The 56165-nt window shown below is 68.3% G+C and carries 48 protein-coding genes, 1 tRNA gene and 14 pseudogenes (1 of these 63 only partly in view); 35 read left to right on the top strand and 28 right to left on the bottom strand.

Translation table 11 applies throughout. The features are described 5' to 3' along the window. The 3 genes in view from AB0I83_RS27180 to AB0I83_RS27170 are tightly spaced (at most 22 nt apart) and all read right to left on the bottom strand, a layout consistent with a single transcriptional unit that may run on beyond the window. Window positions 1-393: the 5' portion of a helix-turn-helix domain containing protein gene (locus AB0I83_RS27180; RefSeq protein WP_363306489.1), read on the bottom strand. It extends 321 nt beyond the left edge of the window; the window shows 393 of its 714 coding nt (coding positions 1-393); its start codon is at window positions 391-393; its stop codon lies off the left edge, out of view. Beyond that, on the bottom strand, window positions 393-2549 hold the full coding sequence (locus AB0I83_RS27175) for a hypothetical protein (protein ID WP_363306488.1): 2157 nt from the start codon (window positions 2547-2549) through the stop codon (window positions 393-395). The genes AB0I83_RS27180 and AB0I83_RS27175 overlap by 1 nt, the downstream gene beginning before the upstream one ends. Window positions 2550-2571: 22 nt before the next feature. Then, window positions 2572-3174: a helix-turn-helix domain-containing protein gene (locus AB0I83_RS27170; protein ID WP_124272233.1), complete on the bottom strand. Its 603-nt coding sequence runs from the start codon at window positions 3172-3174 to the stop codon at window positions 2572-2574. Between the two features lie 912 nt (window positions 3175-4086). Between AB0I83_RS27170 and AB0I83_RS27165 the strand changes: the two genes are divergently transcribed. Next, window positions 4087-5118 carry a hypothetical protein gene (locus AB0I83_RS27165; protein ID WP_363306487.1) on the top strand — a complete coding sequence of 344 codons (1032 nt, stop codon included), beginning with the start codon at window positions 4087-4089 and terminating at the stop codon, window positions 5116-5118. Window positions 5119-5305: 187 nt separating this feature from the next. Here the strand turns inward: AB0I83_RS27165 and AB0I83_RS27160 are convergent, their stop codons facing one another. Both AB0I83_RS27160 and AB0I83_RS27155 read right to left on the bottom strand, forming a co-directional pair. Continuing rightward, window positions 5306-5866 (bottom strand): hypothetical protein, encoded by a 561-nt coding sequence (locus AB0I83_RS27160; protein WP_363306486.1) that lies wholly within the window; start codon window positions 5864-5866, stop codon window positions 5306-5308. Window positions 5867-6142: 276 nt separating this feature from the next. After that, complete coding sequence (locus tag AB0I83_RS27155) at window positions 6143-8080, bottom strand: transcriptional regulator (protein ID WP_363306485.1); 1938 nt, start codon at window positions 8078-8080, stop codon at window positions 6143-6145. 700 nt (window positions 8081-8780) lie between these two features. Here AB0I83_RS27155 and AB0I83_RS27150 point away from each other — a divergent pair. Continuing rightward, window positions 8781-9065, top strand: a complete 285-nt coding sequence (locus AB0I83_RS27150; protein WP_363306483.1) for a hypothetical protein — start codon at window positions 8781-8783, stop codon at window positions 9063-9065. A 285-nt stretch (window positions 9066-9350) separates the two neighbouring features. Then, on the top strand, window positions 9351-11753 hold the full coding sequence (locus tag AB0I83_RS27145; protein WP_363306482.1) for a restriction endonuclease: 2403 nt from the start codon (window positions 9351-9353) through the stop codon (window positions 11751-11753). Window positions 11754-11989: 236 nt separating this feature from the next. Here AB0I83_RS27145 and AB0I83_RS27140 read toward each other — a convergent pair whose 3' ends face one another. Together AB0I83_RS27140 and AB0I83_RS27135 are read right to left on the bottom strand one after the other, a co-directional pair. After that, window positions 11990-13087 (bottom strand): hypothetical protein, encoded by a 1098-nt coding sequence (locus AB0I83_RS27140; protein ID WP_363306481.1) that lies wholly within the window; start codon window positions 13085-13087, stop codon window positions 11990-11992. 437 nt (window positions 13088-13524) lie between these two features. Beyond that, complete coding sequence (locus AB0I83_RS27135; RefSeq protein WP_363306480.1) at window positions 13525-15246, bottom strand: hypothetical protein; 1722 nt, start codon at window positions 15244-15246, stop codon at window positions 13525-13527. 268 nt (window positions 15247-15514) lie between these two features. Here AB0I83_RS27135 and AB0I83_RS27130 point away from each other — a divergent pair, with 268 nt between their 5' ends. Next, window positions 15515-15814, top strand: a complete 300-nt coding sequence (locus AB0I83_RS27130) for a DUF1778 domain-containing protein (protein ID WP_363306479.1) — start codon at window positions 15515-15517, stop codon at window positions 15812-15814. Window positions 15815-16781: 967 nt separating this feature from the next. Then, entirely contained in the window at window positions 16782-16994 is a 213-nt protein-coding gene (locus AB0I83_RS27125; RefSeq protein ID WP_363306478.1) for a hypothetical protein, read from the top strand. Here the strand turns inward: AB0I83_RS27125 and AB0I83_RS27120 are convergent. After that, window positions 16942-17841: an IS5 family transposase gene (locus tag AB0I83_RS27120; RefSeq protein ID WP_363306477.1), complete on the bottom strand. Its 900-nt coding sequence runs from the start codon at window positions 17839-17841 to the stop codon at window positions 16942-16944. The genes AB0I83_RS27125 and AB0I83_RS27120 overlap by 53 nt on opposite strands. Window positions 17842-18064: 223 nt before the next feature. Between AB0I83_RS27120 and AB0I83_RS27115 the strand changes: the two are divergent. From AB0I83_RS27115 to AB0I83_RS27100, 4 genes and pseudogenes are all read left to right on the top strand, one after another. Beyond that, window positions 18065-18357, top strand: a pseudogene (locus tag AB0I83_RS27115) (site-specific integrase); the annotation flags it as partial. Window positions 18358-18793: 436 nt separating this feature from the next. After that, window positions 18794-19921, top strand: a complete 1128-nt coding sequence (locus AB0I83_RS27110) for an ABC transporter permease (RefSeq protein WP_363306476.1) — start codon at window positions 18794-18796, stop codon at window positions 19919-19921. Then, complete coding sequence (locus AB0I83_RS27105; RefSeq protein WP_030584744.1) at window positions 19918-20634, top strand: ABC transporter ATP-binding protein; 717 nt, start codon at window positions 19918-19920, stop codon at window positions 20632-20634. The genes AB0I83_RS27110 and AB0I83_RS27105 overlap by 4 nt, the downstream gene beginning before the upstream one ends. Before the next feature lie 62 nt (window positions 20635-20696). Beyond that, window positions 20697-21278: a TetR/AcrR family transcriptional regulator gene (locus AB0I83_RS27100; RefSeq protein WP_030584741.1), complete on the top strand. Its 582-nt coding sequence runs from the start codon at window positions 20697-20699 to the stop codon at window positions 21276-21278. A 23-nt stretch (window positions 21279-21301) separates the two neighbouring features. On the opposite strand, the pseudogene AB0I83_RS27095 reads toward AB0I83_RS27100, so the two are convergent. The 4 genes and pseudogenes from AB0I83_RS27095 to AB0I83_RS27080 all read right to left on the bottom strand — a co-directional run bounded on the left by AB0I83_RS27095 (window position 21302) and on the right by AB0I83_RS27080 (window position 23770). Then, a pseudogene (locus tag AB0I83_RS27095) lies at window positions 21302-22308 on the bottom strand (IS5 family transposase). Window positions 22309-22367: 59 nt separating this feature from the next. Continuing rightward, window positions 22368-22796: a RacP protein gene (locus AB0I83_RS27090; protein WP_363306475.1), complete on the bottom strand. Its 429-nt coding sequence runs from the start codon at window positions 22794-22796 to the stop codon at window positions 22368-22370. A gap of 3 nt (window positions 22797-22799) precedes the next feature. Continuing rightward, the gene (locus AB0I83_RS27085) at window positions 22800-23393 is read right to left on the bottom strand and encodes a DUF6192 family protein (protein WP_363306474.1); all 594 of its coding nucleotides are present in this window, start codon (window positions 23391-23393) and stop codon (window positions 22800-22802) included. Beyond that, window positions 23324-23770: a DUF6192 family protein gene (locus AB0I83_RS27080; protein WP_363306494.1), complete on the bottom strand. Its 447-nt coding sequence runs from the start codon at window positions 23768-23770 to the stop codon at window positions 23324-23326. The genes AB0I83_RS27085 and AB0I83_RS27080 overlap by 70 nt, the downstream gene beginning before the upstream one ends. Before the next feature lie 99 nt (window positions 23771-23869). On the opposite strand from AB0I83_RS27080, the pseudogene AB0I83_RS27075 reads away from it, so the two are divergent. Then, window positions 23870-24640, top strand: a pseudogene (locus AB0I83_RS27075) (transposase); the annotation flags it as partial. Between the two features lie 23 nt (window positions 24641-24663). Continuing rightward, a pseudogene (locus tag AB0I83_RS27070) lies at window positions 24664-24918 on the top strand (transposase); the annotation flags it as partial. Window positions 24919-24932: 14 nt separating this feature from the next. Here the strand turns inward: AB0I83_RS27070 and AB0I83_RS27065 are convergent. The 3 genes from AB0I83_RS27065 to AB0I83_RS27055 all read right to left on the bottom strand — a co-directional run bounded on the left by AB0I83_RS27065 (window position 24933) and on the right by AB0I83_RS27055 (window position 26979). Continuing rightward, the gene (locus tag AB0I83_RS27065; protein ID WP_363306473.1) at window positions 24933-25256 is read right to left on the bottom strand and encodes a hypothetical protein; all 324 of its coding nucleotides are present in this window, start codon (window positions 25254-25256) and stop codon (window positions 24933-24935) included. Window positions 25257-25690: 434 nt separating this feature from the next. Next, window positions 25691-26311, bottom strand: a complete 621-nt coding sequence (locus tag AB0I83_RS27060; RefSeq protein WP_363306472.1) for a phosphatase PAP2 family protein — start codon at window positions 26309-26311, stop codon at window positions 25691-25693. Continuing rightward, window positions 26311-26979, bottom strand: a complete 669-nt coding sequence (locus tag AB0I83_RS27055) for a DedA family protein (RefSeq protein ID WP_363306471.1) — start codon at window positions 26977-26979, stop codon at window positions 26311-26313. The genes AB0I83_RS27060 and AB0I83_RS27055 overlap by 1 nt, the downstream gene beginning before the upstream one ends. Before the next feature lie 115 nt (window positions 26980-27094). On the opposite strand from AB0I83_RS27055, the gene AB0I83_RS27050 reads away from it, so the two are divergent. The 4 genes and pseudogenes from AB0I83_RS27050 to AB0I83_RS27035 all read left to right on the top strand — a co-directional run. Next, on the top strand, window positions 27095-27469 hold the full coding sequence (locus tag AB0I83_RS27050; protein ID WP_356537866.1) for a BlaI/MecI/CopY family transcriptional regulator: 375 nt from the start codon (window positions 27095-27097) through the stop codon (window positions 27467-27469). Beyond that, window positions 27466-28398, top strand: coding sequence for a M56 family metallopeptidase (locus tag AB0I83_RS27045; protein WP_356843154.1), 933 nt, complete (start codon window positions 27466-27468; stop codon window positions 28396-28398). The genes AB0I83_RS27050 and AB0I83_RS27045 overlap by 4 nt, the downstream gene beginning before the upstream one ends. Window positions 28399-29008: 610 nt before the next feature. Further along, window positions 29009-29080 (top strand) — tRNA-Gln (locus tag AB0I83_RS27040). A 3-nt stretch (window positions 29081-29083) separates the two neighbouring features. Beyond that, window positions 29084-29740, top strand: a pseudogene (locus AB0I83_RS27035) (hypothetical protein); the annotation flags it as partial. Between the two features lie 95 nt (window positions 29741-29835). Here the strand turns inward: AB0I83_RS27035 and AB0I83_RS27030 are convergent. Then, on the bottom strand, window positions 29836-30435 hold the full coding sequence (locus tag AB0I83_RS27030; protein ID WP_356843152.1) for an ALF repeat-containing protein: 600 nt from the start codon (window positions 30433-30435) through the stop codon (window positions 29836-29838). 581 nt (window positions 30436-31016) lie between these two features. Here AB0I83_RS27030 and AB0I83_RS27025 point away from each other — a divergent pair. Further along, on the top strand, window positions 31017-31205 hold the full coding sequence (locus AB0I83_RS27025; protein WP_363306469.1) for a hypothetical protein: 189 nt from the start codon (window positions 31017-31019) through the stop codon (window positions 31203-31205). A 543-nt stretch (window positions 31206-31748) separates the two neighbouring features. Here AB0I83_RS27025 and AB0I83_RS27020 read toward each other — a convergent pair. Further along, on the bottom strand, window positions 31749-32051 hold the full coding sequence (locus AB0I83_RS27020) for a hypothetical protein (RefSeq protein ID WP_363306468.1): 303 nt from the start codon (window positions 32049-32051) through the stop codon (window positions 31749-31751). A gap of 164 nt (window positions 32052-32215) precedes the next feature. Continuing rightward, window positions 32216-32755 carry an SMI1/KNR4 family protein gene (locus tag AB0I83_RS27015; RefSeq protein ID WP_363306466.1) on the bottom strand — a complete coding sequence of 180 codons (540 nt, stop codon included), beginning with the start codon at window positions 32753-32755 and terminating at the stop codon, window positions 32216-32218. A 309-nt stretch (window positions 32756-33064) separates the two neighbouring features. Here AB0I83_RS27015 and AB0I83_RS27010 point away from each other — a divergent pair. The 3 genes and pseudogenes from AB0I83_RS27010 to AB0I83_RS27000 all read left to right on the top strand — a co-directional run. Continuing rightward, window positions 33065-33220: pseudogene (locus AB0I83_RS27010) on the top strand (transposase); the annotation flags it as partial. 198 nt (window positions 33221-33418) lie between these two features. Further along, window positions 33419-33733: a hypothetical protein gene (locus AB0I83_RS27005; protein WP_363306465.1), complete on the top strand. Its 315-nt coding sequence runs from the start codon at window positions 33419-33421 to the stop codon at window positions 33731-33733. After that, complete coding sequence (locus AB0I83_RS27000; protein ID WP_363306464.1) at window positions 33699-34043, top strand: hypothetical protein; 345 nt, start codon at window positions 33699-33701, stop codon at window positions 34041-34043. The genes AB0I83_RS27005 and AB0I83_RS27000 overlap by 35 nt, the downstream gene beginning before the upstream one ends. 386 nt (window positions 34044-34429) lie before the next feature. On the opposite strand, the pseudogene AB0I83_RS26995 reads toward AB0I83_RS27000, so the two are convergent. The 4 genes and pseudogenes from AB0I83_RS26995 to AB0I83_RS26980 all read right to left on the bottom strand — a co-directional run. Continuing rightward, window positions 34430-34639: pseudogene (locus AB0I83_RS26995) on the bottom strand (hypothetical protein); the annotation flags it as partial. A 162-nt stretch (window positions 34640-34801) separates the two neighbouring features. Then, window positions 34802-35211 (bottom strand): annotated as a pseudogene (locus tag AB0I83_RS26990) (winged helix-turn-helix domain-containing protein); the annotation flags it as partial. 243 nt (window positions 35212-35454) lie between these two features. Next, window positions 35455-35664 carry a transposase family protein gene (locus AB0I83_RS26985; RefSeq protein ID WP_363306493.1) on the bottom strand — a complete coding sequence of 70 codons (210 nt, stop codon included), beginning with the start codon at window positions 35662-35664 and terminating at the stop codon, window positions 35455-35457. 230 nt (window positions 35665-35894) lie between these two features. Then, window positions 35895-36482, bottom strand: coding sequence for a TetR family transcriptional regulator (locus AB0I83_RS26980; protein ID WP_363306463.1), 588 nt, complete (start codon window positions 36480-36482; stop codon window positions 35895-35897). Between the two features lie 95 nt (window positions 36483-36577). Between AB0I83_RS26980 and AB0I83_RS26975 the strand changes: the two genes are divergently transcribed. The 3 genes and pseudogenes from AB0I83_RS26975 to AB0I83_RS26965 all read left to right on the top strand — a co-directional run. Beyond that, window positions 36578-37618, top strand: a complete 1041-nt coding sequence (locus AB0I83_RS26975) for an NAD(P)-dependent alcohol dehydrogenase (protein WP_363306462.1) — start codon at window positions 36578-36580, stop codon at window positions 37616-37618. 52 nt (window positions 37619-37670) lie between these two features. Next, window positions 37671-38018 (top strand): annotated as a pseudogene (locus tag AB0I83_RS26970) (transposase); the annotation flags it as partial. Window positions 38019-39160: 1142 nt separating this feature from the next. Continuing rightward, a pseudogene (locus tag AB0I83_RS26965) lies at window positions 39161-39304 on the top strand (ergot alkaloid biosynthesis protein); the annotation flags it as partial. 309 nt (window positions 39305-39613) lie between these two features. Here the strand turns inward: AB0I83_RS26965 and AB0I83_RS26960 are convergent. Together AB0I83_RS26960 and AB0I83_RS26955 are read right to left on the bottom strand one after the other, a co-directional pair. Further along, a complete protein-coding gene (locus AB0I83_RS26960; protein ID WP_363306492.1) occupies window positions 39614-40126 on the bottom strand; it encodes a hypothetical protein in 513 nt (170 codons plus the stop codon). A 179-nt stretch (window positions 40127-40305) separates the two neighbouring features. Beyond that, window positions 40306-40953: a TetR/AcrR family transcriptional regulator gene (locus AB0I83_RS26955; protein WP_356538007.1), complete on the bottom strand. Its 648-nt coding sequence runs from the start codon at window positions 40951-40953 to the stop codon at window positions 40306-40308. 51 nt (window positions 40954-41004) lie between these two features. On the opposite strand from AB0I83_RS26955, the gene AB0I83_RS26950 reads away from it, so the two are divergent. Further along, on the top strand, window positions 41005-41883 hold the full coding sequence (locus AB0I83_RS26950) for an SDR family NAD(P)-dependent oxidoreductase (protein ID WP_363306461.1): 879 nt from the start codon (window positions 41005-41007) through the stop codon (window positions 41881-41883). A 407-nt stretch (window positions 41884-42290) separates the two neighbouring features. Here the strand turns inward: AB0I83_RS26950 and AB0I83_RS26945 are convergent, their stop codons facing one another. Both AB0I83_RS26945 and AB0I83_RS26940 read right to left on the bottom strand, forming a co-directional pair. Continuing rightward, window positions 42291-42698: a (2Fe-2S) ferredoxin domain-containing protein gene (locus tag AB0I83_RS26945; RefSeq protein ID WP_363306460.1), complete on the bottom strand. Its 408-nt coding sequence runs from the start codon at window positions 42696-42698 to the stop codon at window positions 42291-42293. Then, complete coding sequence (locus AB0I83_RS26940) at window positions 42695-44686, bottom strand: heavy metal translocating P-type ATPase (RefSeq protein WP_363306459.1); 1992 nt, start codon at window positions 44684-44686, stop codon at window positions 42695-42697. The genes AB0I83_RS26945 and AB0I83_RS26940 overlap by 4 nt, the downstream gene beginning before the upstream one ends. Window positions 44687-44781: 95 nt before the next feature. Between AB0I83_RS26940 and AB0I83_RS26935 the strand changes: the two genes are divergently transcribed. The 6 genes and pseudogenes from AB0I83_RS26935 to AB0I83_RS26910 all read left to right on the top strand — a co-directional run bounded on the left by AB0I83_RS26935 (window position 44782) and on the right by AB0I83_RS26910 (window position 50250). Beyond that, the gene (locus tag AB0I83_RS26935; RefSeq protein ID WP_363306458.1) at window positions 44782-45165 is read left to right on the top strand and encodes a metalloregulator ArsR/SmtB family transcription factor; all 384 of its coding nucleotides are present in this window, start codon (window positions 44782-44784) and stop codon (window positions 45163-45165) included. Between the two features lie 266 nt (window positions 45166-45431). Further along, window positions 45432-46537 (top strand): annotated as a pseudogene (locus AB0I83_RS26930) (ABC transporter substrate-binding protein). A gap of 352 nt (window positions 46538-46889) precedes the next feature. Further along, a pseudogene (locus AB0I83_RS26925) lies at window positions 46890-47081 on the top strand (hypothetical protein); the annotation flags it as partial. A 346-nt stretch (window positions 47082-47427) separates the two neighbouring features. Beyond that, window positions 47428-48744: pseudogene (locus AB0I83_RS26920) on the top strand (APC family permease); the annotation flags it as partial. Window positions 48745-49036: 292 nt separating this feature from the next. After that, a complete protein-coding gene (locus tag AB0I83_RS26915) occupies window positions 49037-49552 on the top strand; it encodes a DUF2231 domain-containing protein (RefSeq protein ID WP_363306457.1) in 516 nt (171 codons plus the stop codon). A 158-nt stretch (window positions 49553-49710) separates the two neighbouring features. Then, window positions 49711-50250, top strand: a complete 540-nt coding sequence (locus tag AB0I83_RS26910) for a DUF5994 family protein (RefSeq protein WP_363306456.1) — start codon at window positions 49711-49713, stop codon at window positions 50248-50250. A 122-nt stretch (window positions 50251-50372) separates the two neighbouring features. Here the strand turns inward: AB0I83_RS26910 and AB0I83_RS26905 are convergent, their stop codons facing one another. Together AB0I83_RS26905 and AB0I83_RS26900 are read right to left on the bottom strand one after the other, a co-directional pair. Then, window positions 50373-50675: a hypothetical protein gene (locus AB0I83_RS26905; protein ID WP_363306455.1), complete on the bottom strand. Its 303-nt coding sequence runs from the start codon at window positions 50673-50675 to the stop codon at window positions 50373-50375. A gap of 6 nt (window positions 50676-50681) precedes the next feature. Next, a complete protein-coding gene (locus AB0I83_RS26900; RefSeq protein WP_356536435.1) occupies window positions 50682-51074 on the bottom strand; it encodes a DUF302 domain-containing protein in 393 nt (130 codons plus the stop codon). Between the two features lie 194 nt (window positions 51075-51268). Here AB0I83_RS26900 and AB0I83_RS26895 point away from each other — a divergent pair, with 194 nt between their 5' ends. The 6 genes and pseudogenes from AB0I83_RS26895 to AB0I83_RS26870 form a co-directional block, all read left to right on the top strand. Continuing rightward, on the top strand, window positions 51269-52642 hold the full coding sequence (locus AB0I83_RS26895; protein ID WP_363306454.1) for an MBL fold metallo-hydrolase: 1374 nt from the start codon (window positions 51269-51271) through the stop codon (window positions 52640-52642). A 43-nt stretch (window positions 52643-52685) separates the two neighbouring features. After that, window positions 52686-53045, top strand: coding sequence for a rhodanese-like domain-containing protein (locus AB0I83_RS26890; RefSeq protein ID WP_363306453.1), 360 nt, complete (start codon window positions 52686-52688; stop codon window positions 53043-53045). Next, window positions 53042-53788, top strand: a complete 747-nt coding sequence (locus AB0I83_RS26885) for a sulfite exporter TauE/SafE family protein (RefSeq protein ID WP_356536430.1) — start codon at window positions 53042-53044, stop codon at window positions 53786-53788. Before AB0I83_RS26890 ends, AB0I83_RS26885 begins: the two co-directional genes overlap by 4 nt. Window positions 53789-53907: 119 nt before the next feature. Next, window positions 53908-54480 (top strand): rhodanese-like domain-containing protein, encoded by a 573-nt coding sequence (locus tag AB0I83_RS26880; RefSeq protein ID WP_363306452.1) that lies wholly within the window; start codon window positions 53908-53910, stop codon window positions 54478-54480. Window positions 54481-54545: 65 nt separating this feature from the next. Next, window positions 54546-54812, top strand: coding sequence for a metal-sensitive transcriptional regulator (locus tag AB0I83_RS26875; RefSeq protein ID WP_363306451.1), 267 nt, complete (start codon window positions 54546-54548; stop codon window positions 54810-54812). A 675-nt stretch (window positions 54813-55487) separates the two neighbouring features. Continuing rightward, window positions 55488-55700, top strand: a pseudogene (locus tag AB0I83_RS26870) (transposase); the annotation flags it as partial. Window positions 55701-56165: the final 465 nt, after the last annotated feature.

Raw genomic sequence — 56165 nt, 5'->3', positions numbered from 1 at the left:
AAGGGGGCGTAGTCGGGCGGAGCCGGAGGCGATGGCTTGTGCTCCGGCGCGTCCGGTGCCGGTGCCGGTGGGAGTGATGAGGACGGCTTTGGTGCGGACGCGGGCTCGGGTGCCGCTGGCGGTGGTGCGGCGGGTGGTGTGGGGGGCGGCGATGGAGGCGAGTTCGGTGATGTCGCTGATGCCTGCGGTGTGGATGGCGGTGAGGACCTGGGTGAGGGCGGGGACGAAGGCTGCGCCCTTGTTCTTTGTGTAGAACTGGGAGACGAGGGAGGCGTCGCGGTTGATGATGCGGGCGATGTCGCGTTTGGTGTAGCCGGCTTGTTGGAGTTGGTCGGCGAGGCGGGCTGCCTCGTTGCGGTGCGGTGCCGGGCGGTTCCTGCGGCGCGGTGGCATCAGGCCCCCTCAGGGGTGGGGGCGGCGTGGTGGGCAGCGCGGCCCTTGTCGCGGAGGGTCAGGAGTTCGTCTTCGGTGGTGGGGGCGGTGAGGGGGCCGGGGAGGTGGCCTTTATTGAGGTAGTCGCCCGGCTGGCTGTGGTGGGGCCATGGTTGGGGCTGGGTGAGGTAGATGGCGTCAGTGCGGAAGGCGACGATTGTGCCGGGCGGGGCGTGGAGGGCTCCGGCGTAGGTGTTGTCGTCGCGGTGGCGCTGGGAGAGCAGGGCGGCGCGGGCGGAGGACCAGATGTGGGCGGCCCATTCGGGGTGGGCGTTGGGGTCGCGGGTGAAGCCGGTGGGGCGTTGCCAGGTGATGGTCTGGTCGTCGAAGCCGATGATTTCGGCGTCCGGGGGGACGTCGCGTTCCATGGTGCGGGGGGTGGTGCCGGTGACAGTGCGGGGGCGTTGGGCGAAGGCGCCGATGCCGTAGAGGAGGAGGGCGCGGACGGCGCGGGCGGCGAGGTGGGCTGCGGTGCGCTGGTCGGGGTCGCCGTTCAGGTCGGCCTGGGCGGTGAGGGAGGACCAGGCTTCCTTGAGTTTCTTGGACCAGTCGTCGAGTGGTTTGCCGTCGTCGAAGAGGATCCCGTCGAGGATCTCGATCTTCCACGGGGTGTGTGGGTTGGACAGGGCGGTGTGGATTTCGGGTCCGCCGGCCCAGGTGGTGAAGGTGGTGCCGGGGGTGGCGGGGTAGTGCCAGGCGCGGTCGCCGGGGGCGGGTGCGGGGAGGATCCCGATGTGGGTCCAGGTGTCGGGGACGGTGACGCGGACGTGCCAGTGGCCGCAGGCGAAGAGGGCTTTGGTCTGTTCCTTCTGGGACCAAGAGGCGAAGGTGGCCGCGGTGACGCGGCGGGGGGTGCCGACTCCGGATTTCCAGGTGTGTTTGGCGTAGGCGAAGGTGCGGTCGTACTCGACCAGGGCGGGGAGCTGTGCGGGAACGTGGGGCGGGGTGATGAGTTCGGTGCGGCCTTGCCCCGCGGTGGCGTGGAAGAGGCCGCGGAGCTCTTCGGACAGGACGGGGTAGCCGTCCGCGTACTGGCCCTTGGTCGGGATGGTGCGGGTCCACAGGTCACGGCCGGTCTGGGACGGTGAGCCCATCAGGACGGCGTCGGGCCAGTGGCGGCGCAGGGCCTTCCACAGCAGGACGAACGCGTCACGGATGACGGCGGGCTCGGTGCCTTCGGTGTCGAACCACTCCCCCGCCGACCGGATCTCGACGTGCTGCTCGCCATGTTCGCGCTGGTAGCGGCCGACAGGGTTGCGGGGGTGGACGAAGTGGCCGGCCATCCGGTCCTTGCCGCGGCCGGTGTCCGTGCGCCAGCCGGGTGTCGGGGCGTTCAGCCAGGCTCCGACGGTGTCCTTGAGGAAGGGGTGCTGGTCGGCCTGCCGGTGCCAGGGGGCTCCTGCGGTGATGTAGATCCGCTCGACGCCGCCGGGCAGGACGTGGAAGACGGTGTTCAGGATTTCCGCGGCACTGGCGGTCGGCAGGTCGATGCGGAAGGTCTGGTCACGGTGGACCAGCACACCGGTATGCGTGTCGAGGAAGACAGTGCTGCGGGCCTGCTGGGTGAAGTTCGGGTGGGTGGAGGCGAGGTTCGCGGTGTGTGCGAACCAACGGTCCCCATCAGGGCCTTCGGGGATGCCGGGCAGGGCGCGCTGTGCTCCCTGGGCCGCGAGAGGAGCGGCAGCGACCGGCGCTGGCACAGAGGCGGCTGCGGGCAGTTCGGGTTCCGCTACCGGTTCAGGGGCAGGGCGGGTCATGGCCGGGGCGACCGTGCCCGCCCGGGACGAGACCTGCTCCTGTGCAGGTTCGGGACCGCTGGGCGGTGCTGTCTCTCTGGCAGGCTCAGGGGGTGCGACGGCTGCGCCGGTCGGGGCTGCTGGTGCGGGGTTGGTGAGCTGGTCAGGGGCGAGGATGGGAGCGATCGCCACGATGTCGGCGAGGCTGAGTCCGGCTGCGGGCGCGATGCGCTCCGCCTTCGCCTTCTCGTATCCGGCCAGCGCGGTGATCTGCCGGGCGCGGTCAGTCTCGAGTTTGGCGAGGGTGACCTGGGTTTTCTTGATGTCGTCGCGCAGGGCCCGCAGCTCGGCCAGCTGCGCGTTGTAGGTCTTTGCGTCCATCACGATCCCTTGGGCCTGCAGGTCAGTTGGCGGTACTGCTACGGGTTGAGACGTACGCGATCGCGCCGCTCGACTGCGAGGGCAAGCGGGTTCCTAGGAGGAGATCCGCGACATCCCGGTCGGTCTGGCGCGGTGCGGTCAGATGTTTTATCGGGGTGGCCAGGTCGCTGACATATCCAGTGAGAACTGCATCGGGAAATGCGTGCCGCCCGCCTTCGCCTTTCTCCCACCTGTCCAGGCCGGTCAGAACCGCCACCACGTAGCCCGACACCGTCACCGGCAGTACTCCCCCGGCCGCCACGCTCGCGGCATCACAGCGCCACCAGCCTCTCAAGCCCTTGAGGAGGTCGTCGGGGCCAAGGTCTGGCGCGTAGCCTGCCCATTTCCGGTGGGTGTCATGGACTTGTTGTGCCGCGTCGACACGCAGGACCCCGAGCAGGTCGGCGTCCAGGCGGTCCACGGGCGCAGGGGCGCGTTTGTGCAGGGCCTGGACGACCCAAAGCGGCGTCATCACGCGAACACCGCGCCGGGAAAGACCGGGCAGTACGCCTGCTCTGATGAGACGCCGGTATGTGGTAATCGCACAGCCGAGTTCTTCTGCGGCCTGTCCGGTGGTCAGCAGCATGGCCTGCCTCCTCGGATCCGGGCGTTGCCGCGCTTGGACGCTATCGGCAGACCCACTATCCATGCAAGTCTGATCAGATATCTGATTTTAGTTGGTGTAGCCCTTGGACGGGGCCGCAAGTTCCTTGGCCCGGCTGGTCGTACAGTCCGTCGCTGAGCGGCTGGAAGTGCCCGCCCGGCCCGGTCGCTGGACAGGGCCAGCCGACCGTGGCTTCCGGGACGGCACCCCACCACCTCCGGACGCCGGGGTGGCGGTCAGGAGCAGGCGGCCCCGGCGCACTGAGGCTGCGAGTACGCGCCTGCTGCATTTCGCCAATTCGCCATGGCTGGACCGTCGGCGTCACCGACCATCAAGTGTGCAGGTGGGAGGGCTTCACTGGGGTGCTGGGTGCCGGACCACCTGTGGGGTGAGGGCAGGGGTGGCAGGGAGCCGGGAAGCAGGTCGCCCGACTCAGGAAGTGAGGTCAGGCCGATCATTCATTGTTTCGCATGGCGACAAGGATGGGCACCAAGCCGGCCGGTGGGCCAAAAGGGCCGTCACCGTAGTACCCACCACTGACAACACGCGCGACTACCAGAAAGTAACCTGATCACCTGTCACCGCATCTGGCGGAAACGCATTCCGCTTTGGCTTTATATCAACCCATCAGGGGAATACGTGTTCGACGTTCCGCATCACGCGGATGCGCAACTACGTAGTGACCTGGAGGCCTGAACCTCGTCCCGCTGTACCCGAGAATTAATGGCTTGTAAATGTCCCCTGACCACCCTCCTTTCACTCACACATTGGAGAATCAGGGGCCTCTCGAGCTGCACGGGAACAGATCGCTTCCTTCCGCCTGGCCGGTTTCATTCCCTTCGGGAGGAGAGGAAACGATTCGCTCCTGACCCGTTGTCAGAGGCAGCCGCAACGATGACGCGCATGAGTCTCACTTCCTGCCTGAAGGACCCCGCCTCCGCTATCTCACGCTTCCTGGCGGAACACCTCCCTTTTCCTGACGTCGTGCTGTGCGACTACCGCGATCGCCTGGCCCCGTACTCACTTCCGGTCAAGCCCGCACCTGAAGCGGGCCGGCGCGCCGAGTACCGCATGCTGGGACACACCATCGACCATCGGCTCCGGATCAGCCTCGGCGTGCCCACCGGCCAGCCGATCCGGGAGGGTGTGGTGCGCGCCGCGCTCGACGACGACGGATGGCCCAGCATGGAAGTCATCGACACCGTGCAGGCAGCGGGACAGGAGCTCCTGGAGGAACTGTCCCGGTACGAGAACACTGATGGTCGGCCGCTCACCCTCGACGACGCATCCGAAGACCGTCTCGTGCGTCTGTGCCACGTCGCCTCCAGTTTCGAAGCGATCTTCCGCTGTGTGGGGTGGGTACGCGGCAACAATCTCGGTTCAACCCGCCCCGGGGACACCCTCGATGACATCGCCGCCGCGGTGCCCGATTACGTGGTGGCCGACATCCGCAGCCAGATGCGGCTGGCCGGCACGCCGGGCCCGTTCGACCGCTTTATCAAGCTGCCCGCCGCTGCACGGATCGGCGGCCCCGTGTTCGACGGCAGTCGCGATGTCGGCGGAGCGGACGCCGACTTCATCCTGGACAGGCAGCTGATCGACTGCAAAGCGACCATCCGGCCGGAGCGGATGAGCCGGGCCGAGATCTACCAGCTCGCCGGCTATCTCCTGCTCGACTACGGCGACGCCTACGCCGTCACGGATGTAGGACTGTACCTGTCCCGGCAAGGCGCGCTCATCAACTGGAGCGTGCAGGACTTCCTGGACCTTCTCGGATGCCGGCTCACGTTGCCTGAGCTACGAGCCGCATGCCAGCACGCACTGACCGAGGGCTCCGCCGGCGCGCCCGCCCCCGCGGAAGCGATGCGGCGCCCACTCCCCCGCCCCCGCAACACGCCGGCCGTACAGGAGAGCCTCTTCGACTGAAATTGCCGGCCGTGAGGCGAGGGCTGGGTACTCAACCACAGCGCACGCCACGTCTCCGGCCAGACGTTGGCGCGGCCGTCGGCCCGCCGCGTCGCGCGGGCCTTCGGACACCCAACCTGTTGGACAGCTCAGGCTGCCGGGCTGCACGGGGGCTCTCGTCGACGTAGCGCCCACAGCCGCTTTGTGCCTACCGAGCAGGCAGCCTGCGAGAGTCAAAGACCGTGCCTGCGAGAGGATCGGTCGGCTTTTCGAGCCTGGTGACTTCGCAAAGCATGTGGGTCCTGATCACCTCTCTGGGTTCGAAGTAGGCGTTTGCCCGGTCCCGCAGTTGGTCCAGTGGTGCGTGGGCGGGGTTCAGCAACGCGCTGCGCACTGCGGACTCCACGGAGCGCATGGCGTGGGCCAGTTCGCTGTCGAGCAGCTCATAGCCTGCGTGTACCGCTTGAGCGAGGGCGTTCTCGGCAGCAGACCTGAGCGGCTCGCTCTTCTCGTCGAAGTCGTCGACAGGAAGCACTCTGCCTGCCTGGGCGTCCTCCAGGACGCGGACGAGGAAGGTAAGCCACGCACGGCAGCACACCCCGGCGTTGTTGACGGCGTCAATTCTCCGTGCGACAGCGTCCTCCAGCCTCTGCCTGCTGTCAGCGCGTTCTTTCCTGCGCTGAACAGTCAGAGGGCCGATCGTCGCAGCCAGCGCTGCGATCAAAGCAGCAGCGACTGCCCCCAGCAGACCGATCTTCGCGGCATCCACCAGTCCACGATAGCCAACACTCGCCCGCGCCACGCTCTCGATGCCTCCGCCAGGGGCTGCACTCGCCGGCGCATCGGCTGCGTGCAGTCAAGCGCGCCCTCCGGGAGCTGCCTAGCGCAGGCGGCTGCTCAGGCGTCCGAGCAGGGGCTGTGAGGTACGGTATGCGGCGGCTCGGGCGGGATCCGGGTCACGTGACGTCGGTATGCCAGTCGGCTGTCCTCCTGAGATAGCGGTAGCTGACCCGCAGCAGGGTCAACCGTGCCCACGCCTCCTCGGTCACGTGCTCGTCGGTAGTACTCCGTCGGTAGCGGGTTCGTGCTGCAGGACAGGTGAGTACTCCTCCGCTGCTGTGCTCTGCCTGATCTCGGCCAGGTTCACCAAGGCGTAGCCGTCTCCCGCGTCAGCGGTTTCGCTCGCCAGGGCCGTGGCTTCGTCGTGTCGTCCGGCTCTCTCCAGCAGTTCGACCAGATAGATCACGGGGTGATCGTGCCCTGCGTCTATGCACCGGCGGTACAGGTCCTCGGCACCCTCAAGGTTGCCTGTGCCTTCCCGCATATGGGCGAGTTCGCACAGGGCATAGATATTGCCGCGGTCGGCAGCCCGCCAAGCGAAGTCTTCAGCCCGTTGCCGGTCGCCCCTCATCTCGTTCAACGTCGCCAGCCCTTGGAGCGCGGCGTCGTGGCCTTGAGGGGTGAGCAGCAATTGCTGGTAGAGCCTTTCTGCTTCCTGAATTTCCCCGGTGTGCAATCTGGCGGCGGCGAGCCATGCCAATGCGTCGATGCTGCCGGCTGCAGCACTTTCCTGGGCAAGCGATTCGGCGCCAGCGCGGTCTCCACTCGCGTTGCAGGCGTAGGCCAGACGCAGGAGGGGGTCGCGGTCGCCATCTTCTGCAGCCTGCCTCGCGAGGGTCCGAGCCCCTTGGTGGTCTCCTGTCTTCTGGCGTATAAGGGCAAGCCGGGTCAGGAGGTCGGGGTCTCCGGCGGTTGCGGCCTGTGAGGCAACTTGCTCGGCAGCGTCTGGCTGGCCGGTTCTTTCCAGCAGCTCGACCAGTTGCTCTGTGGCGATGATGTCTCCGTCACCGGCGGCACGGCGATAGATAACTTCAGCTTCTTGATACGCCCCGGCGTCCTCCTGTAGTGCGGCGAGTTGGCGAAGGGCGAACACCGACCCGGCGTTGGCTGCCTGACGGATGTATGCCTCGGCTGTTGTACGGTCTCCCTCTCCTAGCCGTATCTGAGCAAGTCTGGACATCGCATCGGTACTGCCGACCTGCACTGCTCTCAGCAACGAGGCCTGAGCTCCGTCTTCGTCACCGGCCACCAGACGCAGTTCATACAGGTGCTGCCAGGCGCTGATGACCCCGGCGTCGGCAGCGCGCTGGTAGAGGGCTTCTGCCCAGCGGTTACGCAGGCGCCGCTCTGCTTGTTCGGCGAGACGGATGAGGTCGTCAGGGCGGGTGAGATGGGTGTGGGCGGCCTCCCAGAAGGAGGCAGGGGGGCACAAGGCTTGACGGTCGTGACGCCCATGCTGTTCCAGGTAGTCAGCCAGCCTGTAGCTATTGTTTGACGAAGTGGCTGGCGTCCGAGGAGCGGGCGTGCGGTGGGCCGGGCGGGGGCGAACATTGCGCAGCGGGGCGAGGTTGCCGTGGACTGCCTCGCCTGTCTCCGCGAGTACCTGCGCAAACCATCTGTCCGCCAGTGCGTCGAAATCGTCATCACCCAGGTAGTCCTCGGCTGCGTGAGCCAGAAATTGTGCAGACAGGTGAGGGCCTACCCCGAGACGGCGGGCGTCCATGGCCGCTCGCAGGACAGCACCCGCGGCCGGTGATGCAGTGCGATAGCGGTGGAGCAGCTCGGCTGCTCCAGCCAGGAACTGGGCAAGGCGGCCGTCTCTGGCTTGCTGCAGGGCTTGGCTGAGCTGCTGGTCGCCGGAGGCAGCCAGATGTGTGGCGCTGGTGATTGCGGCCGTGTCGAAGTGGTCCGGCAGCTCAAGCCGGCAGCCCGCCAGAAGGGCTCTCGCCTGGGAGTGCGGGTCGGGCTGGCCGGGTTGGGGGAGCGCGGTGAACGTGCGGGCGTATTCGGGCCAAAGGGTGCCCACTACCAGGATGGGTGCGCGTTCACGGTCGGCGAGCCGCGTACGCAGGGTTGCTGCTATCTGCTCCCCCAGTCCCTGCCTCGCACCCAGATAGTGCTGGGCCTCGTTCAGCCAGATCACGGTGTGTGGAGGGACTCGCTCGAGATCAGAGAGGGCAGCGTCGGCTCGTGTCGGGTCGATCGGATGCCACAGCCGCCATCCCAGGGGAGCCAGGGGCTGTACCGCTTCCCAGCACGCTCGGGTCTTGCCGGTGGAGGAGGAACCGACGAGGACGGCTGCCTGACTCGTGCCCTGTGCCGCCGTTGCCACGATGTGGCCCAAGTCGTCGTCATGCGCCCGTCGGACGTAGCTGGGAAGGGCTGAGTCTGATCGCTTCGCTGGTGCTGTTGTGCCGCGGCGAAGGGAGGGACTGCCGGCAGTTACCGCGGGATGGACTTCTAGATCATGGGGGTCCCATTCGGCGATGGGACGTCCCATCGTGTCTGCTGCGGCCAGGTCTGAATCCGGGGCGGCAGGGTCGATTTGACCGACTGCAGCGTCACGCAGGTCCAGGAGGGAGCGAACATCCAGCTTCAGGGCTGTGGCCAGGGTTCCCAGGGTCTGCGCTGAGGGTGCGGGCGCGGAGGTGCTGAAGGCGTTGCTGACAACGGTGCGGCCTAGTCCAGCTCGCTGAGCAACCTGCGTCTTGGTCAGGCCTCGCCCGGCCCGTGCCGCCTCCAGCCGGGCTCGCAGCTCAGCAAGAGCGGCCTGCCGGTCTGCGAAGTCCCCTGTACCCATTTCCCACCAGCCATCTTGCCGGGTGCAACACGCACGTTCACGGATGTTCGTCTTCGTTCACGTGTACCACAGCGAACACCGGATTCGAGAGCGTTGGCCTGTCCACGAAACCTCTGCCAAGGAATGCATCATCATGTCTCTCCGCGCCGTCGTCGTCCTGCTCTGCTGCTCTGCGATTCTGTTTGCTGCCGCGCTGACGGCAGGGGCGGCCGGTTGGCTCGCCCGCCGTGACGGAGCCAGCTATCCCGCCGCAATCACTCGCGCGGCAACGGCATTCGCCGCGACGCTCACACTGGCGGCCGTGAGTGCGCCCAGGTTCATCGACTGAGCCGCGAGCCGAGCGAGCTTCTCCATGTCCCTTCACGTGTCCGTCTGCCGGAGGACCGGCAGACGGACACGAGGGTTTCGTCCGCAATTGTCATCAGTAGCTGGCTCGTTGCAGGGCACCAGAGCGCGCGACAAACGCACCAAGCGCCATTACCCGGGGCGGCCCAATAGGGTCGGACGGTCTGCCGGGGAGGGTGCCGCTTGGCGGTCCCGCGGCTGTGGGGTGCCGTGTGGTTCGATCTTCTACGGGCCGCTGGCCCCATTGACGTGCTGAGGATCTTGAGAGGTGAGCGGGATCGCTGCTCCGGACTATGACTTTGCGAGCTTGTCCCCCTACGACTTCGAAGTGTTCGTCCGTGACTTGCTGTCCGCGCAGGATCGGCTGGTCTACTCCACGTACCGGGTGGGTGCGGACGGTGGGATCGATCTGAAGGCGGCTACGGGAAAGGGCTGGGTGGTGGCGCAGTGCAAGCACACACCCTCTGCGGACAAGGGATCAATTCTCCGGGCCGCCAGGAAGGAAGCCGGCAAGGCGGCCGGCATGGGTTTCGCACCCATCCGCTACGTCTTCGTCACGTCCGCTGAACTGACTCCTGGGGCCGAGAGGGAGACGAGGGAGGCCCTTGCGTGTGTCGCCGATATGGTGGAGGTGTATGGGCGGGGCTGGCTCAATGCCGTGCTCGCTTTGCACCCTGCGGTCGAGCGACGTCATTTCAAGCTGTGGATCTCCTCGACGCAAGCGGTGCGCGCCATGATGCAGGGCGGAGTCTTCCTGCGCGGTGAGTCCAGGATCCAGCGCATCGAACGCAACTACCTGCGTTTCGTGCATCACGAGACCTGTGAAATTGCCGAGTTGGCACTCGAGGATCACGGCTGTGTGCTGCTCAGCGGGGCGCCCGGGGCGGGCAAGACGACGATCGCCGAGTACCTGTTGCTCTTGTGGTGGCATCGCGGCTTTCGGGTGGTGGTGGACCCGCGGACTGTCGATCAGTGGTGGGCGTGGCTTGAGGACGACACTCCCACGGTGTTCTTCTTCGACGATGCGTGGGGCCAGACCCACCATCAGGACCACGGTTCACGTCACCATGACACGGACATGTCCGAGTTTATCGAGTCAATAGTAGAGCGGCAGACCAACAGCGCTGCTTCCAAGGTTTTGATCATGACCAGTCGGGTGCAGGTGCTGCAGGACACGGTGCGGCTCAGTGATGCCTCCCGACGCGCGGTCGAACGACTCGCGCACTGTCACGTCCCGGTGGAACGCCTCCCCTACGATGTCCGCGGCCGGATGCTGTTTAATCATGTCCACCTTTCCATGACTGATCCGCAGACTCGGCGGGACCTTTCCATCGGCCTGTGGTGGCAACGGGTGGCCGGCCATCAGAACTACTCCCCTCGTCTCATCGAGATCGTCGTTCGGCGTAGCAGGGCGAAAAGCGCTCAGGAGCTGATCGACGACCTGGACGAAGCTCTGGAGAACCCTCATGAGATCTGGGGGACTAGCTTCCGGGCGCTTCCGCCGGTCGATCAGCAGTTGCTGCTGACCCTGTCGCTGATGGACTCGCAATTGGTTCAGTGGCAGGACGTTGTCCCGCGGCTGGGGGGTATCTCTTCGTCGGAGCCTCATGTCGATGCCGCAGTCGAGCGGCTCAACGGATCGTGGATCACGAAGACGTTCCATTCCGGAAGCCTGACTCTGGCCTTGGCCGATCCCAGCCAACGGGACTTCCTCCTCCGGTATGTGTCCATGAGTCCCGGCGCGATGACCGCCCTCATCAAGAATGCAGTGAGGTTCGATGATCTGATTCCTGTGTGCAGGCGTGGCGAGGCCACGGAGCTGGAAGTCAACCTGCGGCTGTTCTCCAGCGGTGAAGACCTGTTCCGCAGTGTTCTCGACACGTGCGCCCGGGAGCTGCTGGCCCGGCTGAGGGAACTGTGGGACCTCTACCCATGCGACGCGGCGGATCTCGCCCACGGGAGCATTCGGGAACTGACCTCGCTCGTCGAAGCCCTGACACTGGTCGTGCGCTTTCACGGTGACCGCCGTGCAGCTGCGGGAGCAGCGCTGCCGTCCGACTGGTTCGCTGGCGCCCTCTCCCGTGTCACGCTGCTCGTGGACAACCAGAGCATGACATCCATTGAGCCGCTGGCAGAACTGGTTACGGAACTCGCTGCGGCGATCGATAGCGCCAGTCCCCCGTGGCCGGCGGACCACCCGCTCCTCGAGCCGGTCTCTCAGATGCGCAGCGTCATCGATCATGCCTGGGCCAGGCACGAACCAAGGATCGCCCGCCACCAGAACACCGGCTACGAAGCAGATCTGGCCGAGGCACTGGTCCAATACGCCAACTCACTGACCAGCCTTGATCTGAGGCCGACCATCGACACGTACTCGCCTGCCGACATCGATGCCTACCTGGCACGCCACATCGAGGACTACGACCCAGTAAACGTGGCCGAGCAGATCGACTCCATCGAGGACGTCGTCGGATGGAACTTCACCGAAACCCGCGAGCGCCTGGCCCCGCTGCTCGACGCCGAGGAGGAACAGACGCCGTCCTCGCCCAGACGGGCCCCGACCGTACTCCCCCGTCGTACGCCTGTGGCCGTGCCTCCTGCTGACGCCACTGCCTCCGTAGCAGCCTTGTTCCGGTCCCTCGGCGCTTCATCGACGCCTGAGAGGACTTGAGGTCCATCCATGCCTGGCAGCCTGGGGTTCCTTCTGGCCCTCGCCGAACATCCAAGCGCCGGGTGAGCTCTTTCACTGCGCTGCACCGACACGGGCGTCGGCCTACCGCGCTCCGCAGGTTGCCACCGGCCTGCGTGCTAGCCGATGCCCCTGCTTGGCAGGGCATCGGCTGCTGTCTGGCAGGAGCGTGCCCAATTATGTGCGGTGAGCGCGGCGCACCGTGAATGCTGCAGACTTCAGTTGTCGCACCAGGCGCTCATACGCTCCGCGAGGTGAGCGGTGTGGAGCGCGAGGGCGTCACCGAGCGATCGTGCTTCGTCTGCTGGGAAGTAGGCGTCCAGGAGGCCGTAGAGCGGTGCGTCAAGGGACAGTCGTTCCTGCACGTCCCGTGGGGGCCGGTAGTGGACCAGAGTATTCCTGAACCCTCTGTGAGCCTGAAGGATCAGGTTGCTCATCGGGGCCTCGAGGATGTCCTTCAGCAGGGCGCGGTCCGGCAGGCGGAGCCCGGCTCCATACTGGTCGTCGAGCTTGCGAAGGCTGGATAGGACGTGGTGAAGGGTGGTGTAGCGCAGCTTGAACAGCGTTGTCGCCGAGGATGAGGAGATGTCGTCGGCGAGGAGTACGTCAACAGTGTTCAGCGCGCAGGTTATGGCCGTCAGGGATGCCTTGATTTCCTCTGGGAGGGCGGGATCGAAGCTTCGCCGGTAGTGCTCCTCGGCACGCACCTCGTTCTCGGTCAGGTCCGTTTTCTGCATGACGTCGAGGGCGGTCGGCCCCTGCCAGGGCAGACCCTCTGCCGCCGCAGCGATGTAACCGCCCTGTTCGACGGCGATGGCGTACAGCCTGGGACCGAGCGCGTCCTCGTCCTTGAACGCCTGCGGGGGAAAGCCGAGAAAGAAACTGGCTGTGTGAGACGTCGAGACGAGCCTGCCACGGAATCGCCACAGGACGAGATCCCTCTCCAGCGGCCGGGCCGACGGCAGCCAGGTGTTGTCGAGGAACTCCTGGCGGTGTTCGTCGATGATGCGCCGGAAGTCGGCGCCGACATCGTCCAGTTCCTTGTACTTGTCGTCGTAGAGCTTGACCGAGTGCCGAGCCCGCTCGATGGCGGGCGCGCAGCCATAGGCAAGGGCGTCCGCAGCCTCGGGAGCGATATGGCGAAGCGTCTGGTACGACTCGTGGATTACCAGGCACATGTAGTTGTGCATGCAGAAGATCGGGATGACGGCCTGGTCCGAGGCGGCCGCGACGCTGTGGGCGAAGCGTCGGAGGAACATGATGTCCTGCGCGATCAGTGCCAGGGCGATGTCGTTACCGGGGGTTGCTGTCGTCACGGTTGTCTTCTCCGGATGCTGGTGGCGGGTGTCGCCTCCTGTCGTACGGCGCAGTTTCCGGCATGGTGTCGGCCGGGGGCGCCCAGGTGTTCACGGCATCGTGTCACCAGTCGGTGCCGGGACACATCAGGTTTTGGCTCCGCAGACCAGCGCAGAGCCTCGAAAGGCACGTGCAGCCGGACGGCGAACGTGCCGCCGAAGCGGGGCGGCGGCGAGGCCGCCGCGGTGAAGCTGGGACATCCTCGTCGGCTGCGGCATAGCTGGCCCGCAACATCCCGCAGCCATGCTGCGGCGCCCTCCTCCGCTGTCGGGGCACGGCTCGGTGGGTTGGGTGCAGTGTTCCCGTCAGCGGAGTACGAGGGGCATGGTTCCCGCTTGCCTCACCGCGGCCTGAAGCGCCGCCACCCACGACAGCATCGGCGTCACCGCCGCTCGCCTCAGAACCCGGAGGCAGGTGCAGCCACCTGGTGAGCGTGTGCTGTCACGTGGAGCGCGGCCAGAAGCACCAGTGCCACCGTCTCAGGGGCCGTCTCCGTGTCAGACAGATCGTGGAGCTCGCTGTTGCGGAGGTTAAGTCCTCCGTCACTGTCGACGAGCAGGAGACGAAGAAAGGCCTGCCAATCGGCGTGCATGCCGACGTCCGTCGCCCGGTCGATGAGCGTGGTCAGGAGGGTCACTCTGCCGCGGCTGTCGCCCTGTGGCGGCTGGACGATCGGAATGTGGTGATAGCGCAGAGTCTCCCGGAGTATTCCTTCGATCCGGGGCAGGGCAATCGCGAGGGCTGCGTCGTACTCCCCGTTCCAGTAGTAGCGGAACGCGTGCGCGAGCTTGGCGGCGCGGATTCCCGTGATGATGGGGTCGGCCGTGAACAGCTGGGCAAGTTGAGCGGCGGTCGGGTCAAATCGATCTCCCGTCGTCTCCAGGAGGTGGTGCACGTAGACCGAGGTGATCATAATTGCGGTGACGTGCCACTCGTTCTCGTCGTCCGCCGCTGTGCGCACTCTGGCCTCGGCCACGGGGACGGGGCCGGCGGCGTTAATCCGGATACTGGGGATAAAGGAGGACAGCAGGCCCTCGGATGCCAGTCTCCTTGCGTGTTCCTGGGCAGCCTCTCGCGTTCCAGATGGTGCCGGCAGGCTGGCCAGTGCGCTGAAGGCCTGCCCGAGGGTCTGCGCCCGGCCAAGAACCTTCTGGGAGAAGTCCTCGATCTCGGCTCGCCGCAGAGGGAACTCGAAGTGGAAGCGCTCCATGCCGAGTTGGTCCGGCGTGATCGCCTGCATCCGTACTCGAGCGTCGTCGAACAGGTCCTCTAGGCCGAAGTCACGTGCTGCGATGGCTGCAGCGTTGAGCCGGTCCACCCGAACAAAACCCGAGAACCGCTCTGCGTCGGTGAGCAACGCTTCAACGATCAGCCGCTGCAGTGCCGTCCGTTCTAGCTGGTCTTGCGCCCCTGCGATACGCAGTTGCAGCAGTTCGACGACGACCGGAACATTCTGACTGTGTACGCCGGTAGCTCGGCTAAGGAGTGCCTGCACAGCGGCGTCTGATGCCTGGCGGCTGACCAGCTTCCTCAAAATCTCCAGTACCAGGCCCGGCGCCGCTGCCTGGGGGTCGTCCAGAAGGTCACGAACAAAGCTGATCATGGTCTGCTTGGCAGCGGCCTCGAGGTCTCGCACACTCAGCCGCACAGCAAGGTCGTGCGCGAAGCGCAGGCAGTCACTGGCCCGGCAGCGTCCCGCAGAGCGGTCGGTCATGCCCAGAAGCCGGGGTACGGCTTCCGTGTAGTCCTCAATCGCCTTCCGGGCATGTGGGTAACGCTTGCGCGCCTCCCACACCAGGTGATGCAGCCGGGCGCGCAGCATGGGATGGCCCACAGCATCCGCATACCCGGACCAGATCTCCACGGCACTGTCCGCGACATGCTGGGGGTTCGCTGGCCACTGGTCGGCATCATGGCCGATGTAGCTGCCAGCGAGCGCTCCGCGTTCCGTGTAGTGGAAACACAGGGCAACACATAGCGCGTCAGCTTCAGCTGCCGCCTGACCGTGCCATGCCTCTGCGTTGACACGCTCGATCCAGCGCTGCAGCAGCTCCTGCAGAGAAGCGAACTCAGCAGATGTCTCGTCGATGCAGGCAAACACGGTCGGGTCGATTCCCATCTGGACCTCCTGGAAGACCAGTATCGACAGCGTCGCACCTGCTCCGCACTGGTTTTCGTCGTCGCCCTCCCGAACGCCCCAGTCGCTGCCTCACTGGGCGGTCCGACCGACCCGTCCATGACGATCAAAGCAATGAAGCATGGCTGATGCCGGGTTCGGGTTCCGCCGCCCGGCCCGAGGGGCCGTTCGGCTCCGATGCGCTTTTCCGAGTTGCCCTCGCTTGGCCTCTGGCCCGATCTGCGGTAACGGCGGCGGGACCGTCGCTGTCATGTCGCCTACCAAAGCCATGAACCTACGTTTTCCCAATCCAGACCAGCGCGCCGCGATCGAGGCTGCCGCGAAGCAGGAAGGGGGCACCTTGCAGGAGTACATCCTGTCCGCCGCCTACGCTCGTGCCACTGCCGTGCAAGATCGCTTCCTCGGGGCGTTCGCCGAGTCGATGTCCTGCAGCGGCGGGGCCTTTGCGGAGGGGGCCGGCGCGGCCGATCCCGGCGCGGAGCAGCGTGCTGCGGAGCTGGAGGCGCGGCGTGGTCTTGAGGAGCAGCAGAAGCGGGGTCACACAGCGTGACGCAGGGCGAACCGCTTCGCCTGCTTGAGTTGCCTCTCCCGCTGCACGGCGCGCAGTTGCTGCCACGTGATCCGCAGGTTCACGACTACGGTCCGCTCTACGTCATGCCTCCGGGACGCGCCGGTCGTCCCACCTGAAGGCGCCCGTGCCCTTTGCCCAGCTGAGCCCGCGGATCCCCAGCGGAGCCAGAACCTCGGGCGCACCTGCTGCATCTTGTCGGGGCCGGTGGAATCGGGTTACAAACCAGGCACCCCGGCTCCAGTTGCGGCAGTACTGCCAGGACGGGACATGGCACTTGGGGCATGCCACCCCGGCGCACGCGTTCCAGGCCCGACGCAGGGCGGCGTCCATGGCGTGAACGTCCTGGCCCGTTGGTTTTGCGGTGAGGGTGAAGTACTCCATCGGCCGATGATGGCAGCCAGTTCGGCTGCACGTCATACGAACTGTCAGCCTCCAGAAGGACGGCTGCCCTTCGCGAACACCCGCACAAACGCGGCCGTCCCAGAGCGGCGGGAGCCGTCCGGCCGCCCCGCCGGGAAGCAGCGGGGTCGGCTGGTGGTGGTACTGCGAAGGGGCACCAGGTGAGCCAGCTCCGGCGCGGTTTGACCCGGTCGCCCTCGACCCTGCGAGGTTTGCTACTTTTTCCGGCGTCGGACTGGTCCCGCCGCCACCGATCAGCAGCGTACGGACGGCCAGCCCGGTCGGGCTGGCCCGCATGCTCTGGTCGCGATGATGCCGCCCAAGGCCCCCGTCGGGATCAAGCCTCAAAACACCCTGTAGGAAGTGCCACGAAGCTGTCCTGGTCTGATGCCATTCACTGCCAGCACTAAGTGCCACTGGATGCCAGTAGGTCGCGGGTAGTTACACCAGGCCAGATGAGCAACCTCAGGTTCCAGCGCTGCCAGCAAAATGACATTCAGCCACTGACACTTAAACAGCACTTCACAACAACCAGCGGATCCTGAACGTGCTGCAGGACCGGCCGGGCCACGAGCCGGTGCGGGCCAAGGGCATCGCGGCGGCGCTGGGCATCGACAATGCGGTCGCGGCGAAGGTCGAAGGGGTGCGGTCGAAGGCCAAGCGCCTGGCCGAGCGCGGGTGGTTGCTCCAGGAGGCGTCGGGGGCGTTCAGCGCCGGCCGTCGGCTCGTGGCCGGGCCAGTCGGCGGCTCATCCGCGTGATCATCGAGAACAGGATCATCGCCTCGCTGGTCGCGGTCAGGGTCTCGTAGTCGCGGCACAAACGCCGCGAGTGCATCAACCAGCTCAGGGTTCGCTCCACCACCCAGCGTCTCGGAAGCACCACCAACCCCTCCATGTCGTCGGTGCGTTTGACGACTTCGCGGGTGAAGGCGAGTTTCTTGACGCACCAGTCGACGAGTGGGCCGGTGTAGCCGCCGTCGGCCCAGACGAGGCAGATGTCCCGGTGCAGGTTCCGCAGCCGTGTCCGCAAGGGCACGGCCGCCTCGCGGTCGCCGACGTTCGCGGCGGTGACCGCGACGACCAGGAGCAGACCGAGACAGTCGGTAATGATGTGGCGCTTGCGGCCGTTGATCTGTTTGCCGCCGTCGTAGCCGCGTGAGGCGGCGGGCACCAAAGCGGCCCCCTTCACCGACTGCGCGTCGATGATCCCGGCCGTCGGCTCGGCCTCGTGCCCTTCGTGCTCGCGCACCCGTCCGCGCAGCCGGTCGTGAAACTCGGTGATTAGCCCCGTGTGCAGCCAGCGGCGGAAGAATGCGTAGACGCGGTCCCAGGCGGGGAAGTCCACGGGCATCGACCGCCAGGCGATCCCGCCCGACACCAGGTAGCGGATCGCGTCCAGCATCTGACGGTGGCAGTACCCTTCGGGCTGCCCGCCACGGCCCTCCAGCCAGGCCGGGTTGGGCAGCAAGGGCCGGACCGCCGCCCATTCTGCGTCCGTCATGTCCGACGGGTACTGCCGTGCCCGGTCGGGATGATCGGCCGCGTTGCCGTACACGTGCGCGAGGCAATCGCACGACACGACGGCCGAGTTGAAATGGGCGGGCACGGGGGCGTACAACAACGACAACGGGGCCTCCTGGCGCAGCGCGGATCGATTCGCATCACCGAGCTACACAGGAGACCCCGTCCTCATGCACGCGATCGGGGAAGATCACCCGACCAGGAACCCTGTTCGATCCGCACGTTCCATGATCGGTACGACAACGGCTTCTGAGGAACATCGGCGTCAGATCGTGCACTGAGCCTCCGTCCGCCCTGGTGGGCGGCTGGGGCCAGGCAAGGTTGCCAGCCCGCGCGATGCCCGACCCGGACACCGGGTTCGCCCGGCTGTCGTACGGGCAGGCCCGCGCCCTGCTGGACGAGCACACCGCCGTACGTGGACCTGGAACGCGCTGGGTTCTGCGCGAGTGCCGCCACTCCTCCCTGACCCACCTCGGCGAGCAGGGCGCGTCGTTACTGATGCTGATGGCGAACCGGAGAACGTCCGGCGCTATTCAAGCCGCCCCCAGAGGCAATCGCCGAGCTCACCAGTCTGCTCGCTCCCGCCGGCAGCCGTCGCTGACCGCTGAGCAGGACCTCACCCGCAGCATGCCCGCGGACTGGTCAGGCGCCGACTGCACGAGGCGGCGTCGGTGCTGTTCTCTTGACGCCGCGGTCCGGCGAGAAGGAACTCTCCGCGACGGCGATCCGCCGATTCCCGGGCCGTGACGGCGGCTTTCTCAGCCCGCTCCGACGTCATGATCAACAGCTCGGTGACCGGGCCTTGTGAGCGATCCGGCCGGTCGGCGGACCCGGTACAAACCCCAGGCGAAGTCAGGCCACACCCGCACAGGGGTGGTCGGGTGGGGAGGATCCGGCCGACGTACGCGACACAACATGCCGACGGGCGCGTCGGCAACATCCGATAAGATGCCGACAGCTGCGTCGTCAAGTTTAGGTAAAGCGGCGACGTGGCCAGTCTGTCGTGTCCTCATTCCCTTCATCGCTCGGAGAGCTCCGTGTTCCTTGCCCTACGCGATCTGCGCTTCGCCCGCGGTCGCTTCGCCCTGATGGGCGCGGTGGTCGCGCTCATCGCCGTACTCGGTGTCCTCCTGTCCGGGCTTGCCTCCGGTCTGGCGGACGCCGGCATATCCGGCCTGCGCGCGCTGCCCGTAACCCACCTGGCCTTCGACGAGAAGGCGACCAGCGAGCAGTTCTCCCGCTCGACCGTGGAGCAGGAGGACTGGCAGACATGGTCCAGGGCTCCGGGCGTGGAGCGCGCGGAGCCGTTCGGGAACACCCTGGCCAATGCCCAGGTGACCCAGGGCGCCAAGAAGGGGGAGCAGGTCAATCTCGCCGTCTTCGGCATGACACCGGACTCCCCTCTGGCGCCCAGCCCCAGCATGGGTAAGGGCCTGAAGGAGGGCAGTGCAGGCATCGTGATCACCCAGGAGACCGCCGCCCTGGGCGTGGAGATCGGCGACGTGCTGACCGCGGACAAGAGCGAGGTGCGGCTGAAGGTCGTGGGACTGGTCGACGAGACCGTCTCCTATGGCCACATCGGCGTCGTCTACACAGACCTCGACACGTGGCGGCATCTGCACTACGGCCTGCCCGGCGACCTGCCCGATGCCGCGAGCCGCCAGGCCACCGCCGTCGCCCTGACCCTGAAGCCGGGCGCCGACGTCGCCGTGGTCGAAAAGGCAACCGGAACCCTCGCCGAGACCAAGGAGGCCACGTTCAACGCGTCCCCCGGCTACGAGGCCGAGTCGAGCACCATGGCCCTGATCAAGGGGTTCCTGTACGTCATCTCCGCCCTGGTCGTCGGCGCGTTCTTCACCGTCTGGACCGTCCAGCGCAAGCCCGAGATTGCCCTGATGAAGGCACTGGGCGCCCCGACCGGGTACATCCTGCGCGACGCGCTCACCCAGGTCGTCGCCGTGCTCGTCGCAGCCACGGCCCTCGGCACCGCCGTCGGCCTGGCCCTGGGCAGCGCGATGATCGGCAAGGCCCCCTTCTCCCTCTCCGCACCGGCCATCGCCACCTCCTCCGGCCTCCTCATCGTCCTCGGGACCGTGGGCGCTGGCGTCGCTGTCCGCCGCATCACCGCCGTCGACCCCCTGATCGCTCTGGGAGCCACCCGATGACCACACCCGCCCCCGACCACCAGGCCGCCGCGGACACCGACCGCTCCGGCGGGCTGCGCCTGGACGACGTCACCCTCACCCTCGGCGACGGCGATACCGCCGTCACCGCCCTCGACCACGTCGGCCTGACCGTTGCCCCCGGCGAGTTCGTCGCTGTCGTCGGCCCCTCCGGATCCGGCAAGTCCAGCCTCCTCGCCGTCGCCGGCGGCCTCCAGCGGCCCACCTCGGGCACCGTGCACATCGCCGGCACCGAGCTGACCGCCCTTTCGGACAAGGAACGCACCGCCGCCCGCCGCCGCCACATCGGCTTCGTCTTCCAGCAGTCGAACCTGCTGGCCTCCCTCACTGTGAGGGAACAGCTCCTGCTGCCCCTGCACATCGACGGACGCCTCGACACCACTGCCCGGGCCCGTGCAGACGAACTCATCGAAGCCGTCGGACTGACCCACCGCGCCGGCTCCCGTCCGCATCAGCTGTCGGGCGGCGAGCGCCAGCGCGCGGGCCTGGCCCGCGCCCTGATGACCTCCCCCGCCGTCCTGCTGGTGGACGAACCCACCTCGGCACTGGACCGGGTACGGTCCGCCGAGGCGGTGCGGCTGATCGCCGAGCAGACCCACGAGCGCGGCACGGCCACGGTCATGGTCACCCACGACACGGCGATAATGGACGCTGCCGACCGGGTGTACGAGATGGTCGACGGCCGCCTGTCCTGACGGGGGCCGCCAACCGGCGCCGCATTCCCGGCCCTGTCCACCCTTACAGGAGCCCGCCCCCCATGCCGAAGATCAACGCCTCCACCGTCGCCGAGCACCGCGCCCAGCAACGCGAGGCGCTGATCGGGGCGGCGATCGACATCCTGGTCAACGAGGGCGCCGCCGCCGTCACACCGGCGGCGGTCGGCGCCCGCGCGGGCCTGGCCCGCTCCAGCGTCTACCAGTACTTCGACTCCTCGCCAGCCCTCCTGGCCACCATCACGGAGGAAGCCTTCCGACGCTCCAACGAGGCACTCACCCGCGCCATGGCCACTGCGAAAGGCCCACTGGAACGCGTCGAGGCGTTCTTCGGGGAAAGCCTCCGCCTGGGCGCCGAAGGCGCACACCGGCCCGCCGTCGCCCTCATGAACGCCGGCCTTCCTCCCGCCTGCCAGCAGAGGCTGATGGAACTCCACCTGGACCAGGTCGAACCGTTCCGCGCCGCCGTCCGGGAGCTTGGCGCTCCTGAGCCCGCGCTCACGGCCGACCTCATCGCCGGAATGCTGCACACCGCCCTGGCCGCCGTCGAGAACGGCACCCCCCTCGATACGGTCACACAGCGCACCCTCACCCTCGTACGCCGCTGCCTCAGCGCCTGTGCTTAAAGGTCCGGCGTGTTCCTCGCAGGTTAGGATTCGAACAGGATCAGGTGAGGCCCGGGCGGCGGGCAACTGGATGTCCGGTTCGCCCGCGGTGAGCCGGGCCTGCGTGAGAATGTGGTCGAAGAGCCAGTCGTTGGACGAGTGAGGGTGGCGTTGCTGACCGGCAACGCCGTCTGGATCAGTCCCGGTGGGCTTCGCGGGAGTCGGGTTGGCCGCCGCGGCGGGATGACCGGCGGGTGATTCGCCTGGTCATAAGCGTGATTGCGGCCCAAGTGATCAGCGATTCCGAATGCTGAATCAACCGCTCGTAGTCTCTCGCGTGGCGGCGCGCGTGCATGATCCAGGCGAGGGACCGCTCGACGACCCAGCGGCGGGGCAGGATCACGAACCCAGGGGTGTTCTTCGGCCGGCTCACCGTTTTCAGCGTGAGTCCGAGATACTTCTTGGCCCAGGTCACGAGCTGTCCGGCATAGCCCGAGTCGGCCCAGGCGATCGTGATCTCAGGGTGCATCAGCCGCAGGCGGAAGAGGACTTCCTTCGCGGCGTCGCGGTCGGTCATGTCGGCCGGGGTGACCATGACGAACAGCGGCAGACCCTTGGTGTCGACCACGAGGTGGCGCTTGCGTCCGTTGATTTTCTTCGCGCCGTCATAGCCACGGGAGTCACGGCCGACGGTCTCGGCGGCCTTGACCGACTGGGAGTCGATCACGGTCGCGACCGCTCCGGGCGACCGGCCGAGGTCGCGGCGGATGCGCTTGCGGAGCTGGTCACGGATCTGTCCGACGACGCCAGCGGCCGCCCATCGGGCCATGAACCCGTAACACGTGCGCCAGGGTGGGAAGTCGCGCGGGAGGGCTCGCCATTTGCAGCCGGTGTCCACGACATAGCGGATCGCGTCGACGATCTCGCGCCGCGGGAGCTTCTCCGGCCGGCCGCCGGTGGGGGTGTCGCAGGCCGGGACAGGCAGCAGCGGTTCGATCAGCGCCCACTCGTCGTCGAAGGTGTCGGAGGGGTAGCACCGTCTGCGCGGCAACGTGGCCCCTCCAGTGGGCGATGGGGTGGTCCTGGCCGCTTCGCGGCCAGGACCACCGGTCAGGCGTCGATGTAGTCAGCGATGACGTCGAGCGTCGATTCGACGCTGCTGAGCTGGGTGTTGAGGTGTTTGATCCACCGTCCTTTCGGCTGGAGGGTGGCGTGGGGGATGACGACGCCGGTGATGAACCGGCGGATCTCGGTGAGCTTGGCGCGGATGACCGCGACCTCGTATGCCTGGAGCTCGGTGGTGTCGGAGCAGAACTGGTAACCGTCGGCGCTGGTCCAGATCAGGGGCGGCCAGCCCTGCTCGGCGATGATGTCGCGCAGGCAGGCCAGCCCGGACCGGGCCTGGTGGGGGGAGAGTTCGCTGGATCTGACCAGCTGGGCGAAGGTCAGTCCGGCGGGGCGGGCCTCGAAGAGGACGAAGCGGATGCTGTCAGCATGGCGCTGGGCGGCCGGTGGTCTGCGCGCGGAAGCACGGGGCATTGGCTATTCACCTTGCAGCAGGCGGGCCAGCTCGCCGTCGACGTCGACCTTGCCGGTGTCGACCGCGATCTCGATCCAGTCGAGCGTGGCCCGGACGCGGGCGACGTTCTCGTGGACCAGGACCTTCTCGTCGTTGCTGAGCTGGCGGTCTCGCAGGCCGGGGACAACCCGTCCCGAGGCGGCGACGAACGCGTGGCAGGCGGTGACCAGGTCGAGGAACTCGACCGACCGGTCGATGTTGCGGACCGTCTCGGCGGCGGGGCTGGTGTCCTCGAAGTGCTCGCGGGCCTGGCGGCCGCGCTCGACCTGGGCGTGGTTGACCTGGTGGCGGGCGGTGTCGTCCGACATCGCCTTGAACGCGACGTCGGGCCTGCGGAGCAGGCCGGTGGTGACCTCGGCCGCGACCTGTTCGTCCAAGGTGAGTTCCTCGACCACCCGGACGCGGTCGGCCTGCTTGACCTGGGCGACCACCGCCGGGCGCCGCAACAGGTCGCCGGTCACCGTCGCGGCGACACCCTCGTCGCGGGTCAGTTCGCCAACAGCCCGGACCTTGTCCTCCTTCCTGACCTGGGCGACCACGGTCGGCCGCCGCAGCAAGTCGCCGGTGACGGTGGCTGCGACCTCCTCATCAGCCGCCAGGCTGTGGATCGCGAGACCTTCTCCTGCAGGGTGACCGGCTTGACGACCTGACGGCCTGCCCGTCGGTTGGCCTCGTCCGGAGTCCACCGGGACTTACCCTTCGGCGGGGTCAGGATCGTCGCGAACCGCTCCTCCTCGTCGGTGATGCCGGCGAAGATGCGGTGGACGGTGAAGGACACCCCAGCGACCCGGCGGTCCTTCGGCCACTTCGAGGCGGTCCAGCGGTTGCCCGACAGTGACTTGCAGGAGACGCCGATGTCCTCGGCAAGCCGGAACAGTGAATCTTTGACCGTGAACAGGCCGTCGGTCCGTTCCTGGCCGCCGGCCTCGCGCATCGGCTCGACTTCGAGGGCATAGTCACCGATCGTGAACTGGATGCGGGTGGCAGTCTCCACCAGCTTCCGCAGTTCAGCCACGATCTCCGCATAACGGGCTTCCTGATCGCCGAGGGGGTGGTCGACGACATCAGCCACGAGGGCCTGCGCATCCTGCTCCGCGAGGAGGGCGTCTCCTTTCAACGCCTGAAGACCTGGAAGACCTCACGCGATCCGGACTACGCGGCCAAGAAAGCGCGGGTCGAGCACCTGTACGCGATCGCCGACGGCGAGGTCATACCTGAGGAAGACGAACCCGAAGTCATCTTCTGCATGGACGAGTTCGGGCCGCTCAACCTGATGCCCCACCCGGGTCGGCAGTGGGCCGAGCACGGCGGCAAGCGCAAGGATCCCGATCGCGAACCGCGCCGGCGGCGGCGAGCGACCTACAACCGTTACGGCGGGGTACGGCACCTGTTCGCCGCTCTGGATCTGTCCAAGGACAAGCTCTACAGCCACATCAAACCGGTCAAGCGGCGCACCCAGTTCCTGGAGTTCTGCCGCTACCTGCGCAGCCTCTACCCGGCCGACGTCAGGATCGCGATCGTGGCCGACAACTTCTCCCCGCACCTGACCACGAAGAGGTGTCAACGGGTCGGCATCTGGGCTGCCGCGAACAACGTCGAGATCGCCTACACACCGACCAACAGCTCCTGGCTCAACCGCATCGAGGCCCAGTTCACGGCCCTGCGCTACTTCACCCTGGACGGCACGGACCACGCCGGCCACAAGGAACAGGGCAGCATGATCCGCCGCTACATCATCTGGCGAAACCGCCATGCCGACGACCAGCACCTACAAGCCGTCGTCGACAGGGCAAACGTTGCCTGACGCGGCACTAGCGTCGGAATCGGCGGCACGTTCGAAGACGCCGGATCGAACACCATCCCCGAGCCGAAGGACCAGCGGGCCAAACGACAACGCCGCGGCAGCGAGGGCGCCGACCCACCGGCTTCGACAACGAGATCTACAGACGCCGCAATGAAGTCGAGCGGACGATCAACAGGCTCAAGAACTCCCGGGTCGTCGCCATCCGCTACGACAAGCGGGTCTACGTCTTCCACGGCACCGTCGCCACCGCCGCGATCCGCTTGTGGCTTCGGCCGTGATCCGTCGACATCCTTCAGGCGCCTGAGGGGTCGGCGTAGTCCCGGTTTCGGCGGAGCGGCAGCAGTTGGCTGAGAGCGATGAGGAGGAGCCCCGCGAACAGGAAGGCGTTTCCGCCGAAGAAACGGACATCCCAGGAAACGCTCGGCAAGATTCCAAAGTAGAGGAGGCTCTGCAGAAGCGCGGACGCGCCCGTGAGCAGGGCACCGAGGCCGTGGAGCCTCGGCCTGGTGACGTGGCGACGCGCCGTGGGCAGGATCCACCCCGCCCGCAGTGTCACGATTCCCACGGCGATCGCCAGCAGCCCCAAGAACCCGCCTGCCCCTACTACCCATGCCATGGTGTCGCTCCGCTCCGACCGCTAACAGGCCAGAAACGCGAGTTACAGCCCGGCCCGAAGATGCCCACATGGTTGCAGCACCTGGTGGTGCCGGACCATGCCGGTACCAGGCAGTCTCCGCGCTTCAGCACTGCCGTATACGCGCCGACCCGTCAAGATCCGCCGGACAGTGCCTGGTCGAGGTCGAGCGAGCAAGGCCGCCGACGCGTCCGGCTAGCGCTGACGACCCCACTTCCCCAACCGGCACGGCGCTGACGGCGGTCGGTGGTTCGCCACGCCCAGCCGAGACATCCGACCGCGCTGCGGAGCGGACGATGTCACCCAGTCGGCGATCGGTGGCCGAGGTCGGAAGATCAGCGATGCTGATCGCGGACCGGACCGGACCGGGAGCGCCCGGCCGATGCCGGGACAGGGCGCGAGTGCGGCGGCAGTGCTCAGACGCTGTCCGGCGGTGCCGCGGTCAGCAGTGGGCGCAGCGGGCCTTCCTTCAGCCGGGTGGCGAGCGAGCTCTCCTTGCGCCGCACGGTCCGGGTGGCAAGGAGCGCGACGAGGGCGCCGACGACGAATCCGATCAGCACGTCGTGCGGGTAATGCACGCCCACCCACACCCTGGATGCTCCCATCAGGACCGCCGCGGTCAGGGCGATGAGGCCCAGCCGACGCGATACGAGAAGCAGCGCGACGGCTGCTGCGGCGGCGAGGGCGGCGTGGTTGCTGGGGAAGGACCAGTCGCCGGGCGCTGGACACGCCTCGAGGGTGACCGTGTGGAACTGCCGGCAGGGCCGGTCCTCGTGGACGGTCAGTTTCAGAAGGGAGTCGACGCCGAAGGCGAGAAGGGTGACCAGTGGGACGGCCAGTGCGGTGACCGCTCCCGGGGCCTCCGCGCGGCGGGTCTGCCACCAGGCGAGGAACATCAGCACTGCGAACACCGCCAGTCCGTAGGACGACCAGTCGGTGATCAGACTGTCGAGCCAGCCGGGCGCCCGGTGGGCGAGGCTGACGATGTCGAGGTAGGCGGGGCCGTCGATGGCCGAGCCGTCGTACGCGAGATTCATCAGTGGGCCTCGGTCCTGTGCTTGGTGGCCCGACGGGAGCGGAGCAGTTCGACTGCCAGTGGCAGCAGGGACACGACCACGATCAGGGCGATGATCGGCAGCAGGTAGTGGTCGACGTCGGGGATGGAGGAGCCGAGGGCGTATCCGCCGAGCACCAGGCCCGCCGTCCAGAACAGGCCGCCGACGGCCTGCCAGAGGGTGAAGGTCCGGGCGGGGATGTTCAGGGCTCCGGCGAGCGGGTTCAGGACCGTGCGCACCACGGGGACGAAGCGCGCCAGCACGATCGCCTTGGCGTGGCCGTAGCGCTTCAGGAGTTCCTCGGCGCGTTCGGCACCCTGGTGCAGGCGCTTGTTCCTGCTCCGGGAGAGGACCGCTCCACCCGCCCGGCGCCCGATGAGGTATCCCACGTGCGCGCCGGCCAGTGCTCCGGCAACCGAGGCGGCCAGGACCCAGGGCAGCGACAGCGTCGCAGCCTTGTCCGCACTGCCCGCGCACAGCAGGCCCGCGCTGAACAGCAGGGAGTCGCCGGGCAGGAAGAAGCCGACCAGCAGCCCGGTCTCGGCGAACATCACGACCGCGATGCCCAGGACACCGAAGGTCGCCAGCAACGACTGGGCGTCGAGGAGGTTCACCGCGAGTGGAGTTGCGGCAAGGTCGGATACGGCCATGGGTGGGTGGCCTTTCACTGAATGCGGGCAGGGGCAGCCGGAGGGAACGACCGGTCGACTACAATCACGTAGACGGTCTACTGCACTGTAGACGATTGCCGAGTGGAGGAACGCGATGACGTCAGGCGCTGTCGAGCGCAGAGCGGCAGGGGAGCTGGAGGCGAGCGTGCTCGCCGTGCTGTGGGCTGCGGACGGCCCCCGCACCGCCGCGCAGGTACAGCGCAGCCTGACGGTGGAGCTGGCCCGCACGACCGTGACGACGATCCTGTCCCGCCTCTTCGAGAAAAGGGCGGTCGGCCGAGAACGCTCCGGACGCGGATTCGCCTACTTCCCCGTCCAGGACGCCCACGGCCTGACCGCCCGGCGTATGCACCACGAGCTCGACAAGGACGACGACCGGCAGACCGTGCTGGCCCGGTTCGTCTCCGACCTGGACCCCGAGGACGAACGCATACTGCGCGACCTCCTGGACGGCGGTGGCGGTCGGTGATCAGCGTCCTGATCGTGCCGCTGTTGACGCCGTTCGCGGCGCCGGGGCTCGTGCGATGGGCTGCTCCCCACCTGCGGCCTGCGCTCTCGATGTGGGTGCTGACCGCGACAGCATGTGTGCTGGCGGGCGGCTGGCTGGCGGCGCTGGGCGGTCTGCTCCTCGCCGGCGTACTCACCGTGAGTGCCCTGGCCCGCCTCGGGCACCTGGTCCACCCCCTGCACGTCGCGCCCGCCGTCGTCGCCTACCCGGTCACTGCCCTCGCCCTCGGCGCACTGTCCGTCTGTGCCTTCGCCGTGACCCGGTCGACGCTGCGTCAGCTCGGTCAATACCGCAACGCACACGCGCAGTTGCGATACGCACCCTCCGCGGGAGACCTCAGCATCCTGGATCACCCCGAAGCCGACGCCTACGCCCTTCCCGGGAACCCGGGACGCATCGTGGTGACCTCCGGCATGCTGCGCACCCTCGACGGATCCGAGCGAGAGGCCCTGTTCGCCCACGAACGGGCCCACCTGGCGGGCCGCCACCACTACTTCCTCACCGCCGCAGACCTCGCTGCCCGCTGCCATCCCGCCTTGAACGGGCTGCGCGACGCCATCGGCCTGGCCGTGGAACGCGTCGCCGACGAGGCCGCCGCGCGTGTGGTCGGCGACCGCAACCTGACGGCCCGCGCCATCGGCCGCGCAGCCCTCGCCCGGAACACCGCTGCGACCGGCCGCCCTCCCTTCGCCGCAGGAGCCTCCGGCGGCCCCGTACCTCAGCGCGTCAAAGCCCTCCTCAAGCCACCGACCACCCCTCAACGACTTGCGGTCGCCGCGGTGACCTTGCTGCTCGCATACGCGGCCGCGACGACCGCGGGGGCCGCAGCCGGGCTCGTGGACCTGCATCACAACGTGGAGATCGCCCAGGGCGAAGTGCGGGACCACTGACCGGGCAGGGGCCGCCGAACCGGCCTGGGCGCCGCGGGAGCTGGTCGAGGCTCATTCGACGGCTCAACTGCGTCGTGCCCTGTGTCCGGCCGTGCGCCGCCCGTGGTGTTCTTCCCTCCAATCTGGCCCACCTCTCGACCGCGCTTCCCCGTGTCCGCGGCGGGGCTCCTCCTCCACCTGGCCGCCCGAGGCGGGCTCCACGATCCCGATGTGCGGGGTTGCCGATGCCGTTACGGCGTACGGGCGGCTCCAGTAGCCGCAGCAGGTGATCGGCGGGTGCCTGTGCCATGGGCGTACGGCACCGGAAGTGGACCAAGTCGGGCCGCCGGGCCAGAGTTGTCGCGACCGCCGCGCGTCACGCGGCTCTCCAGCGGCAGAGAGCCGGTGACGGCCGGCTTGTCGTATCGCGTGCCCCGGAGACGGCATCGGCCATCGTCTCCGGCAGGTCGGCCGAGCAGGTCTGAATCCTGGCCGCCGCCGGCATCGACGCGTGGGGCGGCAGGACCCTTATGCGCAGCTCCAACTCCTTCCCGCGATGTGCTCATGACTCGCTCGCCCGAGAAAAGCCGGTTGTGGGGTGATCACGCCGACGTCTGACGTTCACCGTTATCGGCGTGTAGCTCAGCAGTAGAGCACCGGGCTCTGGACCCGGAGGGCGCAGGGGCGGAACCTGCCACGTCGGCTTATGAACGACAACGCTGAGCAGCAGCCTCTCGCGGCCCTGTCCTATCCGGAGGGCCAACTGGCCAAGGCCTTCGTGACCGCGTTGACCCATGAAGATGCCGGTACCCGGGGTCGCGCCGAGGTGCGTGGACAGCGATGGCGGGAGGTTCTGGCAGCCGTGGCCGCAGGCCGGCTCTCGGTCGGCTCGCGCACGCCCGTGGCCGGACTCCCGTCGTGGGTCACTCCTGAGGTGATGCGGGGCGGCTTCGCCACCGGGACCGCGAGCGCGGGCGGCCCGCTCCGGACTCACGAGATCGAAGCCGCGCGGAGTTTCGGGGTGCCCGCCGAGCGGCGTGCGCTCTTCGCCCACTGCCTCACCGAGCCCGGACTCGCCTGGTTGTGGGCCCGGTTGGACAACGGCCGCTACGAGATCGGCGTGCCCGAGGAGGCCGCGCTACTCACCATGGCCTGGCTGGTGCGCCATGGCCAGAACAGAGCGGCACTCGACCTCGTGGCGGAGCTGGAACCCCTCGCCGACCGGCTGCGATTCCTGCCCCGCCCCGCCGACGGGTTCACACCGGACGCCGACGCGGCCGTCCATCGGCACACCGCCTCCCACGCTGTCGACACCTTGGAACGACGACGCCCCAACCCGGCCGTCGAGACCCAGCGCGAGGCGCAGCGCCTGCGGTCATGTCCCGTGAACCAATCCCACTCAGCGGCGTCCTGGTATCCAGCGCGGGCAGCGAGCAGAAAGCGGTACGTTTTCCGGAGTCACACCTCGTACTGTCCGATTTCGACGAAGTGGCGCAGCGCCTCCCGGGAACCGTCCTCCAGCACGGCGATCGCCGCCGCACGCAGGGCTTCGCCGGTCCCAGGGGCGCTCAGGATCGTGAACACCGTTACGCGGTCGTCCACCTCCTGCGCGTCCCAGCGCCCGGACTCCAGGAAGTGCCTCAGCGCCTCGGGTGTATCGGCTTCGAGTGCCTTCACGGCCGCGTCGTGAACCGTCCGGCCCGTGTTTGGGTCACCCAGGACCGTGAACACCGCTACGCGGTCGTCCGTCACCTGAGCGATCCCGCGTCCGGTCTTCAGGAAGTACCGCAGCGCCTCGGCCGTATCGGTCTCCAGCGCCTTCACGGCCTCCTCGCGCACGGTGGGTCCCGTGTCAGGGTCACCCAGGACCGTGAACACCTCGACACGGAGCTCGGTCAGCGGCATGGAGTCGTACGGAGAGCCCGTGCCGGTGGCCTTCGCCACCGATTCGGTGACAGGCGAGGAGACCGGACCTGCGGCGAACGCGGGAGTGCCGAGCAGAAGGGCCGGAGCAAGGGCTCCTGCGGTTACGGCCAACGCCGCGCGGGTCAGTCTCATGGGAATCACACCTCGGGTCCAGGAGCGGTCGAAGAATCCTGAGGCCGGGGCGGCGCCGCAGGCATCCTGAATGAGCAGCAGGTCCTGGGCGGGGCCACGGCCCTGGGTGGCCGTAGCGTCCCACCTACGGGGCCCCGGACGCTTTGCCCGCTCTGAGCAGTCTTCACCGTGCCCACGTTGCCGACATGGCACACCTACCGAGGGACGGCACCGGGGCAGGACCGCTGCGGCCTTCAGGAGCACCTCCATCCGTTTCAGGACGCAGCAGGGCCACCGGCGTCGTGCACCGTACTGATGGCCACGGACCACGAGGTCGACAAGCGCTACGGCCACCGGGTCAACAGGACGCGCCGTCTACGCGGCCCAGAAGCACCAGCAACACGCCAGGACCGTGCTTGACATGATCAGCAGACCGGACCGGCGAACACTCAGGCTTGGTTCGCCTTCCGGAGCGCGGGCGGTGCGGGCCATGCGGCGGGCGAGCAGGGGGCCAGGCCCGGGCGCCGACGAGGAGGCCGCTCTCCCGGTCGTCGATGTGCAGGACCTCCGGGAGTGGCAGGGCCTCGGTCAGCGGACCCCACATGGCCTTGATATCCGCGCTGGCCGGGGTCCACGAACCAGCCCGCTCCCCCGCCCTCGGCGCCGAGACAGGCGCCGAGGCAGGCGCGGGTGCGGGTGCGGGTGCGGGTGCGGTGGTGCTGGTGACCGAACGGGGCGGGGAACACGGGGCGCTGCGGAAGCTGGTGCGGCCCTTGGGGACGGTGGCGTAGCGCCGGCTGCTGGGACGGAGGCCGGAGCCGACGGCGCGGCGGCGGCGATGGTGACGGCGGCTTCGCGCAGGAGCACCGCGGAGTCGGCGACGGCGCGTGTCTGCGCGCGGTGCTCGGCCGCCTCGTGCCAGCGGCGGGACACCTCGACCGCCTCGACGAGCGCGAGCAGCAGCTGCAGGACGACGGGCGCGCCTCCGCCTGCGCATGCGCATGCGGTGCGGGGGGCTGCAGGGCGCGGGCGGAGGCCCGCTAGGCCGTGTCTTGGAAGTAGTGCACGATGGAGTCGACTGCGTACCCGTTGAAGGAAGCCTGGTGGTTGGCCCCGCGCTCAAGGACGCCCTGTGCCTTCTCCGCTCAGTGAAGTCGCAGAAGCCGTCCGATGGAGATTTCGTCGAGTTCGCTGACTGGAGAGAGAGGATCGCTGGGGCCTTGGACGCGTTGGCCTGTGTGCTGAACTTCGAGGAGGACCGGGATAGAGCCAGGGCGGAGGCTGCGGCGGCACGGGAACAGGCCACAGATGTTCGACGCGCGGTGCGATCGGGGTCAGTTAGCGCTGATGCGGGCGGCCAACCAGATCGTGAGGTCGCGGGCGATCTGATCGATGCTCGTCTCGGTGACGACATCGTGTTCGCGGCGGGTGGTGTCGCGGCGGACGACCTCGTAGCCGCCTTCGTCCAGGACGGTGACCGAGGTGAACCAGGCCGGATCGTCTTCGTCGGGCTGGATGACAACGAAGGTGTTGTCCGAGCTGTTGAGGTCGTCGATCAGCATGAACAGTGCGTCTTCGGACGGGTCCTCGATGTGGTCGCCGCTCTCGCTCTCGGCCCGGTAGTACGCAGATCCCATCAGCTCCGTCTCCTCACAGCCTGCTGACCTGATCCCGGCCAGGATGACTCGCGGGGCTGACACTTCAGGCAGGTCACAGCCATTCGTTGATCGCGGCGATGGCGAATCCCCATGTGAGCGACCCAGTTCGAGACGTCGTTCGAGTCCGGAAGAAAAAGAACAAGCTAGGGGCGCGCTGCTTCCCGCACCATGGCGGCGAAGTCGTGGTGCGGCTCGAGGTCGTCACCGTCGCCGGGCCACCACACATACGCGGTCCACTCGCCGTTATCCCCGATGCTGTCGGCGTGCAGCAGCCAGTAGCAGCCGCTACCGCCGTCGTCGTCGCCGACCAGCAGGCATCGCCTGAGTACGGTGAGCTGCTCCTCGAAGCTGTCGAGGTCCGACCACGCTTCGAACAGGTCGGCGTCAAGGTCGGCAAACCAGCCGATTGCGCCGACCTGGAACAGGTTGACAAACCCGATGTCTTCCCAGCCGTCGCTGACCTGGAGGAAGTTTCGGTACGAGGGAGGAAACCTCACCCCGAGCCGCTCCTCGGCGGCCACGATCGCTTGCTCGCCCGCCGGTTCGGCACCGGCCCACCCGGCCTCCAGCCGCTCCTTACTGATGACCTGCCGATGCTCCTCGATGGCCTCACGGACGTCGTCCGAGTTGATGTGCCTGGCGTTGTAGTCGCTGAGGAACGCGCGCCATTCCGCGACCGTCATGAGTGAAAGGGTCGTCATACCTGAACTCCGGTGATTCGTACGGTGGGTCTCGGACAGCCTCACACGACCCACTGACAATCGAAGCGTGTGCTGGCCCGGCAGCGACCTGGCCCTTGAAGCCGCGGCTCGGGACGCGGCGCGGCCTCGGCGGATCCTGCGGCGGGTACGTCTTGGCTTGCAGCGATCGCCCCGCACGGCGCGGCCTGTTGGCAGACGCTTCACGGGTCAGCCGGGAAGTCGCGAGGAGCTGGCTCTACTGCTCGACACAGCTCCGACCACGATCCGCCGGACAGAATCTAGCCCTCGGACATGACCGACCACGAGTGGGCGCCGATCGAACCTCTGCTCCCGCTGCCCGCGAGTGAGACCGTCCGGGGAGGCCGGCCGGAGGAACATCCCTGCCGCGAGGTCGTCGACGCGATCCGCTACGTCGTGGACACCGGCTGCAAATGGAGAGCCCTACCAGGAGGGTCCTGGATTGCTTCGTCCGCTTTCGGCAGCAGCGTCTATCCGGCCCGTCGGACACCGCCTGGGTTCGAGGGCGTGGTGGCCGCTCCCTGCGACCGGAGAACCTCAGCCTTCCCCTCTGGCGTCCGTATCACCCGCTGAGGTGAATCGTTTGATCATGTACACCCCGCCCAACCGATCATGAGGCCGAGTTTCGTGAAGATCAGCACCACGTACAGGGCCGCCCTGTCCATCCTTGCGCCCACGCAGGCGCTCGCCGCCGAAGCGCCGGCATGCACCACGGAGAACATCACTTGCCTCGACTCACAGGACAAGCCGGAGGACTCCGAAGCCAAGGTCGCCTCCGCCCAGCGGGCGTACGACCGGGCCAGGGACGACCGGGCGGCGTTCGGACAGGTGAGGAGTACCGCAAACGACCTGTTCAACGCCTTCGAGAAAATGGAGACGGGGAACGACCGTTCTCAGAATGGGGGTGGTGAAGGCGGCACTAGACGTGTACGAAGCGGCTAAACGCCTCGACGCGGCCGCTACTGCTGACGCAGCGGTGGCCGAGGCTGACGCGGGCCAGAAGGCGCTCGACTCCATGACCGAGGGGGACACGCTGGAGCCGGCAGAAGGACGTCGTGCGGAGGTCGCAAGCCGCCTGATCAGGCAGTTGCGGACGGATGCGGAGAGGGTCCGGAAGGCGACCACCGCCAAGGATGTCGAGGCCCGCAAGACCGACCTCGACACTGCCGTCTCCGAGAAGGCGGATGCCGACAAGGGCGTCCGGCCGGCCCGTGACGCGTACCGGGACTGCCTGGCCAAGGCCAACGGGTGAGATACCCAGAGCCCGGCGGCTTCGCCTCCGAGCGCGGGAGCAAGGCCGCCGGGCTCGTCCTTCTGCACAACGGTCATACAGAGCGCGCAGCCACCCCACGGAACTGACCAACGGTGCCGCTACGAGCGTCATCGGAACCACCCTGAACTTCAGGAACACTCACTACGAGGATCACGACGTCGTGGAGTTCCTGCGGCGGGCCGGACTACCGGACGCGGAGCAGCTGCTGGGTCAGCCGGAGTGGGTGTAGTGGCGGGGCTGACGTGCTCATACGTACGTGGCGGCGTGGGCCGTGACGGGGTGCGGCCGGCGGTGTCGGTTCGGCCCCGCAGACCGGTATCCGGCCTGCACACCTTGCACGGCTCGATGTCCGGTTCCGCCAGGGCGACCATCGCGTCTTCCCGGGATATGAGCCCGATCTGGTCCGGGTAGGTGGCGCAGCCGCCTCGGTGCAGCAGTGCCACCGACGAGGGGCGCTGCGGCTGGATCTTCCACAACGTCTCTGCACGGGCCCGCTCCCGGCGCACCTGTTCCTGGGCTTCCTGGATCTCCAGTTCGCGGATGCGACGTTCGGTCTGACCTGTCTCCCAGCGCATCCAGTCCAGGAGGACCCTGTTCTTCTCCAGGTAACTGATGGTGCCGGGCTGCCATCGGCCATGGCTACGCTTCGGGGCCGGCTGCGTCGTGGGCGTGCTTGAGGGCGCTGCGGGCTTCCACGCGGTCGGGGCCGAAGCGGTCGCGCGGGCCGCGGCCGGTGTGGCCAGGAAGTGACACATCACGGCGGAGTCTAAGGTCCCGGTGAAGACCATGATGTGCATGCGGCCCTTCGTGCTGATCGCCGACATGTGTTCACCGAGAACCGGTTGCCGGAACGCCGCACGATCGAGGTGCGCCCCTTCTCGCCCCAGGTACGGCCGGTGACCTGATCGGAACGGATGCCGACCTGGTCGGCGAAGAGGATCTCGCCACCCTCGGCCTTCGCCTTCGCCCGGATCGCGGGTCACGTCTGCTCGTGCCAGCGGGCCACCGCCTCCGGGTCCTGTTCCACCGCCCGCTTGTCGGGCCGCTGGAAAGAGAGCCCCCACCGCTTCAGATACTTGCCCACCCCGGGCACGGTCAGTCGCAACCGGTAGAGCTTCGCGATCAGGTCACCGACCAGACGACGTGTCGACGTCGACCAGGACGGTCCCGTAGTGGCGGCCTCTGCGGGTCGCGTACTCATCGACGCCGACCACCCTCGGGGCCGGTAGTTCCGGTTCGGGCAGCGCATCGACCAGTCGCAGCATCGTGCTGCGACTGACGGACACCTCGAAGACACCCGCCATCCCTGCGCCCGCCTGGCCTGCCAGGGCCAGGCCGACCGCCGCCAATGTCGAGCGCAGACGCTCGGTCCACCGGCCGTACCTCCGAGTCAGTCCGGCACCTGCTCAACAAACGTGCGCCGCGGGCACAAAGCGACCCGGCAGGCGAACCGGCGGACCCGCAGACAAAGCAGCACCCGCAGCCCTCCACTGGGCATATCCGCCGGAAACCGCAGGTAGGAGCTGTGAACCCGGCTTGACCAGCTCTCACACCCCGGACATGCCCAACCGGATGCCGTGCTGCGAGCCTCAGTCCGCACCGTCTCGTCGTCCACGTCCACCGCCCCCACCGACACGTCGGCGATCGACGGGAACAGCAACTCCTCCAGCCGGAGGACCACGTCTCCCACGGCCCCGAACTGTCAGCCAGCCGAGATCGCCACTGATCTTTTTCAGGCAACTTCCCGAAGGCCAACACCAGGAAGAACCGTCACTCAGCTTGCACAGGTCACGAAACTTGTGTCAGAGCCCGAGAATGGACGGCAGATGTTCACCTGGCCGCGGTGGCGCTCTGGACGCAGTCGCGGAGCAGAGCGCGGCGCTGGTCATGTACGTCATCGGGCTCTTGGCTGCTGGCCGCATATACGTTGCTGACCGGTGACCAGGCCATGGACATGGCAATGACCATGGCCATGATGTCGAACGGGTCACCTGCGCGGACCCGCCCGGCGTCCTGGGCTTCGGCGATGGCCCTGAGCTTGCGGTCGTCGTAGTGCTGGTGGGTCTCGACGAGGTGCCCGCCAGGACGGCGCTCCAGCCGTGTCCAGGTCGCCAGCCGGATGAGGTCGGGGCGGCGCAGGTATTCGTCGTAGAGACGAACGGCCCAGTCGGCGAGATCGTCGGCGTCGATGGGCACGACGTTGGTGATGCGCTCCAGCGAGCTGAGGAAGATCGCGTCGAAGAGTCGTTCCTTGTCGCCGAAGTAGGCGTAGAGCTGTGCCTTGTTGGTGCGCGCTGCCGTCACGATGCGTTCGATGCGCGCCCCGGCGATGCCGTGCTGGGCGAACTCTTCGGTGGCGGCGTCCAGGATGCGCTGGTAGGTCGCGGCGCCTCGCGAGGTCTGGGGCTGTTCCGGCATGCCCGCACTGTACCAAACAGAACAGTTGGTTTGCCTTGAGGGCGGGGTCGCACTTATGTTGCAACAGACAGAACAGTCTGTTTAAGGAGTCACGTATGCGAACGACCACTGGATGGCGGGCGGCCGGTCCGACGGCACTGCGGCGCGCGTCGCTGGAGCGCCGTGACCTGCGCCCGGATGACATCGCGGTGCAGGTCGACTACTGCGGCGTGTGCCACACCGACCTGCACTCCCTGCACGCCTACGACCAGCACACGAAAGCGCCCCTGGTACCCGGTCACGAATTCACCGGCGTGGTGACCGGGACCGGCGCCGTGGTGACCGCCTTCTCGGTCGGCGACCGGGTCGCGGTGGGCAACATCGTCGACTCCTGCGGCGTGTGCGTCATGTGTGAAGCCGGACAGGAGAATTTCTGCCACTCCTTCCCGACTCTGACCTACGGCGGCACCGACCGGCAGGACGGGTCGACCACCCTGGGCGGCTACTCCCGCGAGTACGTCGTGCGCGACACCTTCGCCTACCCGCTCCCCTCCGGCCTCGACCCGGCCGCAGCCGCCCCGCTGATGTGCGCCGGCGTCACCGTGTGGGAACCCCTGCGCTCCCTGGGCGTGGGCCCCGGCATTCGCGTCGCCGTGGCCGGCCTCGGCGGCCTGGGCCACCTCGCTGTCAAGATGGCCGTGGCACTCGGCGCCACCACGACCGTCATCAGCCGTACCCAGGACAAGCTCGACGACGCCCGCAAGCTCGGCGCTCACGACCTCATCGACTCCACCGACACCCAGCAGATGGCCACGGCAGGCGACACCTTCGACGTCCTCATCGACACCGTCCCCACCCCTCACGACCTCGCCCCGTATCTGAAGCTGGTGGCGATGGACGGCACCCTCAGCCTCCTCGGATACCTGGGCCCCGTCACCGTCGAGGCCACGGACCTCCTCATCGGCCGCAAGAAGCTCAGTTCCGCGGGCAGCGGAGGACGCATGGCGACAGCTGAGATGCTCCGGTTCTGCGCCGACAACGGCGTCGCCGCCGACATCGAAGTACTCCCGTCGTCACAGGTGGACACGGCACTCGACCGCCTCCGGCGAAACGACGTCCGCTACCGCTTCGTGCTCGACATGTCCGACCTGGACTGAAGACACAGCCGGCCGGGCCATTCCGTGCGTGCCGGACAACCGCACGCGCATGGCCGGCACCCCGCTCATGACCAAGGTCGCCGCACTCCACCCGACCGTCACCAAAGCCTGGGCCGACAACGGCTACAAGACCGAAGCCGTGGAACACGCAGCCCAGCTCGGCATCGACCTTGAGATCGTCCAGCGCGATCCCGCCACCCGAGGCTTCCACGTTCAGCCACGTCGATGGCTCATCGAACGCGCCCTCGGCTGGCTGATGCACCACCGCCGCCTGGCCCGCGACTACGAAACCCACCCCCACCGGTCAGTCGCAATGATCCAGCTGGCCGCCATCAATCTCATGGCCCGCCGCCTCGCCCACGAGACCACCCCCAACTGGCACGACGCCCATACAAAATGAAACAGACATCGGAGAACCAAACGCTCACCTAGGGCTGTCCCGCACTTCCCGGTGGATCAGCGCCCGGCGTCAGATGCGGTGCATCGCAAGGCGGAGGGACGTTCACGTACTGGACGCATATGGACGTTCCGACAACGCAGCGAGGTCACCGTAGCTGTCGTCGCGCGCCCGCCCGGAATTGCGGGAAAGCCCTTTGACGGCGACAGGCACCACCGTGAGCTTCGAGCCCGTCCCGCAGGACCCGGAGTTCCGGTGCGACAAGGTCTTCGCCGCAGGTGGCTGGGCGCCCTGACCTTAATCGACGCACTGCGCACCGAAGTCCCCCGAGCCGACGGAACGACACCGCCCCCCCCCGGTGGCGAGTGCCCGGGAGTGCCGTCGGTGCGCGCGTGCTCAGACGAACTCGATGGTCACGCTAGTCACATAGCCCCAGCTGCAGTACCCGTTGGCCCGGCCAGGCCCGGTCACCGTGGTGCTCGCTCCAGCACCCGCTTGCGTGCAGGAGATGTCGACGTACCACTTGTAGTCCCCAGCGGCGGTGCACTCCCCCCAAGCCTGGGTGGCGGTCCTACCGATGGTGCACGCGGGGTCCAGCGCGGGGCCGGCGGCCTGAGCGGGCCCGGACACCCCACTCAGCACCAGCACTGCTCCGATTCCCAATCCTGACACAGCCGTACGGATACGCATGCGTGCTCCTTCTGTTCGTCGAGGCCAAGGGCGTCATGGTCGACGCCCCAGCGGCGGCGTGTTTCACCACGTCACAGACTGTCGTGAACACCACACTGCAGTCACGACCGACCGCACGTCTCGCACAGAGAGAAAACCGGTCTCCCGCAGTGCCCAAGTGGCTTGAAGGGACTGCCCCGTTGTCCTCGCCGGCGCCTCGCACGACGGACGAAACCCAAAAGCTGCCGCAATACGACGTTGAGGGGGTGCTGCGGTGCGGGCCGGGGCGCCGGCAGATGCCAGGCGTCCGGCCGCTCAGGCTGCGCCGGCCTGGCTCGAGAGGTCGCTGGCGCGGTGGTGTTCGGCGTTGATCCGCTGGGCTTCTTCGCTGGTCCTCGAGGGTGATGACTGTGCAGGAGGGCGGGGGTGGTGATGGCTGCGGCTCCGGTCAGCAGCGCGGGGCACGCAGTAGTGCTGGGCCGGAGGCGCTCAGCTACGACGACATCGCCACCCCCATCACCCAGGTCACCGGCCTACCCGTGGAACACCACCGCCTGCCATACGAGCAAATGCGCGACCGCCTCAAGGCGCAAGTGCCGCTGGAGTTCGCCTCGATGCTGGGCGCTCCCCCCGCGCTCCACCACCAGCGGATCCCTGAAACCGGTACAGCTCCCCCGGGGTGGCTGGCAGCCTGAGCGGATGACCGAGCACACACAGCCGCGGATCTACGGAGCCGACCACGACGGCCCCGACCCCTACGCGCCCCGCCCGACCACACGTACGTCGAGCTGACCGGCAGACCGCTCGACGGTCAGCTGCTCGACATCACCGGACTGACCACCGACGAACGCACCGCAGGCGCCTACCTGACTACCCCGCCCAGCACACTGCTGCAGCCCCCTCTCAGCAAACGCCAGGTCAGATGTCACTCAACTGCGCAGCAGTCCCAGATGCTCCACGGGTGGGGCTGTGGCCTCGAGGAACGTGTACTTCGCGTCCATTACCGAGATCGGGCAGCCGCCGCGGTACAGCACCAGGTCGGGGCGGAAGGCTGCCCGGCGCTCCTCGTCCAGGCGGTGGACGTCTTGGGGAGCGCAGTGGACGCCGTGGCTGGCCAGGGCATCGCCGGGTGTCACCGTCACGAAGCGTTCGAAGACCTTCGGCAGGTCCAGCAGGAAGCAGTCCGCCGGGGTTGGCGTGCCGCCTCCTTCCGGCCCTATCGAGCGGCCGGACAGGAGAAGTTCGGCCAGCCCGAGGGTCGGGCCGTAAAGGGCGTTGAGGCGCGTCGGGGTCCAGGTGGGGAGGGGCGCGCCGGGGTGGGGGCGGCGAGTGCCGTGCAGCCGGTCGGCGAGGTGGCGGAGGGTCAGGCGGGTCGGTTGGAGGACGCCAGGCAGGTGGGCGGCCAGTTGCGGGGCGGCCAGGAGGATGCGGTGCTCGGGGATGTCGGGGGTGTGGTCGTCGTACCGAACCGATATCGGCAGCGGCAGGCCGGTGCGGCGGAAACTGGGCCGGGCTGTGGATACGGCCTCTGATCAGGGGAGCGAGAAGGAGAGCATCAGCTCGCCGCGGGTCCTCGCCGTCCTCGCACGGGGCGTCTGCCGTCGAGGGGGCGTGGGCGTCGCTATGTCATTCCACCGGCGTCCGTGACCATGCGGACGAGGGTGTCGACGAGTTCGTCGGCGGTGGTGTGCCACTTGACCGTGTCGAGGTGGCCGCTGAGCTCCATGCCCGCGATGCCGTGGGCGCTGGTCAGCAGCAGGGCGCCGTAGAGCCGTGCGTTCCGCTCTCCCGCGAGGGCGGCGACGATGTCCAGGAACTCGTCCTGAAAGCGTTCGGCAGCGCGGTCGGCCACGGCCGGGTCGCCTTCCGGCCCGCATAGCTGGCGCCGAATGCGATCCATCCCGTCACCGAGCTGCCCGGGGAGGTTGGCGCGCCGCCTGAACAACACCTGGTACAGGTGCGGCTGGTTCCGGCCAACGTCGATGAGGGCGCGGAGCGCGCCGCGCAGTTTCTCGGGGGCTGACAGGGTCGGGTCGGCCCGAAGGGCGTGCACCTGGTCGCCGAGCCGTTCCCAGCGTTCGGCGGCGACGGCGTTCAGCAGGCTGTCCTTGCCCGTGAAGTGCCGGTACGGCGCTCCCCGGGTCATGCCTGCCCGCGCGCCCACCTCGCGCAAGGTGACCGCTTCGGGGCCGCCGAGGTCGAGGAGCTCGGCGGCCGCGTCGAGCAGAGCGCGGCGGGTGGCGGCGGCGGACTCGGCACGGGTGGTCATGACGCCCATCATACAGTTGACAGTGTCATCTGAACCGGTACCGTACCCAAGGTGACAACGTCATCCGAAACCCAGAAGTTGATCGTCGTAACCGGAGCCTCCACGGGCATGGGTGCGTCTGCCGCCCGCGAACTGGCTCGCCAGGGATTTCACGTCCTGGCCGGCGTGCGACGCGACCGTGACGCCGACGCCATCCGATCGACCGGCATCGAGCCGGTCATCCTCGACATCACCAAGTCCGAGCAGGTGGAGGCACTCGCCGCGCGGGTCGCCGACGACCCTCGCGCGCTGCACGCGCTCGTCAACAACGCCGGCGTCCAGGTGAACGCCCCGGTCGAAGCCCTGCCGATGACGGAGTGGCGGCGGGTGTTCGAAGTCAACCTCTTCGGCCACATCGCAGTCACTCAAGCGCTCCTCCCCGCGCTGCTCCGCAGCAAGGGTCGTGTTATCAACATCAGTTCGGTCGGCGGCAAGTTCGCCATGGCCACATACGGCGCGTACGCCGGCGCGAAGTTCGCCCTGGAGGCGGTCAGTGACTCGCTCCGCCGGGAGGTCGCGCCGCTGGGCGTACAGGTGGTCGTGGTCGAGCCCGGCGGCGTCCGCACGGAGATGGCCGCCCGCGGGGTCGAGACGGCGAACCACCTGGCTGCCCAGATGACACCGGAACACGACGAGCGCTACGGCAGCCTGGTCCAGGCGAACAACAGGTTGATGGCCTCGGGCACTGCTTCAGGCTTGACCGCCGACGACGCCGCCCGGGTCATCGCGAGGGCCGTGACGACGCGTAGACCGCGCACCCGCTACACCGCCGGCCGGGATGCCGCCCTGATCATGCGCCTGGGCCCGATGCTGTCCGACCGCACGCTCGACCGCGTCCTCGCCGCCAACCTGCGCCGCCACTACCCGAAGGGAGCCGTCGACCGACGATGACTCCACGAACGGCTCCGTCCCCTGTGGTGCGGCCACCGGTGAGCTCACGGTCGACGGACGACTTGCCCTCCGGCCCGGGACGGGGACCCTCCCGGCGTCAAGCCGCGGGCTCGCTGCACGAGCGTCGCACGACGAGCACCAGGCGCTGCCGGATGCAAAGGCGGGCGGGCCCTCGGACCGGGCACCGCTCACTGACATGGGACAGGGTCTGAGCCCTGAGGATCTGCGACGAGCCTCCGCATCGCCCGCCGACAACCGCGGGTTGCCGTAGCTGGCCGTTCTCTGGCTGGGCGACCTCTTGGTCAGCCGCCGATCCGGCCGTACGGTGATGAGCCCTGTCGTCTGCCATGGGAATGTCAGCCGTTTCCCCATGGGCAGTGTCAGCGTTTGTCAGCCAGGCGGAATGATCAGTCGTCGAGTTCATGGCGGACGCGTCGGGACGGGCTGAACGTGTAGAGGTCGAGGATGTCGGGCGCCTCGGCGAGTCCGGGGCCGCCGTCCTTGACCCAGGTGGCGATGTCGGCAGCGGCGTCGGGGTCGTTAACCTGCCCGAGCCAGACCGGGCGTCCGCCGACCTTGCGGCCTTCGGCGGAGGGCTGGACGACGATGACGTTGGCGCGCTCGCACGCGTCCAGGCAGTCGGTGCGCCGGACCATCGCGACTCCTGCCAGCTGGGTGCGCAGGTCGGCGAGCTGGGCTTCGTGGTCCACTCGCGGGACCTTGTCCGGGGTGCCGCAGCAGCACCCGCGGCAGAGGGTGACGGTTGGCCGGGCGGCCCCCGAAGCGAGGGCGGCCTTCCTGGTACGGCGACTCACCGCATGTCCTTCGCGGCGCGGGTCCAAGCGGCCTCGCGCAGCAGACGCAGCCCGTTGAGGCCGACGATGACGGTCGAGCCCTCGTGGCCGAGCACGCCGAGCGGCAGCGGCAGGTGACCGGCCAGGTCCCAGATGACCAGGCCGGAGATGAACACTCCGGCGATCACCAGATTCTGCACCACCAGGCGCCGGGCCGCCCGGGAGAGGGCGATCACGGTGGGGATCGTGGCGAGTTCGTCGCGGACGACGACGGCATCGGCCGTCTCCAGAGCCAAGTCGGAGCCAGCGCGGCCCATGGCGATGCCAGTGTGGGCGGCGGCCAATGCGGGGGCGTCGTTGACGCCGTCGCCGATCACCAGCACCTTGCGCCCCCGAGCCTGCAGGCGCCGTACGGCTTCGACCTTGTCCTCGGGCAGAAGACCGGCGTGGACCTCGTCGCCGCTGATGCCGACCTCGGCGGCCAGGCGGGCGGCGGCGCGGGGGTTGTCGCCCGTCACCAGCATCGGCGTGCTGCCGGTCAGCGTGGTCAGGGCGGCAACAGTCGCGGTGGCATCGGGACGCAGCCGGTCGGCAACACCCAGCACTCCGACCGGGACGCCGTCGCGCAGAACCAGGACGGCCGTGCGGCCGCCGTCCTCCAGACCGGCTGCGATCTCGGCGGCGCGGGCAGAGCCGGTGTCGTCGTTTCCGTCGAGGAGGCGGGCGGGTGCACCGACCGCGACCGTGTGGCCGTCGACGGTGGCGGTGACACCGACGCCGGGAGTGGAGGTGAAGTCCCGCATGTCGGCGATCGCCAGGCCGCGGGTGCCCGCGGCGTCGACGACGGCGCGGGCCAGCGGGTGTTCGCTGGGGTGCTCGGCGGCAGCCGCGAGCGCCAGCAGGGTGTCCTCGTCCAGGCCGGAGCCGTTCAGAGGGCGGATGTCGGTGATGCGGGGGGTGCCCTCGGTGAGGGTGCCGGTCTTGTCAAGGGCGACCGCGTCGACCTGCCCGAGACGCTCCATGACGACGGCGGACTTCACCAGGACGCCGTGACGTCCGGCGTTCGCGATGGCCGACAGCAGCGGAGGCATCGTCGCCAGGACCACCGCGCACGGCGAGGCCACGATCATGAAGGTCATCGCCCGCAGCAGTGAGCCGGTCAGGTCTCCGCCCAACGCAAGGGGGATGAGGAAGACGGCCAAAGTCGCGAAGACCATGCCGAGGCTGTAGCGCTGCTCGACCTTCTCGATGAACAACTGGGTGGGCGCCTTGGTCGCGGAAGCCTCCTCGACCATGGCCACAATCCGGGCGATCACCGAGTCCGAGGCGTCCCGTTCGACCTTCACCCGCAGCGCACCCGTGCCGTTGAGGGTGCCGGCGAAGACCTCGTCACCGGTCTCCTTCGCGACCGGCAGCGGCTCGCCGGTGATGGTGGCCTGGTCCACCTCGCTGGCCCCGGCAAGGACGCGGCCGTCCGCGCCGACCCGCTCACCGGGGCGGACCAGGATGGTGTCCCCGACCACCAGGCCCTCGGTGGGGACCGTCGCCTCGCTCCCGTCGTCGGACAGCCGGGTGGCGGTGGTGGGTGCGAGGTCGAGCAGACCGCGCACCGCGTCCTGGGTACGGGCGGCGGCCAGGACCTCCAGCGCGCCGGAGGTCGCGAAGATGACGATCAGCAGCGCGCCGTCCATCACCTGCCCGATCGCCGCCGCGCCGATCGCGGCCACAATCATCAGCAGGTCCACATCCAGGGTCTTCTCCCGCAGCGCCGTCAGCCCCGCCCAGGCCGGCTCCCACCCACCGGTGACGTATGCGGCGGCGTACAGCGGGCCCCACGCCCAGGCAGGTGCGCCGGTCAGTTGGAGCGGCAGCGCGATCAGGAAAAGCACCAGCGCCGCCGCGGCCCAGCGCGCCTCCGCCAGCGCGAAAACGCGCGTACGGCGCTTCGGCGCCGTACGCGAAGCGGCCGGAGCGGCCCGTCCGGGCCGCTGGAGAAGGTCAGAAGGCATGACAAAACAACCCTTCAGGGCGAAAGCAAGGCGACACATCCACCGTACAGGAACATCTGAACAGGTCTTCAGGTGTGCCAGGTAGAATGGGCGGCATGGGTCACGGAGCCGACGACAAGAACCACGCCACCCCCCGCGAGCGCCTGGACGCGGCGGGGGCCACCGACGTCGCCGCCACCCTCCAAGCCCTGGCGACCCCTTCGCGGCTGTACATCCTGGCCCGCCTCCAGGAAGGCCCGTGCGCGGTCGGCGCCCTCGCCGAGGCCGTGGGCATGGAAGCCTCCGCCTGCTCCCACCAGCTCCGCCTGCTGCGCAATCTCGGGCTCGTCGCCGGAGAGCGCCGGGGCCGCTCCATCGTCTACGCCCTCTACGACCACCACGTTGCCGAGCTGCTGGAACAGGCCCTCTTCCACGTCGAGCACCTGCGCCTGGGCCTGCGCGACGTATCCACCGAGACGGGTAATGCCCTGGTCCAGTAGCAGGCCGTATCACCTGCTGCCCGACGACTACCGCTGGTCGCTTTCGAGCTGATGCGGAATGCGGAATGCGGGAACGATGAAGCTTGGCAGCTCAGCGAACAAGGAGTCGCTTGCCTGTTGGCGATGATGGTGGATCCAACGACCGGCATGATCACCCGGGTGCGACCGCCGCAGCGAAACGTGATGAACGCGCACCGGCCCCAGTTGGCGCGCGATCCGGGCGGACCGCGACCGCATCCTCCGCCTCCCAGGGGAGACGCCACCCGATGAACACGCCACCATCGCCGTCCGGAGCGGAGCACACAGACGTCTCGTCCGTCCGCCTGGGCGCTCTCGTCCCGCTGACGCGGCCCGGCTGGGTAGAGGCGGGCCGACACCTGCTCGCAGGACTCGCCCTGGCCGTTCGCGAGGTCAACAACGCCGGCGGGATCGGCGGCAGACCAATGGAGCTGGTGGTCCGGGACACCGCGGCCGATCGGGAGCGGGCCGCGGCGGCCGTGGACGAACTGGCCGGCCTGGGCGTGGCCGGCGATTACCACAGCGTCGTCGCCCGCACCGCCGCCGCCCGGGCCGACGCCCTCGGCGTGCCGTTCCTCTGCTCGTCCGCAGCGCTCGACGCGCTCACCGAGGAGCCCACGGAGTGGGTCGCGCGCCCGGCCCCGGCCCAGTCCCACGGCTGGCGGATCTACGCGGACTTCCTCCTCGGCGCGGGTCGGCGTCGAATCGCCGCGGCGACCCAGCCGGGCGTCTACTGGGCGTCCGGGACCCGCGTCCTGCGAGACCACCTCGCTCCCCGCGGCGGCGCCGTCGTCGAACTCGACACGAACGCGCTCACTCCCGAGGCCCTGTGCGACGCCCTCGTCGACCACGGTGCGACGGCGCTCCTCCTACTGGTCGGCCATCCGGAGCCGGCGGTGCCGATGGTCAGGGCCGTCCGGGGCGACCGGCAGCTCGCGGGGGATCCTGATCGGTGCTCCGGCCGGACAGCCGGAGTTCGCCGAATGGGCCGCGGAGCTGGGCGGGGACGGCGCCGGGATCCCGTTCCTGCGCTACCTGCCCGAGCGCCTCGGTCCGCTCGGCGAACGCGTCGGGAAGGAGCTCCGCGAGCGGCTGGGCGAAGCGCCCTCCTTCGTCGCCTTCGAGGGCTGGGACACCGTCGCCGTCCTCGCCGCGGTGCTGCGTCCCCTCGGCACGGACCGGGCGGCCATCGCCGAGTCATGACCCGCGCGTGACGGTCGAGGGCACCCGCGGGCCGATCCGGTTCTCCCGCACGCCGGGCATCAGCGTTTGGCAATGGGCGTGGACACCAGTCCAAGTAGTTGATCGGGAGCCGGCGGAACCCGATCGCTTTCGGATCCTCCACACCGGCTGAGAGAGCACGAGAGTCCGGCTGCGGCACACGTAACTGGATCTTCGAGCGACTGGCATGACGAAGAAGACAAGGCCTGGCCCCGCACCCGACGAAACGGGCGACGCCAGGGCCGGGAAGAGCGAGGACAGGAACAGTGCGTACTCCTCGTACGCGGCCCGGGCCTCAAGGAGAGCGCCTTGGGCGTCGCGGAGGTCCTGGGGAAGGCGAAAGCGGGGCAGTCTTCGGCACCCATCAATGCTACGTATGTTCGAGTATTGGTTGCGAACGGCACGCCGCCGTGATCGCGCGGGTGCACTCGAATGCGACAGAGCTGCAGGCGTGCACGCCCGGCGTGGAGCCGCACCCTGGAGAGTTGAGCGCGCCGATAGTCATCCACCGCCCCTCCCCCACCGGCGGCCGGCGGGTCACCATCCGCGGGCAGATCGCCGGGCTCGCCTACGAGGATCACAACGTCGTGAAGTTCCTGCGACGGGCCGCACTGCCGGACACGGAGCAGCTGCTGGACCAGCCGGAGTGGGTGGAATGGCGAGGCGGGCGCGCACACGTACGCGGCCGCGTAGACCACAGCGGGGTGAGTGCGGTGCGGCGGCCACGTCTGCTCCAACGCCTTGAAGTTTCCTGCCGCTCGTCCCCGCTGGTGATCCGCTGGGACAGCCCGCAGGCGATTCCGTCTTTCGGCGCGATCGTCACCGACCCGTACAGAGTGATGTCTCCGAACTGAGGATCCCGCCTACCGCGCCAGCGGCGGCGTGCCGCTCACCGTCACACAAGGCCGGCGCCACGCTCGTACACGCGGGACTCAGGTCACCGGATCCGGCCCCGCTTCTGTCCACACTGAGCGATGTGAACAAGGGCCATGAAGAGGATGAGCGGGACCCCATCTGAACACGACCGAGGGCACCGGAGTACTACTCATCATGCGCGCCTTCGCCTCTGGCTCCACGGCCATGACCGGCATCGAGGCCGTCTCCAACGCCGTACCGGCCTTCAGACCCGTCCGATGGCGCAACGCACGCACCACGCTCACCGGGATGACCGGCCTGCTCATCGCCATGTTCGCGGGCATCATCGCCACCGTTCACTTGCGCGGTGTCATCCCCGCAGCGGCGAGAACGTCCTGTCGCAACTCGCCCATCTGACGTTCCATTCCGGTCCGATGTACGTCTTCGTCCAGGCCGCAACCGCGGCGATCCTCCTCTTCGCGGCGAACACCGCCTACAACGACTTCCCTCGCGTACTGCTCCTCCTGGCCCGCGACGGCCACGGCCCCCCGCATCTTCCTCAGGCAGGGCGATCGGCTGGCCTTCAGTAACGGCATCGCCCTGCTGTCGGTGGCTGCGGCCCTCGTCTTCGTGGTGTTCGCCGGCAGCACCGATTCGCTTATCCCGCTGTGCGCCGTCGGCGTCTTCCTTGCCTTCAGCCCGTCGCAGACCGGGATGGTGGTGCACTGGCGCCGCGTGCGTACCCGGCACTGGCGCAAGAGCCTCGCCTTCAACGCCACCGGGGCAGTGCTCTCCACACTCGTTCTGATCACCGCCGCCATCACCAAATTCACCTCCGGCGCCTGGGTCGCCCTCATGGCCATCGGCCTGTTCCTACTCCTGGCCACACGCATCCGGCACCACTACCAAACGGTCGGCGCGGCGCTGCGACTGCACCCCGCCGCTACCGAAACACCCGGCCATACCGGCACACGTGCTCATGTCCCCACGCCTGTGCCCGCGCAACACCCCGTACACCCCGAAGCGGGACGGCCCGACCACGACAGGGATGATGGAGAAGAGGAGGAGGAAACACCCCAGGCCGTGCATCATCTGGCGGTCGTCGCCCTCGCCTCCCTCGATCTCGCCGGCCTACGCGCCCTCGCGTACGCAGCCTCACTTCAACAACCCACACTTGCCCTGCATATCAGCCCCAGCGAGGAGGAAGCAGAGCGATTCCGCGACTACTGGACCATCTGGGGCGACCACGTGCCGCTCCACGTCGAGCTCTCCCCCTACCGGGCGATCGTCGCACCACTGATCCATTACATCGAGGCACTTCACCACCAACGTCCCGGCCTCACCATCACCGTGATCCTCCCCGAGATCGTGACCCAGCACCTGCGCCACCGACTCCTGCACAGCAAGGACGCCGCCCGCCTCCGTCGCGCCCTGCGGCCACTGCCCAAGATTGTCGTCACGAGCATTCCCTTCCACGTCCCTTGAGGAAGAGCCACGGATTGCTCCCCGAACTGTTCGCCCTGCACTGGTTTTGTTCCGCTTTGACGGAAATCCGAGATCTGGGGTTCTGCCCCGGGCGGATCTCCGTCAAAGCGGAACAAGCCCAGCTCAGTGCCTCATGGGTCCTACGGTGCTGACCGAGGATCGGCGCCATTCGGATGGCCTTCCCCGCTCGTGCGGCGAGGTACGCGACACTCCCGGTACATGCGTCCCGCCTCGACCCCTGCGCGGTCATACTTCGAACCGCCTGTTATGCCGCAGCCAGAAGGAGACCTGCATGGACCCCACGCTTATCAACGGCATCCCTGCCCATCCACTTCTGGTCCATGTGGTGGTGGTACTTCTGCCGCTGTCCGCCCTGTGTCTCGTGGCATGCGCGGCATGGCCGCCCGTCATGCGAAGGTTCGGCCTGGCTCTGCCGGTCCTGGCTCTGGTGTCGCTCGTCTTCGTACCTCTGACCACGAGCGCAGGCGAGTGGCTACAGGAGCGTGTCCCGGAATCCTCGCTCGTGGAGAAGCACGCGGAGATGGGTGACGAACTGCTCCCATGGGCGATCGGGCTGCTGGTGGTGGCAGTCCTGGTCTGGTTCGCCTACCGGCGCTCCTCGTCTTCGGAGCTTCCCGCGACGGCGCCCGGCACGGCCAGGACCGGGAGGCCGGCCACGGTGGTGTGGGCCATCGCCGTCGTCCTGTCGGTCGTGGTGGCTGTCGGCGCGGTGGTGCAGGTGTACCGGATCGGTGACTCCGGAGCCAAGTCCGTCTGGCGCGGTTCGTTCACCACGTCCGGGAACTGACCTTCTGCTGTACTGCCTCCTCGCCTTGTCCGCTGTCCGCTGTCCGCTGTCCGCTCGACGGGCGTACCGTGGGGGTGTCAGCACATCGACGCAGGCAGGCCCCCTCTGGGCGGCAGAGAGCACGGTCGTCAACGGCGGGGTCCGGAACGCGGTGCAGTATGTCGACACCTCTTCGTCACGGGCACTCGCCCGGCCAGGACGCCGCACCACATCGTTACGGCCCCCTGCGTCTCCGCCTCACCGAACAGGGGAAACACTCTCGCTTGGACGGCGCATGGTGGCCACGTTCACGCGATCTCGATTCCGAGCTACCGGAGTTGATCGCCCGTCTGGACCTGGAGTGGGGCCGCATCATCGACGTCACGGTCAACCGGCGGCTTTGGCCGAGTGTTCCCCACCATGTGGGCGCCGGAACCCATACGGTCCGCCTGGGGTGGTTCGACGCTGAGCAGGATCCGCATGTGCTGATGCTCTTCTCCTACCCGCCGGGCCACTGGGAGCTGCTCGTCGTGCCACCCGAGACGGAGTCCGAGGACGCCGCGCGCCTGATGGCTGGCGCCTCCCGTGCCGGAAATCTCAGGACGGCGAGTGCACTGGTCGATCCCGCCTCCACCGATCGCTGGGGTTCCGACCGTTGGACCGGTGCGGGTCCTCGGGACTGGGGCGCCGAGAAGCGAGCGACAGCCCGGGGACGTTGAGGGAAGGGGCCGCGGTGCCCGATCCCCGCTTCGTCGTGCTCCGTCACGACTCCCGCCACGCCGCTCCCCGTACCCCGCGCGGTGCCCGGAGACGCCAGGGCGTGGCGTGCTGTCGGGCATAGCTACGCCTCGGGGCCGGCTGTGGCGTGGATGTACTTGAGGACAGCGCGGTCTTCCACCCGGTCCGGTCCGGGCAGCGTGGCCCAGTACGGGTGTGTGATCACGAAGGTGGTCAGCTCCAGGATCCGGGCCCGGTATCCGGCGAGGCGCTCGGCCTGCTCGGGAGTGCAGCCAGGGCTGTCAGGCTCCTCAGGGCGGTGAGGGCTCGACGGCTCCGGAGGCTCCGCTGCATGTGCGCGAATTTCCCTTTCGACAGCACCCGCCTGGGAAGTCGGAGTGGAGCCGCCCTCCAGTGGCGTAGCCATCAGCTCCTATCGGCGTGTGAGGGCATCCAGGGCCGCGTCCAGACGCTGAGTGGCTTCGGCAGCGACGGGCTCGAGAGCGGGGAGGCAGGTGAGGGTGACCATGGTGGAGGGGTCGAGGGCCTGGACGAGGGTGTTGTCTCCGTCGCGGCGCACGACGACGTTGCACGGCAGGAGGAGGCCGATGCTGCGGTCGGCTTCCAGTGCCTGGCGGGCAAGGGGCGGGTTGCAGGCGCCCAGGATCAGGTAGTCCTCCATCTCATGGCCGAGTTTGGCCTGGAGGGTGGCGGTGACGTCGATCTCGGTGAGGATGCCGAAGCCTTGATCGGCGAGGGCCGCCCGGACGGCCGTGACGGTGTCGTCGAAGCCACTGTCGAGGCGGATGGTGCGGTCGTAGGACATTGATTCGTCTCCATTTGTGCGTGAACCTGCTGCGTTCCTGGATACCTTGCCGGGCCCCCGTCGGCGTGCAGGCACTGCCGTCGGCGGGGGCCCGGCAAGGTATCCACACCTACAAAAATACCCTGGGGGGTATCACTGTTACAGTGGAACGCAGATACCCCCCGGGGTAAAGCGATGTAAGAAAGGAGGCCTCCGTGTTCTTCGTGGACATCCTGGAGATCGAGGGTCTGGGAAACCGCAGCTACCTGGCCGGCGGTCGGGAGGCGGCCGTGGTGATCGACCCGCCGCGGGACGTGGAGCGGGTGGTTGCGGCAGCGGCCGGACGGGGCGTGCGCATCGCGTACGTGGCCGAGACGCACGTGCACAACGACTACGTGAGCGGCGGCCTGGAACTGGCCCGGCTGACCGGGGCTACGTACCTGGTGCCTGCCGCGGCCCGGGTCTCCTTCGACCGCACCCCGGTCGCCGACGGCGACACGCTGCCTGTGGAAGGAGGTCTGGCCCTGCGGGCGCTGGCCACCCCCGGCCACACCCCGCATCACACCTCCTACATCCTGCAGGAGGACGGGCGGGAGGTGGCCGCGTTCACGGGCGGATCTCTGCTGATCGGCAGCGTGGGACGCCCCGACCTGGTCGAGCCCCGGCTGACGGAGAAGCTGGCCCGCGCGCAGTACGCCTCCGCACACCGCCTGGCCGCGGAACTCGACGATGCGGTGCAGGTCCTGCCCACGCACGGGTTCGGCAGTTTCTGCTCCTCATCGCAGGCGGAGGGCGACTCCAGCAGCATCGGCCAGGAACGCAAGACCAATGCAGCGCTCACGAAAGACGTGGACACCTTCATCGCGGACATGCTCTCCGGGCTGGAGGATGTGCCCGCCTACTACGCGCACATGGGTCCCCTCAACGCGGCCGGCCCCGCGCCGGTCGACCTGACCCCGCCGAGGACGGCGGGCGGCAAGGAGATCGCCGAGCGGCTGGCCGCCGGAGAGTGGGCGGTGGACCTGCGCAGCCGTACGGCGTTCTCCGCGGGACACGTGGCCGGAACGGTCAACTTCGAGGCCGAGGGCAAACTCGCCACCTACCTGGCGTGGCTGATCCCGTGGGGCAAGCCCGTCACGCTGCTCGCAGACAGCCCGGCCCAGCTCGCCCAGGCCCAGCGGGATCTGGTACGGGTCGGTATCGACCGGCCCTCGGCGGCCGCCACCGGAGACCCCGCCGGATGGCTGAGCGAGGGAGAGGTGCTGCGTTCCTTCCCCCGCGCGGATTTCGCCGCCCTGAAGAAGGCACGTGAAGCCGACGAGAGCCTGGTGGTTCTGGACGTGCGCCGCGACTCCGAGCGCGCCGGCGGATACGTGCGGGATTCCGTTCACATCCCTGTCCACGAGGTTCATGACCGGGCCGGTGAGATTCCGGCCGGGACCGTGTGGGTGCACTGCGCCGGCGGGATGCGTGCGGCCATCGCCGCTTCCCTGCTGGACGCCGCTGGCCGTGACGTCGTCGCCGTCGACGACTCCTTCGACGCCGCCCTCGACGCAGGACTGGCCCTGACCACAGGTCCTGGTCACTGAACGGCTGTCCATCCACCGCATTCCGAGACCGGAGGGAAAACGCATGTTCCTCTTCCGACGCAGTACCGCCCGCGTCACCCCCGCCCAGGCACGCCAACGCACCACCGATGGTGATGCCGTACTCCTCGACGTGCGGGAGCAAGCCGAGTGGAAGGCCGGGCACGCCCCCGGCGCTGTGAACGCCCCGCTCTCCCTGCTGGTCACCGGTAAGGCCCTGCCTGCCGCAGCCGAGGGGCGGCCGCTGGTGGTGATCTGTCGTTCCGGGCACCGTTCCCAGCAGGCCGCGAAACTGCTGACCGAACGCAGAGTCGAGGCTGTCGACGTCAAGGGCGGCATGAACGCATGGGCGTCAGCGGGACTGCAGGTGGTCGACGACCGCGGAAGCAGTGGCCGGATAGCGTGAGTGTCCTTCTTCTCGCTGTCGTCGCCGGGGCAGTCATCGGCCTGGCCCTCGGGGCTCTCGGCGGTGGTGGCAGCGTCCTGGCCGTCCCCGCCCTGATCTATCTCCTCGACTTCACCCCGGGTGCCGCCACCACCGCATCGTTGATCATCGTCACCGCAACCTCGGCCACGGCTCTCTCCTCGCATGCGAGGTCCGGCAACGTGCGCTGGAAGACCGGTGCTCTGTTCGCGGCCGCCGGGATCCTGCCCGCCATCGCAGCGGCCACCCTCGCGGCACACGTGCCCGAAGCGGTTCTGACGGCAGCGTTCGCCGCGGTAGCGGCCCTCGCCGCGCTGGCCATGCTCAGGACGCCCGCCGCCGAGCAGGAACCGCGGCAACCCAGACCCGCGCGGGCAGCCGGGGCGGGGGCCGGACTCGGCGCAGTGACCGGATTCCTCGGGGTTGGCGGCGGATTCCTCGCCGTCCCCGCTCTCGTCTCCGCACTCGGCCTGCGCATGCGGGCCGCGGTCGGCACCAGTCTGCTGGTCATCACCGTCAACTCCCTGGCTGCCCTTACCGCCCGCGCCGACAGCAGCACGCCCCTGGACTGGGCGGTCATCGCCCCCTTCACGGGAGCCGCGATCCTCGGCGCCTGGGACGGCAAACGCCTCGCGACGAAAATCTCCGGCCCTGCCCTCCAGCGCGTCTTCGCAACTGTGCTGCTGGCCGTGGCCGCTCTCATGCTCACCGACGCCCTCACCTGAACCCGACCCGCAAGAAGTGTGCGGCCATGTCTCACCGGTACTCACCGGTGCCCCTCGCGTTAGACGGAACTGGCCGGACACAGCCCAATAGCCCATCGACACCTACGGAGCACCGCATCATGACCAGCCCCCACACCCTCGACACAGACCAGGCCCGCACCCGTCTCCACGAACTGATCGTCCTGGACGTCCGCACCTCGGGCGAATACGCCACAGGCCACCTCCCCGGGTCCCTCAACATCCCCCTCGACCACCTGAAGCAGGCCCTGCCCGACATCCGCCACGCGGCCGAGCGCGGCAACATCCTCGTCGTCTGCGCCTCCGGCGCCCGCTCCGAGAGCGCCTGCAACACCCTGTCCGCCCAAGGCATCACGACTGCCACCCTCACCGGCGGCACCGGAGCATGGGCCGCCGCCGGCCACCCCCTCCACCACCCCGACACCAACCGAAACACCACCTGGAGCATGGAACGACAGGTCCACCTCACCGCCGGCGCAATAGTCCTCACCGGCCTCGCCCTCGGCCGCCTGCGCCACGCCTTCCGCCTCGCCTCCGCCGGTGTCGCGGGCGGACTGGTCTTCTCCGCCCTCACCAACACCTGCGGCATGGCCGCCCTCCTGGCCAAACTCCCCCACAACCGCACCCACCAGGGTGACCTCGAGGTCACCCTCGCCGCCCTGCGCGACCACTGACCCCCGCAACCTAGATACCCCCTGGGGTACCATGAGGCGAGAGCACACAAGGCCGGGAGGCACCCGTGAAGGTCGACGACGACGCAGTCAACGCAGTCCTCAACCGCCTGCGCCGCGCCCAAGGGCAGCTGTCCGGCGTCATCGCCATGATCGAAGCCGGACGCGACTGCAAGGACGTCGTCACCCAACTCGCCGCCGTCTCCAAAGCCCTCGACCGGGCAGGCTTCAAGATCGTCGCCAGCGGCATGCGCCAGTGCATGAACGAAGCCGACGAGAACCAGGCCCCCATGACGGAAGAGGAACTCGAAAAACTCTTCCTCGCCCTCGCCTGAACACCACCCCCGTCGGCCCCCTCGGACGGCCGACCGGGATCAGCCCGCCGCTCAAGCCAGCCGGGACGGCGGCGTGCCTCCGAGTAGGGGCGGCACCCCAGAGCAAGGACTGCCGCCCCTACTCGGTAGCGTGATCACCGCGACCAAGCCTCAAGCGCAGGACAACGACAACCGCGGACTCCCAGGCTGAGGATTCGCCGCCCTCATGCTCGGCGCATTCATCGCCGAAGCGCTGTTCGCACTCATCGGCGGCTGGCCAAGCCTCGCAGGCATCGTCGTCACCGTGCTCCTCCCCAACCGGCTTCGCCGCCCACGTGCCCCGGTCATCTCGTTCGCGGTCCTGCAACGGGGCCGCTGGCCTCTGGGCCCGGCATGGCCGTTTCCCCCTGTCGCAGGCATGACCTGGGGGGGTGGTGTCACTCTGGAGGTGTCGTCACAGACGCTGATGAGAGGTCCGGCCCGGCGCAATGCCGGACAGTTCGCGGGCGGCAGGTCTGCACAACGTGGATGCGCGAGCACGACACCAACGCCCAGGCCGGCACCGTGAACACCCTTTGTCGAAGACCTTCTCCCGGCCGGGGTCAGCCCGTGCCCGTGATGGGCACTCTTGCCGACGTCCAGGCCCAGGAAGACGTCCACCTCAGTGGTGTCGAACATCCGCTACTCCCTCTCCCTGAGCAGCTACCCGACAGCGAGCCGAAACTGCGGGCCGTGTTCGAGAAGCTGGCCGCGAAGTTCGGCACCGCCCTGGTGATCGTGGACCAGCCCGCTTCCATCGGCGCCCTGCCCCTGGCCGTCGCCCCGGACGCAGGCTGCAAGGTCGCCTACCTGCCCGGCCTCGCGATGCGCCGGATCGCCGACCTCTGGCCTGGCCGCGCGCGCACCGACCACGGCGACGGCCAGGAGGCGGACGCGGCGGCCGACAGCAAAGCGCCGGCCGACACCGCGCACACCACCCCGGACACGGACGAGGAGACACCAGAACTCGGTTCCGCAGACGGCGCGGACGGCGGCGAGCGGGACGAGCACGCGGGCAGCAGCCCGTCCCGTTGCTGCGGTTCTCCCTCCCCCATCACCCCGGAGACGTCGCCATGTTCCTGCGCATCCGCATCCTGCACCCCGACTCCGAAGTCTGGCTGAGCGGATACAACGCCCTGGGCACAGGAGACCGCGTCCACCTTGAACTCCGGCGGGTAATTCTTCGTGCCCACGAGATGTCCGTTCGCAGATCTTCAGGATCCAGTGTCTCGTGTGTCCAACATCCGGGGTCAAGACCCGATCGTCCTGTCGCCCTGGTTCATCGTCGCCTCGCTGATCGGCTGGGCCGTCGTGGGCACAGCGGTCGCGGACGGA

This window comes from Streptomyces sp. NPDC049970 (genome assembly GCF_040660235.1).
Taxonomy (GTDB): Bacteria; Actinomycetota; Actinomycetes; order Streptomycetales; family Streptomycetaceae; genus Streptomyces.
This window is presented reverse-complemented; position numbering and strand designations above follow the sequence as displayed.

Excerpts from the sequence above, each read along its gene's own strand:
- AB0I83_RS26935 (WP_363306458.1), top strand. The coding sequence starts at position 44,782 with ATGGGTCACGGAGCCGACGACAAGAACCACGCCACCCCCCGCGAGCGC.
- AB0I83_RS27100 (WP_030584741.1), top strand. The coding sequence starts at position 20,697 with ATGCCGAAGATCAACGCCTCCACCGTCGCCGAGCACCGCGCCCAGCAA.
- AB0I83_RS27025 (WP_363306469.1), top strand. The coding sequence starts at position 31,017 with ATGGCCTTGATATCCGCGCTGGCCGGGGTCCACGAACCAGCCCGCTCC.
- AB0I83_RS27105 (WP_030584744.1), top strand. The coding sequence starts at position 19,918 with ATGACCACACCCGCCCCCGACCACCAGGCCGCCGCGGACACCGACCGC.
- AB0I83_RS26880 (WP_363306452.1), top strand. The coding sequence starts at position 53,908 with ATGACCAGCCCCCACACCCTCGACACAGACCAGGCCCGCACCCGTCTC.
- AB0I83_RS26905 (WP_363306455.1), bottom strand. The coding sequence starts at position 50,675 with ATGGCTACGCCACTGGAGGGCGGCTCCACTCCGACTTCCCAGGCGGGT.
- AB0I83_RS26890 (WP_363306453.1), top strand. The coding sequence starts at position 52,686 with ATGTTCCTCTTCCGACGCAGTACCGCCCGCGTCACCCCCGCCCAGGCA.
- AB0I83_RS26940 (WP_363306459.1), bottom strand. The coding sequence starts at position 44,686 with ATGCCTTCTGACCTTCTCCAGCGGCCCGGACGGGCCGCTCCGGCCGCT.
- AB0I83_RS26980 (WP_363306463.1), bottom strand. The coding sequence starts at position 36,482 with ATGCCGGAACAGCCCCAGACCTCGCGAGGCGCCGCGACCTACCAGCGC.
- AB0I83_RS27150 (WP_363306483.1), top strand. The coding sequence starts at position 8,781 with ATGTTCGTCTTCGTTCACGTGTACCACAGCGAACACCGGATTCGAGAG.
- AB0I83_RS27130 (WP_363306479.1), top strand. The coding sequence starts at position 15,515 with ATGTCGCCTACCAAAGCCATGAACCTACGTTTTCCCAATCCAGACCAG.
- AB0I83_RS26975 (WP_363306462.1), top strand. The coding sequence starts at position 36,578 with ATGCGAACGACCACTGGATGGCGGGCGGCCGGTCCGACGGCACTGCGG.
- AB0I83_RS26955 (WP_356538007.1), bottom strand. The coding sequence starts at position 40,953 with ATGACCACCCGTGCCGAGTCCGCCGCCGCCACCCGCCGCGCTCTGCTC.
- AB0I83_RS27020 (WP_363306468.1), bottom strand. The coding sequence starts at position 32,051 with ATGGGATCTGCGTACTACCGGGCCGAGAGCGAGAGCGGCGACCACATC.
- AB0I83_RS27090 (WP_363306475.1), bottom strand. The coding sequence starts at position 22,796 with ATGCCCCGTGCTTCCGCGCGCAGACCACCGGCCGCCCAGCGCCATGCT.
- AB0I83_RS26915 (WP_363306457.1), top strand. The coding sequence starts at position 49,037 with ATGGACCCCACGCTTATCAACGGCATCCCTGCCCATCCACTTCTGGTC.
- AB0I83_RS27055 (WP_363306471.1), bottom strand. The coding sequence starts at position 26,979 with ATGGCCGTATCCGACCTTGCCGCAACTCCACTCGCGGTGAACCTCCTC.
- AB0I83_RS27060 (WP_363306472.1), bottom strand. The coding sequence starts at position 26,311 with ATGAATCTCGCGTACGACGGCTCGGCCATCGACGGCCCCGCCTACCTC.
- AB0I83_RS27080 (WP_363306494.1), bottom strand. The coding sequence starts at position 23,770 with ATGCGCGAGGCCGGCGGCCAGGAACGGACCGACGGCCTGTTCACGGTC.
- AB0I83_RS27175 (WP_363306488.1), bottom strand. The coding sequence starts at position 2,549 with ATGGACGCAAAGACCTACAACGCGCAGCTGGCCGAGCTGCGGGCCCTG.
- AB0I83_RS27170 (WP_124272233.1), bottom strand. The coding sequence starts at position 3,174 with ATGCTGCTGACCACCGGACAGGCCGCAGAAGAACTCGGCTGTGCGATT.
- AB0I83_RS27030 (WP_356843152.1), bottom strand. The coding sequence starts at position 30,435 with ATGAGACTGACCCGCGCGGCGTTGGCCGTAACCGCAGGAGCCCTTGCT.
- AB0I83_RS27050 (WP_356537866.1), top strand. The coding sequence starts at position 27,095 with ATGACGTCAGGCGCTGTCGAGCGCAGAGCGGCAGGGGAGCTGGAGGCG.
- AB0I83_RS27015 (WP_363306466.1), bottom strand. The coding sequence starts at position 32,755 with ATGACGGTCGCGGAATGGCGCGCGTTCCTCAGCGACTACAACGCCAGG.
- AB0I83_RS26910 (WP_363306456.1), top strand. The coding sequence starts at position 49,711 with ATGTCGACACCTCTTCGTCACGGGCACTCGCCCGGCCAGGACGCCGCA.
- AB0I83_RS27135 (WP_363306480.1), bottom strand. The coding sequence starts at position 15,246 with ATGGGAATCGACCCGACCGTGTTTGCCTGCATCGACGAGACATCTGCT.
- AB0I83_RS27165 (WP_363306487.1), top strand. The coding sequence starts at position 4,087 with ATGACGCGCATGAGTCTCACTTCCTGCCTGAAGGACCCCGCCTCCGCT.
- AB0I83_RS27065 (WP_363306473.1), bottom strand. The coding sequence starts at position 25,256 with ATGGCATGGGTAGTAGGGGCAGGCGGGTTCTTGGGGCTGCTGGCGATC.
- AB0I83_RS26900 (WP_356536435.1), bottom strand. The coding sequence starts at position 51,074 with ATGTCCTACGACCGCACCATCCGCCTCGACAGTGGCTTCGACGACACC.